We start from the raw sequence: 54,711 nt of genomic DNA on the forward strand, positions 1-54,711 counted from the left end.
CAAGCCTCAAGCCTCAAGCCTCAAGCCTCAAGCCTCAAGCCTCAAGCCTCAAGAGCATGCAGTCCCGCAGGGTCAGCCCAGCGCCGTATCCAGAAACATCATCACCGCAAAGCCCCCCATCAAGCCGAGGGTGGCCGGGGTCTGATGGCCGTTGCGATGGGTTTCGGGGATGACTTCATGTGAGACCACGAAGATCATCGCGCCCGCCGCCAGACCGAGACTGACCGGATAGGCGACGGCGAACCCGCTGGACATTCCGATGCCCACCAGCGCACCGATCGGCTCCATGAGCCCGGACGCCGCGGCTATCAGTGCCGAGGCCAGCGCCGACAGGCCGGTGGTCCGCAGCGCCAGCGCCACCGCCAGCCCTTCCGGAATATCCTGGATGGAAATGGCGGTGGTCAGCGGCAAGCCGACGCTCATGTCGCCATTGGCGAAACTCACGCCGATTGCCATGCCCTCCGGGATGTTGTGCAAGGCGATTGCCAGCACGAACAGCCACACCCGGTTGAGCCGTTCGCACTCCGGACCACAGGGCCCGGTGCTCGCATGTTCGTGTGGGGTGAAGTAATCCAGGCCGAGCATCAGCAGCACGCCGATCCCGAGCCCGACCACCACGGTCAATGCCGCCGCCGGACCGTTGCCGAAGATCTCGCGACCGGCTTCCAGCCCGGGCAGGATCAGCGAGAACGCACTGGCAGCCAGCATCATGCCGGCGGCGAAGCCGAGCATGCTGTCCTGGGTACGCGTGGATATATTGCGCAGGCCGATGGCCAGGAAGGCGCCCACGGCCGTGGCAGCGAAACCGGCAGTGCCGCCCAGCATGGCATACCGGACATTGCCTGCCTGGCTGCCCTGAAAGGCATTGACGCTGCCGACTATGAGCAGAAAGAAAACGGCCAGCGCCGTTCCGGCCAGACCCAGGGTGATTCCGGGATGGGCTTGAGCCTGGGCGACCCAGGCGGAACGCAAGGTGGCGGCGGGGCTATGAACGGTAGTGGTCATGGTCGCGGATCCGGAAAGCGGTACGCCATTGTACTCCGCCGCCGACCGTACCCAAGCCTATGGCTGCGATAGGCATGGCCCATGGTCGTTGCGTTCACTGATTGCCCGGTCCCGGCAACCTGTCGCGCTTCAAGCTTTCCAAACCGGCCCTCGGCACAAATAACAATAAATTCTAAGCATATAACCATCATCAGGATTAATATCGTCCTACGTATACCCCCAGAGGTATAAAACATTAACCGTTATCGAAGGAATAACCCATGAATACCCAGGTTGAAGCCTTCTTCGATCCCGCGACCTTCACCTACAGCTATGTCGTGAGCGATCCCGAAACGCGCCAGTGCGCGCTGATCGACTCGGTGCTGGACTACGATCCCGCGTCCGGGCGCACATCCCAGGCGACCGCGAAACGCCTGATCGACCATGTGCGCCAGCATGGGCTCCAGGTGCAGTGGCTGCTGGAAACCCACGTACATGCCGATCATCTGAGCGCCGCGCCGTACCTGAAGCAACACGTGGGCGGCCAGTTGGCCATCGGTGACCAGGTCACCGTGGTACAGGACACTTTCGGCAAACTGTTCAATGCCGGCGCCGGCTTCGCCACCGATGGGCGCCAGTTCGATCGCCTGTTCCGCGACGGCGATACCTTTCAGATCGGCAATGTCCAGGCTCGCGCCATCCATACCCCGGGCCATACGCCGGCCTGCATGACCTATGTGATCGGCGATGCCGCCTTCGTCGGCGACACCCTGTTCATGCCCGATTACGGCACCGCCCGTTGCGACTTCCCCGGCGGCGACGCGCGCACGCTGTACCGGTCGATCCAGAAACTGTTCGCGCTGCCGGGCCAGACGCGCGTGTTCATGTGCCACGACTACCAGGCGCCGGGGCGCGAGCAATTCCTCTACGAAACCACCATCGCCGCCGAACGCGAACACAACGTGCACGTGCACGACGGCATCGACGAAGGGCAATTCGTCGCCATGCGCACCGCCCGCGACGCCACCCTGGCGATGCCCACGCTGATCCTGCCCTCGGTACAGGTCAACATGCGCGGCGGCGAACTGCCCGAGCCCGAGAGCAACGGCACGCGCTATCTGAAGATTCCTCTGGACGTGCTGTAACGCCTGCATGGAGGGCACCCCATTGCGAGCGATGAAACCACGGGTCGCGGATCCGACCGAGGCGCCGAACGCCTGCGACTTCGGCCGGAAAAAGCAGTGATGAAACAGAGATTTGCGCGTTACCTGCCCTGCCTGACATGGGCCAGCCGGTACGATCGCGGCGCCGCAGTCAAGGACAGCTTGGCGGCGCTGATCGTGACGCTGATGCTGATCCCGCAGAGCCTGGCCTATGCCATGCTCGCGGGCTTGCCGCCGGTGACCGGCCTGTATGCCAGTATCCTGCCGCTGGTCGCCTATACCCTCTTCGGTACCAGCCGCACGCTGGCGGTCGGCCCGGTGGCGGTGGTTTCGCTGATGACTGCCGCCGCGCTAGGCCCGCTGTTCGCCACTGGCAGCGCCGAATATGCCGGGGCAGCGTTGCTTCTGGCCCTGCTCTCGGGCGTCGTGCTGCTGTCGATGGCGCTGCTGCGCCTGGGCGTTCTCGCCAATTTTCTCAGCCATCCCGTGATTTCCGGTTTCGTCAGCGCCTCAGGCATGCTCATCGCCCTCGGCCAACTCGAGCACATCCTCGGTATCGCGGTGGAAGGCGAGAACGCGCTGGAACTGCTGCCGGGTCTGATCGTCGGCCTGCCACATACGCACCCACCGACCTTGGCGATCGGAGCATCCAGCCTGCTGTTGCTGTTCCTGGTACGCAGCCGACTCGGCAACTGGCTGGAGCGGCGCGGCGTCAGTACCCGAGCCGCCAGCAATCTGACCAGGATCGGCCCGGTCATCGCCCTGTTGCTGGCGACCGCCGTGGTCGGCGGCCTGCAACTGGCCGATAATGGCGTGCGGGTAGTTGGCGAAGTGCCCAGGGGGCTCCCTTCATTCCAGTTGCCGGTGCTGGACCCGGCACTGCTGCTGCAACTGCTGCCGGCTGCCGTGCTGATCAGCCTGGTCGGCTTCGTCGAGTCGGTCTCGGTGGCGCAGACGCTGGCGGCCAAGCGGCGCCAGCGCATCGAACCGAACCGGGAACTGGTGGCCCTGGGCAGCGCGAACGTCGCCGCAGCCCTGACTGGCGGCCTGCCGGTGACCGGCGGCTTCTCCCGCTCGATCGTCAACTTCGATGCCGGCGCGCAGACGCCGCTGGCCGGAGCGCTGACGGCGATGGGGATCGCCATCACCGTGCTGTTCTTCACCCCGCTGTTCCGCAACCTGCCGCATGCGGTGCTGGCGGCGACGATCATCGTCGCCGTACTCAGCCTGGTAGACCTGGCCGCGCTCAGGCGGACCTGGCGCTACTCCCGCCAGGATGCCGCGGCAATGGCCGCGACCATGCTGGGCGTGCTACTGGTTGGCGTGGAAAGCGGGATTCTCCTCGGCGTCGGCCTGTCGCTGCTGCTGTTTCTCTGGCGCACCAGCCTGCCGCATATCGCGGTGGTCGGCCAACTGCCCGGCAGCGAGCACTTTCGCAATATCGAACGCTTCAGCGTCGTGCAGAGCCCCAAGGTGCTGTCGATACGCGTCGATGAAAGCCTGTATTTCCCCAATGCGCGCTATCTCGAGGATCGCGTCGCCGAGTTGGTTGGCCAACGCCCGCAAGCCGAACATCTGGTACTGATGTGCCCGGGCGTCAACCTGATCGATGCCAGCGCGCTGGAAAGTCTCGAGGCCATCGCCACACGCCTGCACGCCGCCGGCGTCCAGTTGCACCTGTCCGAGGTGAAAGGCCCGGTGATGGATCGGCTGCGTCGCGCCGAGTTTCTCAATCATTTTGGCGGGCAGGTGTTCCTCAGCCAGTACCAAGCGCTGCTCGCCTTGGATCCGCAAACCACCCGCCACGCCCTGGAGCGCCAGCGCGCCCCGGGCTGAGCGATTTCTGACCACACTCCACAGGAGAACCACAAGGATGAAAACCGCCCACGACCTCGTCGAACAGGCCAGATCGCATATCCAGGAGGTATCGCTCGCCGATGCCGAGGCAGCGATCCAGGCGGCGGACCTGCTGATCGATGTACGCGAAGCCGATGAATATCATCAGGGACATATCGCCAGCGCGCTGAACATTCCGCGAGGCCTGCTCGAATTCAAGCTCAGCAGCACACCCGAACTTGGCGCACGTGACCTGAATATCCTGCTCTATTGCAAGACCAGCGGCCGTGCGGCCCTGGCCGCCGCGTCGCTGCAGGAGATGGGTTATCTGCGGGTGAAATCCATCGCCGGAGGATTCGACGCCTGGCACGAAGCCGGACTGCCGATAGTCAAACCGAGCCTGCCGAGCTTCGAGTAGGCCGGCCCACTGCGCCGGAGACGAGGCAGGCTGTCCCTGGCAACGGGACAGCCTGCCATGACGAGCATCGGGCGTGGCTGGCATCGCTGTCCGCCATCTCCCATGCGATACATCGATTTAGCTCAGAACGCGATGACCTTGCGCTCCTCTTCCAGCAGAGCGCGCCCCATCTCGTCGGGCTTGGCGGGAAGAATCTCCTCCTTCAGATCCGCCGGGACCTTTCCGGTGTTGGGCAGATAGAGCGCGCAGACCGAGGCGCTGGCACCCTTTGCGATCGCCGCATCCAGCAATTGCGCCGGTGTGACCCCCTGGGGCTTCAACGCTTCGCCAGTGGCATTCTTCAAGGCCAGGTCGCCGGCCTTGTCGCATAGCAAAATATCCACCTGACCGCCTTGGGCCTGCATCTGGTTGGCCAGCACCATCGCCATGCCCTGGGTCATGGGACTATCCGAACTGAGCACCACGGTGACCGGAATCCTGTCGGCCAGTGCAAGCGCAGGCCCCACGGCCAGTACGACGGCAGCGAGCATCTTCTTCATGACGAACCTCCATTTCGTGGGCAACGGATCAGCCCTTGGCCTTGCAGGTCCTGATCCCGAGCAGGGTGTAGGCCGGGCAGAAGCGGAAAATACCCGTGGCCAGTGGCAGCAGACCGATCCAGCCCCAGACGCCGATCACCCCACCCAGGCTCAGGCCGATCAGCGCCAGGCCGACGATGATCCGCAGCGTACGATCGATGGTTCCAACATTGGCTTTCATAATGACCTCCCCGGTCAGCAAGCGCGCCGGCGTTCCAGCGCGGAGAACAGCAACATCCCGCCGAGCATGGCGAGCATGAAGAGCACGATCTGCCAGTGGCCACCGAGCAGCATCGCGATCGCGGGGCCCGGGCAGATGCCGGCGACGCCCCAACCGATACCGAACAGCAGGCTGCCAGCGATCAGCCGCCCGTCGAGTTCACGCTTCTGCGGCAGTTGCATCGGTGCATCCAGCAGGGCACGACCGCGGCGCTTGGCCCAGGCGAACGGCAGCAACGCGATGCCGATCGCGCCGGCCATCACCAGTGCCAGCGACGGGTCCCAGGCGCCCGCGAGGTCGAGAAAGCCGATCACCTTGGCCGGGTTGGCCATGCCCGAGAGCAACAATCCCAGCCCGAACAGCAGTCCGGCGACAAACGAAGCCAGCTTGCGCATGGTCAGCCTCCCAGGAGATGGCGCAGGACGAATACCGTGGCGAAGCCGGCCGTCATGAATGTCAGCGTCGCGACGATGGAGCGCGGCGACAACCGCGAAATGCCGCATACCCCATGGCCACTGGTGCAACCGCCGCCGTAGCGAGTGCCGATGCCGACCAGCAACCCGGCGATCAGCAACCCGGGCCAGCCGACCTGAAATTCCGGGTTCGGCAAATTGCCGAACAGCATCCACGGCAGGGGCGCCAGGAGTACGCCGAGAATGAACAGGAACTTCTCGCCTCGCCCTTCCGCGCCCCGCTCCAGCAGACTCGCGAGCAGGCCGCTGATCCCGGCGATACGGCCATTGAGGACGACGAACAAGCTCGCGGCCGCACCGATCAGCACACCGCCGGCCAGGGCCGTCCAGGGCGTGAAATTGCCCCAGTCGATAGTCATTGCCGTTCCCTCTCGCAAAACAGCTGGTACAGCGTGGTGATCACGGCCAGAGCCTCCGGGCTGCTGATCCGGTAGTAGACCTGCTTGCCGTCGCGGCGGGTTTCCACAAGCCCCTCACGCCGCAGCACCGCGAGTTGCTGCGACAGCGTGGGCTGCTGGATGCCCAGCAATGTCTCGAGCTCGCTGACGTTGCGTTCGCCCTGGGACAGCTGGCAGAGCAGCAACAGACGATCGGGATTGGCCAGCGCCTTGAGCAGCGCCCCGGCCGAAGCGGCATTGGCGCGCAGTTGCTGGATATCCAGTTCGGGGGAATTCGGATTCATGGCGGCACGAATAGTTAAGACAAAAACAATATATTTATTTGTATATTGTTATGCAAGCCGCCCACCGAAAGAAAGTGGTCATCGGCCTCCCGCGCCGTTAGCATGCCCCTGCCCGTATATCGAGCAGACGCGCCTCCCGCCACACCGGCCGGGATTATCGCCGCCCATTTCTATGAGACCGAGGTACCTGCATGGACAACCAGGCCACTCCTGTCGCAACCGCAGAGTTGCAACATCAGCAGCAGGCCATGCTGAAACGGCTGGCCAGGGTCGAGGGCCAAGTGCGCGGCATCCAGGCCATGATCAAGCGCGGCGACGATTGCGAAGCCATCGCCCAGCAGTTCTCCGCAGCCCGGAGCGCGCTGGACAAGGCCTATCGACTGATGCTGACCTGCCTGCTGGAAGAAGCCCTGAACGATCACGAACAGGATACCGGCGAGGCGCTGGAGCGGGTCCGTGCCATCTTCACGAAGTACACCTGAAGCGTTTCGGCGCACCGCCCCCCCGCTCTGGCGCGATCTGACCGCCAGCCGTCAGCGAATGAACAGTTGCTGGATCAGTCGCTGGATCGCCGTGCCATAGGGTGGGTAGATCAGCCGCGCGGCGTTGAAGCGCGACTTGATCAGCACGCCCTTGGCCTTGCTGAAGGTGAGGAAGCCCTCATGGCCATGGTAGTGGCCCATCCCCGAGGCGCCGATACCGCCGAACGGCATGTCGTCCTGGGCCACGTGCAGTAGCGTGTCGTTCAGGCACACGCCGCCCGAATGGGTCTCGTGCAGCACGCGCCGCTGCTCGCCCTTGTCGTAGCCGAAATAATACAGCGCCAGCGGGCGCGGACGGTCGTTGACGTAGGCCAGGGCATCGTCCAGGCGCCGGTAGGGCACCACCGGCAGCAACGGGCCGAAGATCTCCTCCTGCATCAGCTTCATCTCGTCGGCGACGTTCAGCACCAGGCTGTGGGCCAGGCGTCGCCCCTGGTCGGCGGGAAACAGCGGGATCAACTGCGCCCCCTTGCCCTCGGCGTCGGCGATGTAGCCCCTGAGGCGGCTCAACTGGCGCTCGTTGATGATGGCGGTGTAATCCGGGTTGCCTTCCAGCCTGGGGTAGAAGCGCTGTACGGCGGCACGGTAGGCGGCGACGAAGCCCTCGACCCGGTCCTGCGGCACCAGCACGTAGTCCGGCGCCACGCAGGTCTGCCCGGCATTCAGGGTCTTGCCGAAGGCGATGCGCTCGGCGGCGTCCGCCAGCGGCACATCCGCCGAGACGATGGCCGGCGACTTGCCCCCCAGTTCCAGGGTCACCGGCACCAGGTTGTCGGCGGCGGCGTGCATCACCTCCTTGCCGATGCGGGTGGCGCCGGTGAACAGCAGATGGTCGAAGGGCAGGCGCGAGAAGGCCTGGCCGACCTCGGCCTCGCCCAGCACCACGGCTACCAGGTCGTCGGGAAAGATCCTGGCCAACAGGTCCTTGACCAGCTGCGAGGTGGCCGGGGTCGACTCGCTCATCTTGATCATCACCCGGTTGCCGGCGGCCAGTGCGCCGATCAGCGGGCCGAAGGCCAGGTACAGCGGGTAATTCCACGGCACGATGATGCCGACCACGCCGAGCGGCTGGTACAGCACGCGCGCCGAAGCCGGCTGGAAGGCCAGGCCGACACGGCGGCGCGACGGCTTCATCCACTTGCCCAGACGCTTGCCGGCATAGTCGATGCCGTGCAGGCTGGGCATGATCTCGGCCAGCAGGGTCTCGCTCCGGGCGCGGTTGCCGAAGTCGCTGGAAACCGCCTCGGCCAGCGTCTGCTTCTCGTCGAGAATCACCTGGCGCAACGCCTTGAGCCAGGCGCGGCGCTGGTCGGCGGATGGCATGGGACTGGCGCGATAGGCGGCACGCTGGGCAGCCAGCAGCGGTTGCAATGCGTCGATCTGTTGCTGGCTTTGCTGGAGACAGGCGGCGTCGGCGACCATGGCGGGCATTCTCTCGGCAGCGGCGGATAGGCAGGAAGAGTTCTAGAGTAATTACTCTAAAATGTCAAACGAGGTGCGCATCGGTCGTCAGGTCGGGCGCTTCCCTGTACTTTCGTTCCTTTCCCGTGTGGTGAGCCGAACCATGGCCCCGAAGAACAAGACCCGCGAACGCATCGTCGAAGCCAGCCTGGACCTGTTCAATATCCAGGGCGAGCGCAACGTGACCACCAATCACATCGCCGCCCACCTGGGCATTTCGCCGGGCAACCTGTACTACCACTTCCGCAACAAGCAGGCGATCATCGCCGAGCTGTTCACCCAGTACGAAGATCGTGTCGCTGCCTTCCTGCGCCTGCCGGAGGGACGCGCCTTGACGCTGGCGGACAAGACCTTCTATCTGGAGGCGTTGCTGGCGGCCATGTGGCACTACCGCTTCCTGCACCGCGACCTGGAACATCTGCTGGAACGCGACAGCGAGCTGGCCGAGCGCTACCGGACCTTCGCCCAGCGCTGTCTGCGGGCCGCAGAGGATATCTACCGCGGCTTCGTCGCCGCCGGCATCCTGGCCATGGACGATCGCCAGATCGAGGCGCTGGTGCTCAACAGCTGGATCATCCTCACCTCCTGGGTGCGTTTTCTCTGCTCCGTTCGCAGCACCCCAGGCGACATCAGCGAGGAGCTGATGCGTCGCGGCGTGTACCAGATCCTGGCGCTGGAGAGCGGCTACGTCACCGACGAGGCGCGCAACGCCGTGCAGGACCTGCTGCAGCGCCTGTATGTGCCAATGGCTGCCGTATAGCGGGCCGGTGGAACATCTTCCGATCCCCGGCACGAGGCACTCGCACCTTCCGTGGGAGGCCCGCCCTCGGGACGATTCAGGCCGCAGGCCTGCCAGCAAAACCCAAAGGCGGTACGGGTGTGGACCACGCTCGGAGGGTTGTAACCCGCCCCGGCTTTCCTGGCCGAGCGAAAAGCATCGCGGGCAAGCCCGCTCCTACAAAAGCCTATTGGCTCCCCCATAAGCCTTGGGTCTGTTGAGATTGCACCCTGTGAAACCAGGCCGAGACTCGTTCCCACACAAAAGCACACGCCAGCGCCCCCCCGTGCAGGAGCCAGCTTGCCGGCGATGGTGACCCACCGGGCGTCCCGGTCGCGAGCAAGCTCGCTCCTGCGGGGATGTGCCGGCTGCCGCTAATTTCCGCCCCGCTCCCGCCGCCATTGGGCCGGGGTGCATCCCGTCCAGCGTTTGAAGGCACGCCAGAAGGTGCTCGGTTCCGCGAAACCCAGGGATTGGCCGATGTCGGCCAGCGAACGTTCGCCGTGGGCCAACGCATGCAGGGCGGCTTCCTTTCGGACCTCGTCCACGAGCCTCGAGAAATCCGACTGCTGGGCCTGCAGCCGCCGCGCCAGGGTCCGCGAAGTCAGGCCGAAGGCCTGCGCGGCCTGGACCCGACTGGGCACCTGGCCATGCATCCGCGAAGCTATCCAGCGGCGTAGATCCTGCACCAGGGTGTCGGCAGGAGAAAGCGCCGCCAGACGCGCAGCCGCATGCTGCTGATGCACCCTGGCCAGTTGCGCGTCGGCCTGTGGCAGGGGCGTATCCAGGATCGTATTGTCCAGCAGCAGGCCACTGAAGGCCTGCTCGAACTCGACCGGACAGGCGAAGGCCGCCTGGTAGCCCTCGAAAGGCCCCTGCGCCGGCTGGTTGAACTGCACCTTCAGCGGCTGCACGACCGTTCCCGTGAGCCAGTGCGCGATCGCCACCACCGCCGCCAGCACCGCTTCGATCTGGTGCGGGCTGAAGGGCAGCTCCCCTTGCCGGGGATGGTAGACCAGCCAACTCGCGTCGCTTCCGGTGATCATCTGCAGGCGCCCGCCGTCGCTGACCAGGCGCTGATATTTCACAACCACCGCGATGGACTCGCGCAGCGTCGGAGCCGACTGCAGCATGAAGCCCACCAGGTTCAATCCGGCCGGCACCGCCAGTCTGCCGACCTTCAGGCCGAAACCCGGGTCCGCGGTGAGCCGCGTGGCGGCCCACCACAGCCGGGTGACATGATCGATCGGCCAGCGGTCCCGCTGCAAATCGGCCTCGGCCATGCCCGCGGCCGTCAACAGGGTGGTGGTATCGACACCCGAGCGCTGGGCCGCCAGCACGACGGTATTCACCCAGCTCATGGAAACGCTGGCCTGCAACGTCAATTTCTGTGGCCTCTCGGGTCAATCATGGCGCGATGGTATGCGGCTATGGTTCAGCTCTACAACAAGAAAACGGGCACTCATGGTGAAAGGAGAATCCCGATTGACAGCCATGCAGCAATCCGACGTACTGGTGGTGGGGGGCGGCCTGGCCGGTCTCGTCACCGCCCTCGAAGCCCTGCGCGCGGGCAAGCGCGTGACCCTGGTCGACCGCGACACGCCCGAACGCCTGGGAGGCCTGGTCTTGTGGGCGTTCGGCGGCATGACCCTGGTCGGCACGCCGCTGCAGGCGCGGCTGAAGATTCCCGACACGCCGGAAATGGCGCTGCGCGATTGGCTGCGCTTCGGCGAGCTGGCGCCGGATGACGAGCATGCACGGCAATGGGCTCGCTACTATGCCGAGCGCAGCCGCGCCGAGGTCCATGACTGGCTGCTGGAGCTGGGCGTGAAGTTCATGCCGGCGGTGAACTGGGTGGAGCGCGGTCGTTACGGCGAGGGCAACAGCTTGCCGCGCTATCACATCGTCTGGGGCACCGGTCGGGAACTCGTACGACGCCTGATCGCCGCCCTGCATGCCGCCGACAGCGGCGGGCGCCTGCAACTGCTGCACCGGCACCGCATCACCGAACTCGATCACCAGGCCGGACGGGTCAGCGGCGCCACGGCGGTCTGCGAGCGGAGCGGTGCGCAGGTGCGCCTACGGGCGCCGGTGGTGGTGCTGGCCATGGGCGGCATCAACGGCGCGCACGAGCAGGTACGCGCCAACTGGCCCAGGGACCGGCCGATGCCGTCCGGCATGCTCAATGGCGCGCACCCCTTCGCCGATGGCCGGCTTCATCGATGGGTGGCCAGCGAGCTGGGCGGGCAGATCAGCCATGCCGGCGAGATGTGGAACTACGCCGCCGGCTTCCCCCACCCCTATCCGCACTTCGCCGGACACGGGCTTTCCACCATTCCCTGCAAATCCGCGCTCTGGCTCGATCACAGCGGCCGGCGCATCGGCCCCGAGCCGCTGGTCACCGGCTTCGATACCCACTGGCTGTGCCAGCGGGTGGCGGAGCAGGAAAAACCCTGGACCTGGCACCTGCTCAACTGGCGGATCGCGGCCAAGGAATTCGCCCTTTCCGGAGCCGAACACAACCTGCGCATTCGCGACATGCAGTTTGCCGGCTTCCTCAAGGAAACCCTGCTCGGCAATCACCGCCTGGTGCGCCAGATGCAGCGGGAAAGCCCGCATTTCCTGGTGGACGAGACCCTCGCCGGGCTGGCGGCGAAGATGAACGCCCTGACCTGCTCGCTGGACATCGATCCCGCCGTGCTGCAGGCCACCGCGGACGCCTTCGACGCCAATTTCGTCCGCGGCGCGCGGCTGCACAACGACGAGCAGCTTCGCCGCATCCTGCACGCACGGCAATGGGGGCCGGACCGCCTGCGCACGTGCAAGCCGGCGCCCCTGCAGATGCGCGGCGCCGGGCCGTTCATCGCCATCCAGGTCCAGCTGATCACCCGCAAGAGCCTGGGCGGGCTGCGAACCGACCTGCACAGCCGGGTCCTGGATGCCGCCGGCCAACCCGTGGACGGGCTCTACTGCGTGGGCGAGGCCGCCGGCTTCGGCGGCGGCGGCGCCAGCGGCAGGCGCTCGCTGGAAGGCACCTTCCTGCCCGGCTGCATACTGACCGCGCGCGCAGCCGCCCGCTCCATCGACATCGGCTGACCAAACAAGACCAACAAAAAAGGAGAATCGCCATGCCCAACGGCGCCCAAGCCCTGATGAAAACCCTGGCCGATGCCGGCATCGAAGTCTGCTTCAGCAACCCGGGCACGAGCGAAATGCACTTCGTTGCCGCACTCGACAGCGAGCCGCGCATGCGCGCCGTGCTGACGCTGTTCGAGGGTGTGGCCACCGGCGCTGCCGATGGCTATGCGCGCATGGCCGACAAACCGGCCGCCACCCTGCTGCATCTGGGCTGCGGCCTGGGCAATGGCCTGGCCAACCTGCACAACGCACGCAAGGGCAAGGTCCCCGTCGTCAACATCGTCGGCGATCATGCGACCTACCACACCCGCTACGATGCCCAGCTGCAATCGGATATCGAGACCGTGGCGCGCAACGTCTCTGCGGATTTCGTGCGCACCTCCGCCAGCACCGCGCAGCTGTGCCAGGACGCGGTGGACGCCATCGCCGCCGCGCACGGCTATCCGGGGCGGGTCGCCACGCTGATCCTGCCGGCGGACGTCTCCTGGGGAGACGGCGGCGCCCCCTGCCCGCCGCCACCGGCGCCATCGGCCGAATGCGCCGACGATGCCAGCGTGGCGGCCATCGCCGAGGCGATCCGCTCGGGCCGCAAGGCCGCGCTCCTGCTGGGCGGGCGCGCGCTGCGCGAGGCGGACCTGCGGGCTGCCGCGCGTATTGCTGCGCATTGCGGCGTCAGGCTGCTGGCCGAGGTCTTCCCCACCCGCCTGCAGCGCGGGGCCGGCCTGCCGGCGGTCGAACGCATCGCCTACATGGCGGAAATGGCCGGGGTGCAACTGGGGCAGATCGAGGAACTGATCCTGGTGGACGCCAAGGCGCCGGTGTCCTTCTTCGCCTATCCGGGCAAGCAGAGCGACCTGCTGCCCGCCGGCTGCAAGCTGCATGTCCTGGCCAGCCCGGCCGAGGACACCACCGCCAGCCTGGAAAAGCTCTGCGCCGCACTCGGCGCGGAGCAGACTCAACCCGCGCTGCAACCGGCCCAGCGGCCCAACCGCCCGCGCGGCAAGCTCACGGCCGCCAAGGTGTGCAAGGCCGTGGGCCATCTGCTGCCGGAGAACGCGATCCTGGTCGACGAAGCCATCACCTCGGGGCTGATGCTGTCGGCCCTGACCGCCGGCGCACCCAGGCACGATCTGCTCACCCTCACTGGCGGCGCCATCGGCCAGGGGCTGCCCAACGCCGTCGGCGCGGCCATCGCCTGCCCCGAGCGCCCGGTGCTGGCGCTGATCGGCGACGGCTCCGCGATGTACACCCTCCAGGCGCTCTGGACCATGGCCCGGGAACAGCTCGATGTCACCTCGATCATCTTCAACAACGCGTCCTACTCGGTGCTCAATGTCGAACTGGAACGGGTCGGGGCCGAAGAGGTCGGGCCGAAGGCCAGGTCGCAACTGGACCTCACCGGCCCGGTGCTGAACTTTTCCCGCCTGGCCCAGGGCATGGGCGTTCACGCCGTTCGCGTGGAGACTGCCGAGGAACTGCTACGGGCCATGGAATACGCACTGGCCAACCCGGGCCCGCATTTGATCGAGGCGATGGTTCCACAAGCCCTGAATGGCGCCAAACGCAGGCTGCTGCCCTGGCTGCTGCGCGCCCTGCCCAACCTCCCCCCGTCTCTGGCCAGCGCCGTGAAGCGGAAAATCGCCCCCTGAGCGACAACGAGACCGCAGCAACGAACGTCCTGCGGTCTCGCGGAACGCCGTCGGGGCGGCAGCAGAGAGCTGCTCCAGTATTGGAAGGCCTGGACAACCGGATCGGGTCATCAGGTGGATGGAAGGATACCGGGACAACGGCCGTCCCCGCCTCGAGATCGAGGCGATGGTCCGGCAGGAATCCGATGAACTTTTCTGTCACGCGCACGAAAAAACAGGGGCATATAGCCCCTGCTTTTTCATTCCGGATATTCTCGAAGAACATCCGTACGCGATTTGGAGCGGGAAACGAGACTCGAACTCGCGACCCCGACCTTGGCAAGGTCGTGCTCTACCAACTGAGCTATTCCCGCAAATAGTGGCGTCCCCTAGGGGACTCGAACCCCTGTTACCGCCGTGAAAGGGCGGTGTCCTAGGCCACTAGACGAAGGGGACGCTGCCCGGAAACTACAGCTTTCTTCCGGCTTCCAGCGTTTCGTTTGGTGCTTCACGCTGCAAGTGGCGCGCATTCTATGGAGGCCTCCGGTAGTCGTCAAGCGTTGATTCGAAAAAAATTTCTCGCACGATAAGCAGCGGCAGGCAAAGCTATCGGCCGAGCGGTCGAGCCACTACACTCGGGCCAAAAGCCAGCGGCTCGATGAGGTACAACGCGTGTCTCCACTCATGATCACAGGATTGATCCTGGCCGGCATGTTCCTTCTGGTCATCATCGTCTACACCATCCAGGTCGTCGAAAAGAACAATCTCGAAAAGGCCCGCAAACGCGCCGACCTCAGTGATCGCTGTCGACGCTGCGGCGATCTGTCCGACAGCCTTCCCGGACAGATGATGACACCTGCCCTCAAGCTGCTGCTCACGCGGCTCGAACTGAGCCTGAGCGAGCGCCTGCTATCGCTCGAGAAGGGTAACGACAAACTGGCCGCGCGCATCCAGGCCTTACGGAGCGAGGTGGCCAAGGGCGAGGCGATCGAAGTGCCCAATCCGCCGCGCCAGATTCTTACCGAAGCGCAGGCCAAGGAAGCCCGTTTCATGCTGGAGGATCTGCATGCGCAGATCGTCCGCGCCACCAAGGACGGCCAGCTGCAGCAGGCTGAAGCCAAGCACTGGGTACAGGATATCCAGCGCATGCTGGCGATACTGCATATCGAATTCTTCACCAGCCTCGGCAGGCAGGCACTGCAGCAGAACCTCCCACAACGTGCGCGCCTGGCCTTCGAGCGCGGCATCCAGCACATCCGCAAGCAGCCGACCCCCGCGAACTATCAGGCGCAGTTGAAGCAACTGCAGGCCTTGCTGGAACATGCCAATACGCTGGTGCTGAAGAATGAGCAACCGCAGGTCGAAGCGCCCAGCGAGCTGGCCGAAGGCATGAAGACCTTCGATGACGACGATCTGTGGAAAAAGAAAAACGTCTATTGAACGCACCGAGGCCGCTTGCCCTTCGATGCACCCCACCTGTCCCGGCGGAGAACAACAATGAGCCTGACCGTTTATGGCGTGCCCCTTTCCCCCTTCGTGCGCAAGGTACGCCTGTGCCTGCTCGAGAAGGGCCTCGAATACCAGCTCGAAACCGTCATGCCGTTCACGCCACCCGAGTGGTATCTGCAACTGAACCCACTCGGCCGCATACCAGCCCTGCGGGACGGCGACTTCACCCTGGCCGACTCCAGCGTGATCTGCCAGTACCTGGAAGAAAGCTATGGCGATACGCCGATGCTGTACGGGAAAGACGCCCAGGAACGCGGACGGATCCGCTGGCTGGAGAAATACGCGGACTACGAGCTGGCGCCGCTGACCACCTTCACCGTCTTCCGCAACCGCATACTCAAGCCCACCTCGGGCCAGCCATGCAACGAGGAAGCCGTGCGCATGGCGCTGCAGGAAAAGCTGCCGGCGCACTTCGATTACCTGGAGCGCCAGCTGGGCCAGCATGAATTCTTCGTCGGGCACGCGCTGTCCCTGGCGGACGTCGCCATCGCCAGCCAGTTGGTCAACATGGCGCATGGCGGCGAACAGCTCGACGCCCAGCGCTGGCCCGCGCTGGCAGCCCATTACCAGCGCATGACGGCACGCCCCTCGGTCGCCAGCCTGCTGCCGGGGGAACAGCGGATGACTGCCAAGCTGAAGGAAATGGGCAAGGCCGCCACTGCCTGAACAATGGCGTGTCCGGCAGGCCTGGGCCTGCATCGCCGCGAGGGCGCGCCTGCAAGCGCGGTGTGCACCGGTTGGCTTTTGTGGGCTCGCCCTGGGGCCATGCTTTTTTGGCGGCCGAAGGCATCACCCTCGACGGCCATGGCGTTCAGCGGCGCGCCTCGAGCAGGCGCTTGCCGACCCACTGGCGGGCATACTGGTAGGCACAGCGGCCGTTGCGATTGCCGCGGCCGGTGGCCCAGCGAATGGCGTCCTTTTCCAGTTCCTCGTCCCAGTTCCACTCCAGCCCGGCGCGCTGCGCCAGCGACGCGATCCAGTGGCGCACCACGCTGAGGTAGTGCTGCTGGCTGAAGGGATAGAACGACAACCACAGCCCGAAACGGTCCGACAGGGCAATCTTGTCCTCCACGGCCTCGTTCGGATGCAGCTCGCCGTCGACCATCTGCCAATTCTCGTTGTCGCTCTGGCGCTCCGGCACCAAGTGCCGGCGGTTCGAGGTGGCGTACAGCAGCACGTTTTCCGGCGCACGTTCCAGGGAGCCATCGAGCACGCTCTTGAGCACCCGGTAGTCACCCTCCCCCGCCTCGAACGACAGGTCGTCGCAGAACAGCACGAAGGCCTGCGGCAGGCCGATCAGCTGTTCGACCACCCGCGGCAGGTCGGCCAGGTGGTCGCGCTCGATCTCGATCAGCCGCAGCCCGGACGGGGCATATTCGGCCAGCAGCGCGCGAATCAGCGATGACTTGCCGGTGCCACGAGCCCCCCACAGCAAGGTGTGGTTGGCTGGCAGGCCGTCGACGAACTGGCGGGTATTGGCGGCCAGCAGGTCGCGCTGACGGTCGACGCCGATCAGGTCGTCCAGGCTCAGGTCGAGACTGACCTCCAGCGGCGACAGGTATCCCGAGCGCGCATCGCGCTGCCAGCGCGCAGCCAGGGTCCTCTCCCAAGCGATGGCCGGATGCTGCTCCGGCAGCAACGGCTCGATACGCGCCAGCAGACCCTCGGCACGCTGCAGAAAGGCTTTCAGCTCGACATCCATGAACAACTCCAGATACGAAGAAAAGCCCGGCAAGCGCCGGGCGTGAATCGAGGCAAATGTAATGGGACTACCGTCCCGGGGCAACGCAACAGGCGGGCCAGGCCGAACTCATAACAGGGCTTCGATCTCGGCCGCAAGCGCCTGCGGCGCCGTGCGGGAGGAATAGCGCTTCACCGTGCGGCCCTGATCGGCGATGAGGAACTTGGTGAAGTTCCACTTGATCGCCTTGCTGCCGAGCAATCCGGGCGCACGCTTCTTCAGCTCGACGAACAGCGGGTGCGCATCCCCGCCGTTGACCTCGACCTTGGCGAACAATGGAAAGCTGACGCCGAAGCGGCGTTCACAGAACGCGGCGATCTGCGCTTCAGTGTCCGGCTCCTGCTTGCCGAACTGGTTGCAGGGAAAACCGAGCACTGCCAGCCCACGCTCGCCATAACGTTGCCACAGTTCCTCCAGCCCCTTGTACTGAGGCGTGAAGCCACACTGGCTGGCGGTATTGACCACCAGCAGCACCGTGGCTCGGTAGTCGGCGAGGGTCTTGCGCTCGCCATCGATGGTGACGCAGGGGATATCGAAAAGCGGATCGTGCATGCACGGCTCCTTGCCGCGAAGGTCAGGCCTCGCGCGGCACCAGATTGAGAGAGGCCGAATTGATGCAGTAGCGCAATCCGGTCGGCCGGGGACCATCGGGGAATACATGTCCCAGATGCGCATCGCAGCGCGCACACCTGATCTCGATACGGTGCATGCCATGGCTGAAATCGTCCAGGCTGGCGATCGCCGTGTCGCTGACCGGCTGGAAATAGCTGGGCCAGCCGCAGCCGGAATCGAACTTGGCGTCCGAGTCGAACAGCGGCGCATTGCAGCAGGCGCAATGGTAGATGCCCGGAGTCTTGGTGTCGTTGTACTTGCCGCTGAAGGGGCGCTCGGTGGCACCGAGCCTGCAGATCTGAAATTGCTCGTCGGACAGCTCCTCGCGCCAGACGTCGAGCGGTTTTTCCAGCTTGTCCATCGATACACCTCCTATCAAAAAGGCTATGTCTGCGTTAGCAGTTGCCAAGCGGTTCCGCGAAGGCTGGGCCGGGTCCAGCCCAGGTCGAACGCCGTTGGTGGGCTGAAGCCCACCCTACGGGCCACCCCAACACTTGACACAGACAGGGCCATCAAAAAAGGCCGATCTGTACCTTTTCCGGTGGTCGGGCCGCACGTATCATGCGTCCCTCTTCGACGCCTAGTCTGGCAGCGGGGTTTCCGACTGCCAAGGCGCCCGGGTTCATGCCAGGCGCGGCCAGCCACTTCCGGAACTGGCGCGCTTTCACTTCGGGACACTCAGGATCATGCAGGTCAGTAAATCGAACAAGCTCGCCAATGTCTGCTACGACATCCGCGGGCCGGTGCTGCGGCACGCCAAACGCCTGGAAGAGGAAGGCCATCGCATCCTCAAGCTGAACATCGGCAACCCGGCACCGTTCGGTTTCGAAGCCCCGGAGGAAATCCTCCAGGACGTGATCCGCAACCTCCCGACCGCCCAGGGCTACAGCGACTCGAAAGGCCTGTTCAGCGCCCGCAAGGCGATCATGCAGTACTACCAGCAGAAGCAGGTGGAAGGTGTCGGCATCGAGGACATCTACCTCGGCAACGGCGTGTCCGAGCTGATCGTCATGTCCATGCAGGCGTTGCTCAACAACGGCGACGAGGTGCTGATCCCGGCGCCGGACTATCCGCTGTGGACCGCCGCGGTGAGCCTGGCCGGCGGAAAACCGGTGCACTACCTGTGCGACGAGCAGGCCAACTGGTGGCCGGACCTGGCCGACATCAAGGCCAAGATCACGCCGAACACCAAGGCGCTGGTGCTGATCAACCCGAACAACCCCACCGGCGCGGTCTATCCGAAGGAAGTGCTGGAGGGCATGGTCGAGCTGGCGCGCCAGCACAGGCTGGTGCTGTTCTCCGACGAGATCTACGACAAGATCCTCTACGACGACGCCGTGCACGTTTCCACCGCCTCGCTGGCGCCGGACGTGCTTTGCCTGACCTTCAACGGCCTGTCCAAATCCTATCGCGTCGCCGGCTTCCGTTCCGGCTGGGTGGCGATTTCCGGTCCCAAGCAGAAGGCGCAGAGCTACATCGAAGGCCTGGACATCCTCGCCAACATGCGCCTGTGCGCCAACGTACCGGCGCAGCACGCGATCCAGACCGCGCTGGGCGGCTACCAGAGCATCAACGACCTGGTGCTGCCGCCGGGTCGCCTGCTCGAGCAGCGCAACCGCACCTGGGAGCTGCTCAACGACATTCCCGGCATCAGCTGCGTCAAACCGATGGGCGCGCTGTATGCGTTCCCGCGGATCGATCCGAAGATCTGCCCGATCCACAACGACGAGAAATTCGTGCTCGACCTGCTGCTGGCCGAGAAACTGCTGATCGTTCAGGGCACGGCCTTCAACTGGCCCTGGCCGGATCACTTCCGCGTGGTCACCCTGCCGCGCGTCGACGACCTGGAGCAGGCCATCGGCCGCATCGGCAACTTCGTCAAGACGTACCATCAATAACCGATGGATCTGCAGATCGATGATTTCTACAAGGATGCGGCGGGCGGCCTGCTGATGCTCTATCAGGCCTTCCCGCGCAAAATCGCGCTGTACGTCGAGGATCTCATCGGCCATGAGCAGCCGGACGAATTCGGCCTGCCCAGCAAGCGCCACCAGAGCTGTCTGGGCGCCCTGCTATGGCTGGCCGAGGAAGGCTATCTGCGCTTCGAAAGCACCATCCAGTTCCAGGCACTGGACCAAGCGGTACTCAGCGAAAAAGGCTTCCTGCGCCTGACCCGCGGCGTGCCCGGACATGCCACCGGCGACCAGAATCTGCCGCCCAGCGTCCGGCGCATCCATGCCAGCCTCGCCCACCAGCTTCGCGAGGCGCTGAAGGGCGGTCACGGCGAGCACATCGCCCGACTGACCCGGCTGCTGTTCGAGAACGAGTCGGGCGCCGCCTTGCACGGCAGCCTGGCCGGACAGGCGACATAGCTTGAAATAGTCGCTCGGTTGAATAGCTCAAGGGCGAGCCTTATATAGCCTATCGTTCTTCAATTCCTACCCTGGAGTCTGCCGCAACATGATGCGCATTTTCTTGTTCCTGGCCACCAACCTTGCGGTACTGGTCATCGCCAGCATCACCCTCAAGCTGCTCGGGGTCGACCGCTACACCGGCCAGAATTACGGCAGCCTGCTGGTCTTCTGTGCGGTTTTCGGCTTCGCCGGCTCGCTGATTTCGCTGTTCATCTCCAAATGGATGGCGAAGATGAGCACCCGTACCGAGATCATCAGCCAGCCACGTACCCGTCACGAACAGTGGCTGTTGCAGACCGTCGAGCAGCTATCGCGCGATGCCGGCATCAAGATGCCCGAAGTCGGCATCTTCCCCGCCTACGAAGCCAACGCCTTCGCCACCGGCTGGAACCGCAACGATGCCCTGGTCGCCGTCAGCCAGGGGCTGCTGGAACGTTTCTCGCCGGATGAAGTGAAGGCGGTCCTGGCCCACGAGATCGGCCACGTGGCCAATGGCGACATGGTCACCCTGGCGCTGATCCAGGGCGTGGTGAACACCTTCGTGATGTTCTTCGCACGAATCTTCGGCAACTTCGTCGACAAGGCGATCCTCAAGAACGAAGAAGGCCACGGCATCGGCTACTTCGTCGCGACCATCTTCGCCGAGCTGGTACTGGGCATCCTCGCCAGCATCGTCGTCATGTGGTTCTCGCGCAAACGCGAATACCGCGCCGACGAAGCCGGCGCCCAGCTGGCCGGCACCAGCGCCATGATCGGCGCCCTGCAGCGCCTGCGCGCCGAGCAGGGCCTGCCGGTGCACATGCCCGACAGCCTCAAGGCGTTCGGCATCAACGGCTCGCTGAAGCACGGCCTGGCCGGGCTGTTCATGACCCACCCGCCGCTGGAAGACCGCATCGAGGCGCTGCGCCAGCGCGGCTAAACGCGATACCGACGTACCAGGGGCGACGCGAGTCGCCCTTTTCGTTCGTCTATGCTGTCAACTTTCCGCATACAAGGAATCGCCATGCGCCGACTCATGTTCGCCTGCTGCGCCCTGCTCGCCCTCGGCGGCTGCCAGAGCGCCTATTACTCGGCGATGGAAAAAGCCGGCATCCACAAGCGCGACATTCTCGTCGACCGCGTCGAGGACGCCCGCGACGCCCAGCAGGAGGCCAAGGAGCAGTTCAAGGACGCCCTGGAGCGTTATCGCAGCGTCGTCGAGGTACGGGGCGGCGACCTGGAGAAGCGCTACGACGCGCTCAATCGCGAATACGAAGCCAGCGTGGCAAGCGCCCGCAACGTGCGGACCCGCATCGAAGCGGTGGAAGACGTCGCCGACGCCCTGCTCAAGGAATGGGAAGGCGAACTCAAGCAGTACAGCAACGCCGGCCTGAAGGCCGCCAGCGCCAAGGAACTCAGCCGCACCCGCGCCGAGTACCGTACCCTACTGCAACGCATGAAGGCCGCTGAACAGCGTATCGAGCCAGTACTCAGCGTATTGCGCGATCAGGTCCTGTTTCTCAAGCACAACCTCAACGCCCGCGCCATCGGCGCACTGCACGGTGAATACCGCTCGCTGCAGAGCAACGTCGACCAACTGGTGGCCGACATGCAGCGCGCCATCGACGAGGCGGACGCCTTCATCCGACGCCTGCAGGCGGAAGGTTGATCGGTTTACCCACGTAGCACGTAGGGTAGGTTGGGTTGAGCGAAGCGAAGCCCAACGAGCGATACGTGAGGTCATCGCGCGGCCTGGGCTTCGATGAGACGTTGGGCTTCGCCGCTGAGCGGCTCAACCCAACCTACCCCGCCGCAGCCGGTAGAACCGCTCCTCCAGCCGCTGCAATCCCCGCTCGCGCATCTTCGGGTTGCGCTCCAGGACTTCCTTGGCCTCGAGCTGCTCCACCCGCCAGTCGAGTGCATACAGCGCCTTCACTTCGGCCTCGCCAACGGCAAAGGGCGGCCCGTCCATCTGCTGCTGATCGTAATCCAGGGTCACCAGCAGTTGCTGGCAGCCAACCGGCAGGATCGCTGACAGGTGCGCCGCATAGCGCTGGCGCATCGGCGGCGGTAGCGCGATCAAGGCGGCGCGGTCGTAGACGCCCAGGCAGGCGGCAACGTCGGCGGCGCCGAGCGCGAAGAAATCGCCGCAACGGATTTCCAATTTGCCCGAGCGATAGACCCGGAAAGCTCCGGCCTGGGAAATCTCCGCCTCGAGCTGCTGCTCGGCGAAGAACGCTTCGACCGCCTTCTCGCTCAACTCCACGCCCAGCACGTTGAAGCCTTGGCCTGCGAGCCAGGCGAGATCCAGGCTCTTGCCGCACAGCGGCACCAGCACCCCAGCTCCCTCCGGGAGTCCCAGCCGCGGCCAGTGACGGCGCAGCCCGGGATGGACCTGTTCGAGATGAAAACCGATTTCGTTGCGGGCCCAACGCCCCTGCCAGAAGCCTGCATCCACTTTGGATTCTCCATCGCCGTGATGGCGGCAGCTTAGCAGAGCATCGCCTCATCCAGACACGCTCAGCCGGCGTAGAGCGAAGCCTCCACATCCATCCCGGCATCGCGCATCTGCGCCAGCTTGTAGCGCAGCGTGCGCGCGCTGATGCCCAGGCGGTCGGCGGTCTCCTTGCGCCGGCCGCGCTCGGCGCGCAGGGTATCGATGATCAGCTGGAACTCGCGACGACGCAGGTCATCGCCCAGCACCCCACCCGCTTCGGCCACCGGCAAGGCTGGCGTCGCCATCGTCCGCGCTGGCGGCGCTGGCGTGGCCGGCATGCTCGCCAGGCCGACCGACGCACCCAGGCAAAGGTCGTGCGGCTGGATCTGGCCGCCCTGCTGGAGAATCAGCGCCCGCTGGATGGCATTGTCCAGCTCGCGCACGTTGCCCGGCCAGGCGTGATCCAGCAGGCAGCGTTGCGCCTCGGGCGAAAACCGCGGCGGAATCTGGCGCATCTTCCTGGCGTGGCTGGCAAGCATGCGTTCGGCCAGCGGCAGGATATCGGCCGGACGCTGACGCAACGGCGGCCAGGCCAGGGGGAAGACGGAAAGGCGATAAAACAGATCCTCGCGGAAACGCCCGGCCGCCACCTCCTCGGCAAGATCGCGATTGGTGGTGGCCAGCACGCGGATATCCAGCGCGATCGGTTTGCGCGCACCGACCCGCTCCACTTCCCGCTCCTGCAGCACGCGCAGCAGCTTGGCCTGCAAGGCCAGCGGCATCTCGGATATCTCGTCGAGCAGCAACGTGCCGCCGTCGGCCAGCTCGAACTTGCCCGGCTGGCTGGCAATGGCACCGGTGAACGCGCCCTTCTCGTGGCCGAACAGCGTCGCCTCCAGCATGTTGTCCGGAATCGCGGCGCAGTTGATGGCGATGAACGGCTTGCCGGCTCGCGGCGACTGCTGGTGGATGTAGCACGCCAGCACTTCCTTGCCGGTACCCGACTCGCCGGAAATCAGCACCGTCGAGTCGCTCTGCGCAACCCGCGCGGCAAGGCTCAGCAATTGCTGGCTGGCCGGCTCGCAAGCCACCGGCCCCTCCAGTTCGCCGGCACCGAGGCGGCCATTGACATGCAGGGCCAGCAGTTCGAGCAGGGTTTTCGGCTCGAACGGCTTGACCAGATAATCCGCTGCCCCCTGGCGCATCGCGTCGACGGCCCTGGCCACGGCGCCGTAAGCCGTCATCAGCAGCACCGGCAACTGCGGATGGCGCTGCCGGATCAGGCCCAGCAGCTCGTGGCCGTCCATGCCGGGCATGTTCACATCGCTGATGACCAGGTCGAACGGTTCCTCCTGCAAGGCGATCAGCGCCGCCTCGGCGCAATCGACGGCACGGTGGTCATAGCCCCCCAATTGCAGGGTGTCGCCGAGGGCCTCGCGCAGCGCGCGGTCATCTTCGACCAGCAGAATCTTGGCGGTCATACGGGTCACTCCGGCTTCCGCTCGACGGCGATCAGTGGCAGCGTCAGCAAGGCACAGGTTCCGCGCCCCGGACGCGAGCGCAACTGCAATTCGCCCCGATGGGCCCTTGCGACCGCCTTGACCACCGCCAGCCCGAGCCCGGTGCCGGTGGTCTTGGTGGTGAAGAACGGCTCGCCGAGACGCGCCAGCGTGGCGCCATCGATGCCGTGGCCGTTGTCGCTGACGCACAGCCGCAGCATGGAACCGCGGCGATAGGCATGGACCTTCATGCGCAGCTCGCTGCCAGCGGCCTGCAGCGCGTTTTCGACCAGATTCAGCAGAGCACCGACCAGCGTGTCACGATTGCAGAGCAGCTCGGTGCCATGTACGTCGCACTGCCAGCGCAACCCCACGCCTCGCAACCGTGGCTCTGCCGCGGCCCGCAGCGCCGTCAGCAGCGCCGATGGGCTCACGCGATCGTCCAGCGGCAGGTCGCCGCGGGCGAAGATCAGCATGTCGCGCACCTGGTGCTCCAGCTCGTGCAGGCGATCCTTCAGCCGGCCGGCGAAGCGTTGCTGCTGCTCGCCGCTGAGACCGCCCTCCTCCAGGTGACTGGCATAGAGCAGCGCGGTCGATAGTGGCGTGCGGATCTGGTGGGCAAGGGAAGCCACCATGCGCCCGAGCGAGGACAAGCGCTCGTGGCGCGCCAACTGGTCCTGCAAACGCCGTGTTTCGGTGAGGTCGGTCAGCAGTACCAGTTGGCCGGGCTCGCCGCTGAGCGAGCGCGTGGCGATCGACAGGCGGCGGCCGTTGCGCAACGAGATTTCGTGACCGTCGTCCTTGCGCGGCGCGAAGCTGCGGGCGATGACGTCACGCCACAGCGCACCCTCCAGAGGCTCGCCGAGCAGCTCCAGCGCCACCGGATTGGCCTCGCGCACCACCCCATGCCCGTCGATCACGATGACCCCTCCCGGTAGCAGGTCCAGCACGTTCTGCAAGCGTAGAGCCAGCCTCTCCTTTTCCTCGAGTTCCCGCCGGCGCTGCGCGCTGGCCTCGGCGAGCTGCCCCTTGAGTTCGACGACACGCGCCTGCAGAAGCCCCTGGGACTCGCCCAGTTGCCCGGACATCTGGCGAAACAGCTCGAGGGACTGGGTCAGCTCGTGCGCGCGGGCTAGCTCGAGCGGGTCTGCGGATCGGCTGGTGACGGAATTCACTGTCTCACTCGCGCCTGTCAAAAGATGGTCGGTCGAGTGAGCGGAGCAATCTTCGTGCCGCCGACAAGGGAGATGAAACCGGGCGGAAGCCGGCGCGACCCACCGCGGTAATCGGAACGGAAAGCTGATATCAAAGCGAGGCCACCATCGCGGCGGCCCGCTGCGAATTCACTGCGAGCGCTATTCGCCGCTGTCGTCGTCGCGCCGGCTCATGCCGTACTTGCGCATCTTCTCCACCAGCGTGGTGCGACGGATACGCAGGCGCTCGGCGGCCCGCGCCACCACGCCACCGGCATCTTCCAGGGCCTGGTGAATGAGCCCCTGTTCCAGGTTGCCGAGGTACTCCTTGAGATCGAGCCCTTCGATCGGCAGCATCGCCTGGGCTTCGGGAACCGCCATCGGGGCGCTGATCGCTGCGCGCTCCTCCATCTCGTCATGCAGGCCGCTGGCGTACTGCTCGTCATCGTCATCGACATGACGGAACTTCTTCGGCAGCTCCATCACCCCGATGACCCCATAGGGATGCATGATCGCCATGCGTTCGACGAGATTGGCCAGTTCACGCACGTTACCCGGCCAGTCGTGCCGGCAGAGCGACATGATGGCGGCCGAGTTGAAGCGAATCGAACCGCGCTTCTCGTGCTCCATGCGCGAGATCAACTCGTTCATCAGCAGGGGAATGTCCTCGACCCGCTCGCGCAGCGGCGCCATCTCGATGGGGAAGACGTTCAGGCGGTAGTAGAGGTCCTCGCGGAAGGTGCCCGCCTCGATCATCTTCTCGAGGTCCTTGTGGGTGGCCGCGATGATCCGCACGTCGGCGTTCTGCGTACGGTTGCTGCCGACACGCTCGAAGGTGCGTTCCTGCAGCACGCGCAGCAGCTTGACCTGCATCGGCAGCGGCATGTCGCCGATCTCGTCGAGAAACAGGGTGCCGCCCTCGGCCAGCTCGAAGCGCCCGGAACGTGCCGTGATCGCCCCGGTGAAGGCGCCTTTCTCATGGCCGAAGAGCTCGCTTTCCAGCAACTCGGCCGGAATCGCACCACAGTTGACCGGCACGAACGGGCCCTGGCGGCGCTTGGAATGGTAGTGCAGGTTGCGTGCGACGACTTCCTTGCCGGTACCGGACTCGCCAAGGATCAGCACGCTGGCTTCGGTGTCGGCCACCTGCTGCATCATCTGCCGCACATGCTGCACGGCACGGCTGGTGCCCACCAGGCTGCGGAACAGGTTGGGCTCGCGTTGCCGGCTGCGCGACCTGGCCTGGTCGTACATCTCGCGATAGATCTGGGCCCGGTGCAGGGAATCGAGCAGCTTGTTGTAGCTGGGCGGCATTTCCAGACTGGTCAACACGCGGCGACGCAACTCCTCCGGCCAGTCCGCCGGTGCCGGCTCGCCGATCAGCATCAGCGGCACGTTTTCGTCCCACTTGCCCATCTGCTTGATCAGCTCGACGACACCGCCCTTGGCGGCGACTTCGCCGAGCATCACGCCGATGACGGCGCGACTGGACTCCAGCGGTGCGACGGCGTCCTGCCATTCATTGCTGGAACAGGCCAGATGATCTTCACTGAGAAAATTCAGAATGACCGCCAGGTCGCGGCGGCGGTCACAATCATCGTCTATCAACAAAATCTTGGTTTCACGCCACATCTTGTTTATAGGGCTCTAAAAGGCTGAAAAGAAAGCCTGCGCTCGCATCCATGGAAGAAAGGCGATCACACCAACGGCAGATGGCGACTAGGTTAATGAAAAAACGAACTGAGTCAAATTTATGGCGTGAATCAATAACCAACGAACAAGCAAAAAAACAGCGTTTTGCAGCAAGGGCCGCCTAATCGCTGCTACGCATGTAAAGTCGACGCTGCAGCGCTATGGAGACTAACGCGCCCAGCTTGGTGGCTCAATAATGCCATAGATTTTGAAATGATTTAACGCCGAATCACCGCCGACCCGATCCAGGAGCGGTAACGATGGACACCGAGAGGGAGAGGAAGCAGTGGCCGACGGCCTGGGCGCCGCGCAGCGGCAGGGCTCAACCGAACAGCCGGTAAACCTTGGCGCCTTGCTGGGACTGATTCAACTGCAGCAGTTCGCCAGCGATACGGCGCTGCTCGGTCTGGCAGGTAGTCACCAGCTCGCGATAAAGCCCCAGCAGCTCCTGAAGACGCTGGCGAATCACGGCTTCGTCACGCGAAGGCTGCTGCATGGCCTCCTCCACGGCCTGACGGCATTCGCGGTCGAGCATGCTTATGGCGGCCCAATCCTGCTGCGCCAGCGCATCGCGCAATGCACTGCCGGTTTCTTCGAGGCGCTTGACGGAAGCATTCATGATCGACTCCGGGGCACAGGCCCGTTGCGGCGGCTGATGCCGACCCAGCTGAAATGTTGCAACACCGATACTGCTGTTTCCTGTATCGGCAACGGCCACCGGGCCTTTAGCCGGGAGCCGGAAAAAGTTCGCAGCGTTACCGATGCGTGCCGTGGGCCTGGACGGCGTAATGGGCAAGCCGGACCCGGTCAGTAGCGCTCGCGCAACCCCGGAGGAACGCTGGGCGGAGCGACCGGTTCCCACGGCCCGTCAGGACGGCCCGAACAGTACCAATCGCCATCCCAACGGTAGTACAGGCGCTCGCGGTAGAACAGGTCGCGTCCCTCGACGACATAGACACCCAGGCGGTTATCCCAGTGCGCAGCCACATGAGGTGGCGGAGCGTAGCGCGGATGGCTCTTCTGGGTGGCCGGCGGGCGTGGCGCCGGCGGCGCCTGGATCGGTGGCGGGGCAATGACCGGCCCACTGGGCGCCGGCTCCTCCTGTGGTTCCGGCTTGGCAGGCGGCGTTTGCGGCGAGGTATCGTAGGGCGTCCCCGCACAGGCCCCGAGCAGGAGCGCCAGCCCCAGCATCGCAGCCCGCTGGCCGAACGCCTCGAGCGAATGCGAAATTGCTGGGGCCATCACGTTCATCTCCAGCCTCGTCCGAGTTCGAATGTCAGGGCGTTTCGGCCCGATCGATGACCAGGCTCACCCTGGTTTGGTCGCCGGTAGTTTCCAGCGCCTGGCTTTGACCCACCCACTCGCCTTTGGTTGCGTTGCCCTCGCGGGACACCCGCGCCACGAGGGTGACCTGGCCGAAGCTGGACAGCTTGAGCGAGGGCATCATCGCGTCGGCATCACCCAGGCTGATGCTGGCCGGCAGATCGGCAACCGTCAGGCGTTTGGCAGCCAGCGGAATCGCCGGCCCCGACACCGCACGCGCGAAGACGAAGACGCTGTCCTCGGGCGAAACGTCCTTTGCCACCTGCGGGTCCAGCGCAACATCGACCTGCAGCGTTACCGCAGCGGGTTCGGCTGCGGGCTGCTGCTCCTGTGGAGCGCCCGCCGGTTCGCCCAACTGCTCGCGCGCCCGCGCGATGCCCCCACGGATGGCTTCACGGGATGGATCTTCCTCGGGCAGGGCCGCGACCAGTTGCTCCCAGAAGCGCACCGCATCCTGATAACGCTTCTCCTCGAAGGCCGCGATGCCCAGCAGTCCGAGGCTGGTCACCTCCTCTGGATCCCCTTTGAGCGCGTCGTCGGTGAGTGTCTGCAGTTCAGCGGACCACTGACGATCGCGCGCGAAGTACAGCGCCTGAGCCCACTGCCCGAGCAGTTCCGGCTGGCGCCCGGCAAGCGCGACGACACGTTCGAAGGCCTTGGCCGCATCGGCGGGGCGCTCCTGGTTCATGTAGGTGCGCCCGAGGAAGTACCAGGCCTCGGCCGAATCCGGCTGTGCCTGCACGGCCTGCTCGAGGCGGGCGGTCATTTCCTCGATGGTGCGCGGCTGCTCGCTGAACTGGCGGGCCAGCTCCAGCTTGTCGCTGGAACCCCAGTGCAGGTAGAGCCCATAGCCGATCAGGGGCACCAGCACGGCCGCCACCAGCGGCGCGCTGCGTCCGAGCCTGGCGACCCGTGGCGTGTCGCTACCCTCGGTATCTTCCAGCAGCTCACGCGCAGCGTCGGCACGCCCCGCGTCCATTTGCTCGGCGCTCAGCGTGCCGGCGGCATGCTGGGCAGCCAGTTCGGCCAGACGCTCCTCGTACAGGGCCACGTTGAGTGCGGTACGGTCTTCCTCGGCCTGGGCACGACGGCCACGCAGGATGGGCAGCAGCAGAAAAGCCAAGGCCACCAGCAGCAATGCGCCGGCAGCGATCCAGAAATCGGTCATGAGTCTTTTTTATCCAGCAGCTTGGCGAGGCGTTCGCGCTCGGCCTCGGAAAGGGTGTTCGATGTCGGAGCATTCTCGACCCGACGGCGCCGCACGAGGATCACGGCGAGCACGCCGAAGCCCAGCGCCAGCAGGCCCGCAGGGCCGTACCAGAGCAGGAAGGTCTTGGCATTCACCGGTGGCTTGTAGCGCACGAAGTCGCCATAGCGCGCCACCAGATAATCGACGATCTGCTCGTTGCTCCGCCCTTCGTCGAGCATGCGGAAGATTTCCTGGCGCAGGTCCATGGCGATCGGCGCGTTGGAATCGGCGATGTTCTGGTTCTGGCACTTCGGGCAGCGCAGCTCCTCGGTCAGCGTGCGATAGCGCTCGCGTTCGGCTTCGTCCTTGAACTCGTAGGTATCGATGGCGGCATGGACGGTCGTGGCGAGGAACAGGCCGAACAAAGCGCCGCGGATCAGTCGTTTCATTCGTCCACCAGCTCCTGATAGAGCGCCGCCAGTTGCTCGCGCCAGACACGCTCATCGATCACACCGACGAACTTGTGGCGGATGATGCCCTGCTTGTCGATGAGGAAGGTTTCCGGCGCGCCGTAGACGCCCAGGTCCAATCCGAGCGTGCCCCGCTCGTCGCGGATATTCAACTGGTAGGGATCATGGAACTCACGCAGCCATTTCCGTGCGGAGGCATTGTCGTCCTTGTAATTGACCCCATAGATCACCACGCCCTGCTCCGCCAGGCGGTTCAACACCGGATGCTCCACCTTGCAGGCGACGCACCAGGTTGCCCACACGTTGACCAGCGCCGGCTTGCCCTTCAGATCCGCATCCGTGACCAGGCGCTGTTCGTCCTCCACCGATGGCAACGAGAACGCCGGCAGCGGCTTGCCGATCAAGGCCGAAGGCAACTCGGACGGGTCGAGAAACAGGCCCCGGTAGAGAAACACCGCGACGACCAGGAAGATCGCCAGCGGCAGCAACATCAACAGTCTTTTCACGTCAGGCTCCTTGCGCCGCCAGGCCCAGCGCTTCGCGCACCCGGGTTTTCACCTTGATCCGGTAGCGCCGGTCACTGGCCGCCAGCACGCCGCCAAGGGCCATCATCAGGCCGCCCAGCCAGATCCAGCGGACGAAGGGCTTGATATGCACCCGCACGGCCCAGGCGCCATCGCCCAGCGGCTCGCCGAGCGCGACGTAGAGATCACGGGTGAAGCCGGCATCGATACCGGCCTCGGTCATGGGCATCTGCTGCACGGTGTACAGGCGCTTTTCCGGATGCAGCACGGCGACCTGCCTGTCGCCATCGAGCACGCGGATGGTCGCCTTGTCGGAGGTGAAGTTCGGCCCTTCGTGGTGGACCGCGCCCTCGAAGACGAAGTGGTAGCCGCCCAGTTCCAGCGACTCGCCCGGGGCCAGGCGCAGGTCGCGCTCGGCGCTCTGGTGGCTGGTGAGCACCACCCCCATGGCGCAGGCGGCCAGGCCGAGATGCGCCAGGTGCATGCCCCAGTAGCTCGGCGCCAGGCTCCGTACGCCTTTCAGCAGCCCCTTGTGACGAGTCTTGTCGAGCAGGTCACGGATGCTGGCGACCACCACCCAGGCAGCCAGCAGACACACGGCCAGCACGGCCCAATTGAAGTCACCGAAGACCAGTGAACCGACACCGCCGATGATCACACTGCCGATCAGTACCGGCGTGAGCATGCCGGCCAACCATTTCAGCGGCGTGTCCTTCCAGCGCACCATGATGCCCACGCCCAGCGTCAGCATCAGCGCCCCGATCAGCGGCACGAACATGGCATTGAAGTACGGTGGTCCGACCGACAGCTTGGCCCCCGACAAGGCATCGAGCAGCAGCGGGTAGAGCGTACCGAGCAGGATCATCGCGGTGGCCACCACCAGCAGCAGATTGTTCACCAACAGCAACGTTTCACGCGACCACAAGCCGAATCCGATCTGGCTCTTGACCACCGGCGCGCGTAGCGCGAACAGCGTCAGCGAACCGCCCACCACCAGCAGCAGGAAGGCCAGGATGAACACGCCGCGCTCGGGGTCGGTGGCGAAGGCATGCACCGAGGTCAGCACGCCGGAGCGCACCAGGAAGGTCCCGAGCAGGCTCAACGAAAAGGCGGCAATGGCCAGCAGCACGGTCCAGCTCTTGAATACCCCACGCTTCTCGGTGACGGCCAGCGAGTGGATCAGCGCAGTGCCGACCAGCCATGGCATGAAGGAAGCGTTCTCCACCGGGTCCCAGAACCACCAACCGCCCCAGCCCAGCTCGTAATAGGCCCACCAGGAGCCCAGCGCGATACCCAGACCGAGGAAAGCCCAGGCCACCAGCGTCCACGGCCGCGACCAGCGCGCCCAGGCGGCGTCCAGACGGCCGCCGAGCAAGGCGGCGATGGCGAAGGCGAAGGCCACGGAGAAACCGACGTAACCCATGTAGAGCATGGGCGGATGCACGATCAGACCGAAGTCCTGCAGCAGCGGATTGAGATCGCGGCCGTCCATCGGCGACTGCGGCAACAACCGCTCGAAGGGATTGGACGTGACGATCAGGAACAGCAGGAAACCGATGCTGATGAGCCCCATCACGCCCAGCACGCGGGCCAGCATGTCTTCCGGCAACTGACGGGAGAAGATCGCCACGGCGAACGTCCAGCCACCGAGGATAAAGGCCCAGAGCAGCAGGGACCCCTCGTGGGCGCCCCAGACCGCGCTGAATTTGTAATACCAGGGCAAGGCGCTGTTGGAGTTCTGCGCGACATAGGCCACGGAGAAATCGTCGACCATGAAGGCGTAGGTCAAGCAGGCGAAGGAGAAGCCGAGAAAGGCGAACTGGCCCCAGGCGGCCGGCTGCGCCAGCCCCATCCACAGCCTGTCGCCGCGCCAGGCGCCAATCAGCGGAAACGTGGCCTGGACCACCGCCAGGCACAGCGCGAGGATCATCGCCAGATGGCCGAGCTCTGGAATCATTTCGCGTACTCCTGCTTGCCGCCCTCGTAGTGCTTCATCATGCCGCTCTTCTCGAGCGCCTGGGTGACTTCCGGTGGCATGTAGTTCTCATCGTGCTTGGCCAGCACCTCGTCGGCGACCAGCACGCCGTCGGCATTGACCCGGCCGAGCGCGACGATGCCCTGCCCTTCGCGGAACAGGTCCGGGAGGATGCCCTGGTAGGTGATGGTCACCGTTTCGGCACCGTCGGTGACGCGGAAGGCCACGCTCAGCGAATCGTTGGTGCGCTGCACCGAGCCCTCCTCGACCAGGCCGCCGGCTCGGATGCGGGTGCCTTCCGGTGCTTCACCGGCGGCGATCTGGCTTGGCGTGTAGAACAGGTTGATGTTCTGCTGCAAAGCAGACAACGCCAGCGCCACGGCGATACCCACGCCGGCGAGAATCGCCAGCACGATGAACAGACGCTTCTTGCGCAGCGGATTCACTTCAACTCCTCCCGGCGCAAACGGCGCGCCTCATCTTGCAGGTAACGCCGGCGTGCCAGGATTGGCAGCGCAACGTTGAGAATCAGTACCGCCAGGCTGATGCCATAGGAGGTCCAGACGTACACGCCATGATTGCCCATGGCGACGAAATCGGCGAAGGATGAAAAATTCACGCGCTTTTCCCCACCAGAGATTTGATCTCGCTCTTCACCCAGCTGGCCCGCGACTCGCGGCGCAGCACGTCCAGGCGCATGCGCATCAGCAGCACGGCGGCGAAGAAGCAGTAGAAGCCGAGGACCATCACCAGCAGCGGCAGCCACATCTCCATCGGCATCGCCGGCTTCTCGGTGACCTTGAAGGTGGCGGGCTGGTGCAACGTGTTCCACCACTCCACCGAATACTTGATGATCGGGATATTCACCACGCCGACGATGGCCAGTACCGCGCAGGCCTTGGCCGCGCTGTCACGATTGCTGATCGCCTGGCCCAGGGCGATGACGCCGAAGTACAGGAACAGCAGGATCAGCATCGAGGTCAGGCGCGCATCCCAGACCCACCAGGCGCCCCAGGTCGGCTTGCCCCACACCGCGCCGGTGAGCAGCGCGATGAAGGTCATCCAGGCGCCGATCGGCGCGGCCTGCTGCAACGCGACATCGGCGAGCTTCATCTTCCACACCAGCCCGACCACGCCGGCCACCGCCAGCATCACGTAGACCGACTGAGCGAGGAACGCCGCCGGCACGTGGATGTAGATGATCCGGAAACTGTTGCCCTGCTGGTAGTCCTCGGGCGCGAAGGCCAGGCCCCAGACCACGCCGACGCTCACCAGTATCGCCGCCGCCCAGGCCAGCCAGGGCAGCCAGCGGCCGCTGATCTCGTAGAACCACTTGGGGGAACCCAGCTTGTGAAACCATGTCCAGTTCATCGGATGACTCATCGTTCAGCGAAACCTGACGCGCCAGGCCTCGGCAATCACTTCATCGGCCGGATGTGTGCCCCGGCCATCGTTATGTACCGCTATTCGCCGACGCTGATCTTCAGCCCGGCGGCTATCGCAAAGGGCGTAAGCGTAACCGCCAGAGCGGTCAGGCTAGCCAGCCATAATAGATGACCGATCGCCGGCAATCCCTGCAATGCCGCCTGCAGCGCTCCGCTGCCGAGAATGAGGACCGGGATGTACAGCGGCAGGATCAGCAGCGCCAGCAGCAAACCGCCGCGCTTGAGCCCCACCGTCAGGGCCGCGCCGACCGCGCCCAGCAGACTCAGAATCGGCGTGCCCAGCAGCAGCGAGAGCAGCAGCACCGGCATGGCGCCGAGCGGCAGGCCGAGCATCAACCCCAGCAGCGGTGCCAGCAGCACCAGCGCCAGACCGGAGAAAGCCCAGTGTGCCAGTACCTTGGCGAGCACCAGAAGCGCGAGGGGGTGCGGCGAAACGACCCACTGCTCGAGCGAACCGTCCTCGAAATCACTGCGGAAAAGCCCGTCCAGCGAGAGCAGCACGGCCAACAGCGCCGCCACCCAGACCAACCCAGGGGAAATCGTTTGCAACAGTTGGCTTTCCGGCCCCACCGCCAAAGGGAACAGCGCGATGACGATGGCGAAGAACACCAGCGGGTTGGCCAGCTCGGCCGGGCGGCGGAACAGCAGGCGCGTCTCGCGCTTCAGCAGGAGGGTGAACACGCTGCTCATGCGGCCCGCTGCCCGAGGTCCAGTTCACGATAACCGGCGGGCTTCTCCAGCAGGCTGTGGTGCGTGGTCAGCACCACCAGGCCGCCTTGTTCGCAATGGTTTGCCAGGTGACGTTCCAGTTGGGCGACGCCGTGCTTGTCGAGCGCAGTGAACGGCTCGTCGAGAATCCACAGCGGCGGCGCCGAGAGGTACAGGCGCGCCAGACCGACGCGGCGCTGCTGCCCGGCGGAAAGCGTATGGCACGGCACGTCCTCGAAACCACGCAGTCCTACGGCAGCGAGCGCCTGCCAGATCGCCTCGCGGCTGGCCGGCTGATGCAGCGCGCAGAGCCAGGTGAGGTTTTCCTCCGCGGTCAGCAGGCCCTTGATGCCAGCCGCATGGCCGATCCACACCAGGTTGCGTGCCAGCTCGCTGCGCTGGGCTTCGAGTGGCTGGCCCTTGAGCAGCACCTGCCCGGCGGTCGGCTGCATCAGGCCGGAAAGCAGACGCAGCAGGCTGGTCTTGCCGCTGCCGTTGGGCCCGGATATCTGCAGCATTTCCCCGCTCTCGAGGCGCAGATCGAGCTTGTCGAAGAGCAGACGCCAATCCCGCTCGCAGGCGAGCGCCACAGCTTCGAGAAAGGGAGTTGACACGCTGGCGACACCTCAAGATGAAAAAGGCCCGGCCGCTATACTCAGCGACAGCCCCGGGCGGCCGGAATTATACATGGCAACCCTTGCCGCCGAAGGCCGCAAACGCGAAAGGTTGTAAGAGCATTTGAGGAAAGATGACCGAGATCAAGAGTGCGCAACCTCTGCCTCCAGCCAGCACGCCGCGCCAGGCCGCCGCGGCCAGCGAACTGGCGTTGAAACTGCTGCAGCCCATGCAGGGCCTGCTCAGTGCCGGTGAAAGCGCCGAGGCGGAAGTGGTCAGCATCAGGGAAGCCGCCCAGGCGTTCCAGCTGGTGCTGCGGCTCACCCTGGGCAGCGGGCGCCAGGCAACGCTCCAGGCCAGCAGCAACAAGGCGCTGGCGCCCGGCACGGCATACGCCGTCACCGCGCTTTCCGACACCCGCCTGCAGGCCTCGCCGCAGCCGGCCGGGCGCCAGCCGGTTTCAACACTCGACCTGCAGCAACTACCGGTTGGCAGCGTGGTACAGGGCCGGGTGGTCGCGACCAGCCAGCAGCCCGGCGACGATGGAAAAACGGTATTCAAGGTCGTGCTCAGCCTGCTCAATTCGCCACTGGCCGGGCAGAAGCTGAACATCGACTCAAGCAATCCCCTGCCCCTCGGCAGCCTGCTCACCGCCCAGGTCAAGGGCAGCCAATCCCTGGCGTTCCTGCCGCTGAGCGGACGCCTCGATCAGTTGCATCTCAGCGAACAACTCGGCGCCCAGCAGAATCGCCAGGCGTCGCTGGAAGGCCTGTTCAAGGCGCTGCAAGGCATGGGCGGCACACTGCCCGAGGGGCTGCGCGGTGCCGCCGAGAAGCTGCTCGGGCTGATTCCGGAGATGCAACAGCTGGGCGATGCCAAGGCCCTGGCCGCGGCGCTGGCGCGCAGCGGCGTGTTCTTCGAGGCGCGTCTGCTCGCCGGGCAGACCGACGGCCTGCAGGGCGACCTGAAGGCGGCGCTGCTGCGCCTGCTGGCGCAGATGCCCAACCTCCCCGGCAGCACGCCATTGTCCGGCGCGCAGGCCGGCGGCGCTCTCGGCCAGGCGTTGCCGGCCTTCGCCCGCAATGCGCTGGGTGCCCTGGGCCAGGGCAATCCGCGCCAGTTGGCGGTCGGTTTTCCGTTGCCCAGCAAGCTGCCACCCGGCCTGGAGGACGAAGCCGACCTGGAGCTCCTGCTCAAGCTCGCCGCCGCGGCCGTTTCACGCCTGCAGACCCACCAGCTGTCCAGCCTGGCCCAGACCCAGGTCGGCCCGGACGGCGCCCTGCTCACCACCTGGCAACTGGAACTGCCGATGCGCGACCAGCGCGAGATCGTGCCGCTGCAGATCAAGCTGCAGCGCGAGGACCCGCCCGCCAAGCAGGACCAGGAACCGGTCGAAACCCTCTGGAAGATCGAACTCGCCTTCGATGTCGCCCCACTCGGCCCGCTCCAGGTGCAGGCGCAGTTGCTGCGCGGCACGCTGTCCAGCCAGTTGTGGGCGGAACGCGGCGCCACGGCGGAGCTGATCTCGGCCGAACTCCCGCACCTGCGCGATCGCCTTCAGGCCGCGGGGCTCGATGTCGGCGAACTGGCGTGCCGCCAGGGCGTCCCGCCACAAGGGACGCGTACCACGCTGGAGCAACGCTTCGTGGATGAAACCGCATGAACGACAAGAGCCCGCGCCAGGCAATCGCCCTCAGCTATGACGGCGTGAACGCACCGAGCCTGACCGCCAAGGGTGACGACGAACTGGCCGAGGCCATCCTCGCCATCGCCCGCGAACACGAGGTGCCGATCTACGAGAACGCCGAATTGGTGAAGCTGCTCGCACGCCTGGAACTGGGCGACGAGATTCCCGAGGCGCTGTATCGGACCATCGCCGAAATCATCGCCTTCGCCTGGTATCTCAAGGGCAAATGTCCGCCCGGGTTCGACGCTGGCGGCGATGCCCCGGCACCGCCGCCGCTGCCCCTGCTCAGTGGGCCCGGGCGTTGAGCGTGGTGAACGCGCCGTCCGCCGCCGTCACCTGGGGGAAATCGTGCAGTTGCCAGGCGAAGTAGCCTTCGCGGAAGTAGAACACCCGCTGATACCCCCAGGCAACGGCCATGCGCGCCGCTTGCGCGCTGCGCGGGCAGACTTCGCTGTCACAGTAGATCACCAGCGGCAGTTCGCGCGGCCATTCCGAACCGGCCAGGCTGATGAAATCGCTGGCAAGGTCGAAGTGCACCGCACCTTCGACGTGTCCCCACAGCCACTCGCGACCGGGCCGCACGTCGATGAACACGGCGCCGAGCTCGTGCAGTCGCTTGGCCTGGAAGACGTTGACCGTCAGTGCGCCATCGACGTCCCGCGGCGCCTCTGCGGCCTGCAAGCCCAGCGGAACGATGAAAAGCATCAGGATCAGAACACGCCGCATATCGCCCTCCTCGCCCCGCAACGGGACCCGGTCGGGCCCGGTAAAACCGGCCCATGTAGGAAATTGGAAAGTCGAGGGCGATGGAGGTTCCTGCTGGTATCGGTACTATCCGGCAGGGGGCGGTGTGGGCTGGCTGTTTTTGTGGGAGCTCCGGCCCGATCTTTTGGCAAATTCGTAGGTTGGGTTGAGGCGCGCAGCGCCGAAGCCCAACATCACACCGAAACGTCGCCCGACACTCCGCTCGTTGGGCTTCGCGGAGCTCAACCCAACCTACGGCCTATCGCCGCGTGGCACGCTCCCTACGGGCCGGGCCAGGGAATCAGGAATTCTTGCGCGCCTGGTGCAGCTTGCTCATCAGTTCGGCCTCCGATTGCGAGAGACCGCAGGATTGCGTCAGGTCGTCGACGCTGGCGCCCAACCCCACCAGCTTGGCGGCCTGGGAAAAGGAGAAATTGTTGGGGTCGCGCTGTTCCAGCTGGGTGAGCTTGTCCGGTAGCGGCGCGACCAGGCGGCTCAGCTCGCGCAGCTCGTCACCCATGCGCACGCTGCCGTCGAGATAGGTGTCCAGGCGGTTGCTCAGCTCCTTGATGCGCTTGTCGCGGACGGCATCGCGCTGGCCCTGCTGCTCCGCCAGCAGCCGCTGGCGCCTGAGCAGCCACAGGCAGAAGCCCAGCAGCCCAAGGCAGCAGAAGGCCAGCGCAATCAGCGATGCGACCAGCGACGCGATCAGCATGTATCAGATGCTCTCAAGTTCCGCCCATTCTTCTTCGCTCATCATCTTGTCGAGTTCGACCAGTATCAGCAGCTCGCCGTTCTTGTTGCATACGCCCTGGATGAACTTGGCCGATTCGTCGTTGCCGACGTTCGGTGCGGTTTCGATCTCCGACTGCCGAAGATAGACGACCTCGGCCACGCTATCGACCATGATGCCGACCACCTGACGATCCGCCTCGATGATCACGATGCGCGTGTTGTCCGACACCGGCGCCGGAGCCAGGCCGAAACGCTGGCGGGTATCGATCACCGTCACCACGTTGCCGCGCAGATTGATGATACCCAGGACATAGCTCGGCGCACCCGGAACCGGCGCGATCTCGGTATAGCGCAACACTTCCTGGACTTGCATCACATTGATGCCGTAGGTCTCGTTGTCCAGACGAAAGGTCACCCATTGCAGGACAGGATCATCGGAACCCTGCGCAGACGTCATCTTCATAGCCCCACCTTCTTCAAATACCGCAATGGCGGTCGATTCTATCGTTCTTGGCCCGCACCATCGGCGCGACCCTCGTTTGCCTGGTTCAACGTGCCTGACCCGGCACCGCCTTCAGTTGCCTGACGGCGCCGCTGGCGATCAGTTCGGCCAGCGCCGTCACATCCATCAGCGCGCACATGTGCTCGATCACCGTACCGGCGAGCCACGGCCGCTGGCTGCGCTGCGTGCGCCACTTGACCTCGCGCGGGTCGAGGCGAATCGAACGGCTGACCTGATGCACCGCCAGCCCCCACTCGTACCCCTGCACCGAAATCACGTACTGCAGGCCTTGGCGGAAGTCCTCGCGGTAGCGATCGGGCATCACCCAGCGCGCGGTATCCAGCACCTTCAGGTTGCCAGCCTGGCTCGGCAGTATGCCGAGAAACCAGTCGGGCTGGCCGAACAGCGGCGTCAGCTCATGCCCGGCCAGCGGATAGATGGAACCCAGGCAGACCAGCGGCACCGCCAGCGTCAGGCCGGCCACGTCGAACAGCAGGCACTCGAAGGGCGCCTCGCCCCACTCCGGCTGCCCGCCGGCCTTGGGCCGTGGCGGCTCGCCCTCGGCCCGCGGCGCGGTATCCAGCTCGGCGACCGGCTCCACCAGCGTCACGACGGGCGCCGACAGGAGCTCGGGCTCGACGGGCGCAACCACCTCGGGCTGGACCACTTCGAGCGCCGGGGCATCGCGACGGGTATCACGCAGCCGTTCCTCGAGCACGGCGGCCTGGAACTCGTCCTGGCTGACCGATTCCGCCAGCTCGATGGCCGCGTCCTGCAGCAGCGCGTCGAGATAGGACTGCAGTGCCTGCTGGGATCGGGTTTCGGTTAGGACGGTGCGACTCATGGAACCAACTCGTGATGAAAATCTGAACAGGCTATCGGCCGCGCACGCGACAAACTTGAGCCGCTGACGCTGGCCGCCGGCATCATCTCAAGCCACCTGCGGCGAGGGCTGTATCGCCAGCAGATGCTTGAGCAACGCCCGGTAGGCGAGCACCGCGCGGCTTCCCGAATCGAACTGCGATGGCGTCAGGCCGGCACGGCTGGCGTCGCGCAGACGCGTGTCGATGGGAATGAACGCCGGCCAGAGGTTGTCCGCATAGCTCGCGCGCAGCACCTTCAGCGTATTCATCGAAGCCTGGGTACGGCGGTCGAACAGCGTCGGCACGATGGCATAAGGGAGCGCCTGCTTGCGCGAGCGATTGATCATCGCCAGCGTGCCGACCATCCGTTCGAGGCCCTTCATCGCGAGGAATTCGGTCTGTACCGGAATGATCAGCTGCTGGCTGGCAGCCAGCGCGTTGACCATCAGCACGCCCAGCAGCGGCGGGCTGTCGATGATCGCGTAGTCGAAGTCCTGCCACATCTGCGACAGGCTCTTGGCGATGACCAGGCCCAGGCCGTTCTGCCCGGGCGACTGCCGCTCCAGGGTCGCCAGCACGGTGCTCGATGGCAGCAGCGAGATGCGCTCGTGACTGGTCGACAGCAGCAGTTGCCAGGGCAGCCCCTCGGGGACGGTGCCCTGATGCTGGAACAGGTCGAAGACGCTGTGATCGAGGTTGTCGGGATCATGGCCGAAATAGCTGGTCATCGACCCATGCGGATCGAGATCCAGCACCACGACCCGCTTGCCGGCATCGGCAAGCAGCCCGGCCAGCGCGATCGACGTGGTGGTCTTGCCCACCCCGCCCTTTTGATTGGCTACAGCCCAGACTCTCATTGCTCAGTTCCTGACCGGCTTGCCCTGCCGTACCGGGCACGACGACGGTGTTTTGACGACTGCGCCTGCAGCGCCTACCTGGCCGCAGGCGGTGCAGTTTGTGTGCCAGCCCGACGCAGGGCCGCATCCGGACTGGCATTGCTACTGCCCACACCGCTGACGCTGCGACGCACGTCGAGGTTGCGCGACACCACCAGGATCACCCGCCGGTTGCGCGCGCGGCCTTCGGCAGTCGCATTGTCCGCCACCGGCTGGTACTCGCCGTAGCCTACCGCCGCCAGTCGCGAGGGGTTTACCCCTTGCGCCGCGAGCATGCGGACCACGCTGCCGGCGCGCGCGGCTGAGAGCTCCCAGTTGGTCGGAAACTTGTCGGTACTGATCGGCAGGTTGTCAGTGAACCCCTCGACATGGATCGGATTGTCGAAAGGAGCCAGAATCCCGGCGACCTTCTCGATCAGTTCGAAGGCCTGGTCATTGGGCAAGGCATCGCCGCTGGGAAACAGCAGGCTGGAGTTGAGCTCGATCTCCACCCACAGCTCGTTGCCGCGCACGGTCAACTGCTCGCTGCCGATCAGGTCGCCGAACGCCTCACGCATGCTCTGGGCGATGCTTTCCAGCGGATCGAGCGCCAGGTCCCCGTCCTGCCCAGCGGCGGGATCGTCGACCTCCGACACGTTCGGCTCGGTGGTGCGCGGTCGCTCCTCGCCCACCGGGATCGGCTTGATGGAACGATCGGTCTGGCTGAACACGCCGATCAGCGATTCGGAGAGGATTTTGTACTTGCCTTCGTTGATCGAGGAAATCGAGTACATCACCACGAAGAAGGCGAACAGCAGCGTGATGAAGTCCGCGTAGGACACCACCCAGCGCTCGTGATTTTCATGCTCTTCGGGCTGTCTGCGTCTGGCCATGGCCGTTCAGTCCATGAAGCCTTGCAGCTTCATCTCGATGGAGCGCGGATTCTCGCCCTCGGCGATGGACAACACCCCCTCCAGCAGCATCTCGCGATAGGCCGTCTGGCGCTGCACCACACTCTTGAGCTTGTTGCCCACCGGCAGCACCAGCAGGTTGGCGAACGCGACGCCGTAGATGGTGGCGACGAACGCCACGGCGATACCGCGGCCCAACTGACCGGGATCGGCCAGGTTGCCCATGACATGGATCAGCCCCATCACCGCGCCGATGATGCCGATGGTCGGCGAGTAGCCGCCCATGCTCTCGTAGACTCTCGCCGCCCGCAGGTCGCGGCTTTCCTGGGTGTAGAGGTCCACCTCGAGAACACTGCGAATGACCTCCGGCTCAACGCCGTCGACCAGCAGTTGCAAGCCCTTGCGCGCGTATGGATCGGGCTCGGTCTCGGCGACCGGCTCGAGCCCGAGCAGGCCTTCCTTGCGTGCGGTATTGCTCCAGGCGGTCACCAGAAGGATGCCGCGCGCCAGGTCGATGCGCGGCGGCACGAAGATCCAGCGGCCAATGCTCATGGCCCGCATGAATACCGCGATGGGCGTCTGCAGCAGGACGGCGCCGAGGGTGCCGCCGAGCACGATGAGCGCCGCCGGTCCGTTGAGCAGGGCCGATATGTGTCCGCCCTCGAGAAAGTTGCCGCCGACGATGGCGACGAACGCCAGCACCAGCCCGATGAGGCTGAGCACATCCATCAGATGCACGCCTCGGCAAGATTGCGGCCGATATCGTCGAGGTCGTAGACGGCGTCGCTGAGATTGGCCTTGATCACGGCCATGGGCATGCCATAGATCACGCAACTGGCCTCGTCCTGTGCCCAGACCTGGCTACCGCTCTGCTTGAGCAGGCGTGCGCCCTCGCGACCATCCGCGCCCATGCCGGTCAGGACCACCGCCAGCACCTTGCCATGAAAGGACTTGGCCGCCGAGCCGAAGGTGACATCGACACAGGGCTTGTAGTTGAGCCGATCGTCGCCCGGCAGGATGCGCACCGTGCCACGTGAGTCGATCATCATCTGCTTGCCGCCGGGCGCCAACAGCGCGAGACCCGGACGCAGCACATCACCATCCTCGGCTTCCTTGACCCGAATGCGACAGAGCTTGTCCAGTCGATCGGCGAAGGCCTTGGTGAAGGCCGCGGGCATATGCTGGATCAGCACGATGGGCGCCGGAAAACTGGCCGGCAGTTGGGTCAGCACCCGCTGCAGCGCCACCGGGCCACCGGTCGAGGTACCGATGGCGACCAACTTGTAAGCCTTGCGCTTGGGCGCGGCGGAACGTGCCGGTGCCGCCGGGGCCGACGCTGCGCCACTCGAGCCGTGTGCGGCAGGCGTGGCCATCGTCAGCCCGGCGCCACGCGACGACGTCGGCGCAGCGCTGGCGCTCGAGCTGAAGGTGCCGTAGCGACGATTGCTGCGCGAAACGGTGTGAACCTTCTCGCACAGCAGTTGCTTGACCTTGTCCGGGTTGCGCGAAATGTCCTCGAAGTTCTTCGGCAGGTAATCCACCGCGCCGGCATCCAGCGCATCGAGGGTTACCCGCGCGCCCTCGTGCGTCAGCGAGGAGAACATCAGGACCGGTGTCGGACAACGCTGCATGATCTGCCGCACCGCCGTGATGCCGTCCATCATGGGCATTTCATAGTCCATGGTGATGACGTCCGGCTTGAGCGCCAGCACCTGGTCGATGGCCTCGCGCCCGTTGGTGGCGGTGCCGACGACCTGGATATTGGGATCCGAGGAAAGGATTTCCGTGACGCGCCGGCGGAAGAAGCCGGAATCGTCCACCACCAGGACCTTGACTGCCATAAATCACTCCTAGCGGCAGCGCCCGCCCCGCGGGCGCCGCCTGACTATCAAATCCTGCGTGCGTAACGTTTGAGCATGCTGGGAACATCGAGGATCAGGGCGATGCGGCCATCGCCGGTGATGGTCGCGCCGGACATGCCGGGCGTGCCTTGCAGCATCTTGCCCAGAGGCTTGATCACCACCTCTTCCTGACCCACCAACTGGTCGACGACGAAGCCGATGCTCTGATTGCCGACGCTGAGGATGACCACATGCCCCTCGCGCTGCACTTCCCGGGCCGCACCCTGGACCAGCCAGCGCTTGAGGTAGAACAGCGGCAGCGCCTTGTCGCGCACGATGACCACCTCCTGGCCGTCCACCACGTTGGTGCGCGACAGGTCGAGGTGGAAGATCTCGTTGACGTTGACCAAGGGGAAAGCGAATGCCTGTTCGCCGAGCATGACCATCAAGGTCGGCATGATCGCCAGGGTCAGCGGCACCTTGATCACAACCTTCGAGCCCTGGCCCTTGGAGGAGAACACATTGACCGTACCGTTGAGCTGGGAAATCTTGGTCTTGACCACGTCCATGCCGACCCCACGGCCGGACACGTCGGAGATCTCGGTCTTGGTCGAGAAACCCGGCGCGAAGATCAGGTTGTAGCACTCCAGGTCGCTCAGGCGATCGGCGGCGTCCTTCTCCAGCATGCCTTTCTCGACGGCCTTGGCGCGCAGGACGTTGGCGTCCATGCCCTTGCCGTCGTCACTGATCACCAGCAGGATATGGTCGCCTTCCTGCTCGGCGGAAAGCACCACCCGGCCGGTGCGCGGCTTGCCGGCGGCTTCGCGTTCCTCGGGTATCTCGATGCCATGGTCGACGGCGTTGCGCACCAGGTGCACCAGCGGATCGGCGAGCGCTTCGACGAGGTTCTTGTCGAGGTCGGTTTCCTCGCCGACCAGCTCCAGGTTGATTTCCTTCTTCAGGCTGCGTGCCAGATCGCGGACCAGGCGCGGGAAGCGCCCGAAGACCTTCTTGATCGGCTGCATGCGCGTCTTCATCACCGCACTCTGCAGGTCGGCCGTCACCACGTCGAGGTTGGAAACCGCCTTGGCCATGGCCTCGTCGCCGCTGTTCGAGCCGAGGCGCACCAGGCGGTTACGCACCAGCACCAGTTCGCCGACCATGTTCATGATCTCGTCGAGACGCGCGGTATCCACCCGCACCGTGGTTTCGGCTTCGGCCGAGGTCTTCTCGGCAACAGCGGGCGCCGCCGGCTTGCTCAGCGCAGCGGCCTTGCCTGGTGCCGCCGGAGCCGCCTTGGCCGGCGCGGGTTTGACCGCAGCGGTCGGCGCGGCAGCGGCGGCGGGCTTGGCCGGCGCTACCGGAGCGGGCTCGGCGACAGGCGCGGAGCCGGACGAAACACTGGCGGGCTCGAACTTGCCCGGGCCATGCAGTTGATCGAGCAAGGCTTCGAATTCGTCGTCGGTAATATGGTCGCTCGTGGAGCTGCCGCCGGATTCGAGCGTCGGCTCCGCCGCCGCGACAGCTGCGCTGGCAGGCTCGAACTTGCCCTTTCCGTGCAACTGGTCGAGCAACGCTTCGAACTCGTCGTCGGTGATCTCGTCGCTGGCCGGCACGGCGACCGGCTGCGCCTCGACCACCGCAGCAGCGCTCGGGCTGGCGGAGAACTGCCCCTTGCCATGCAACTGATCGAGCAGCGACTCGAATTCGTCGTCGGTGATCTCGTCGGAGGCGGAGCCCGGCTCGGCCGCTTCGCTAGCGGGAGCCTCGATCGCATCGAGCAGTTGCTCGAATTCGTCATCGGCCGCATCGACGGTCGGCTCGGCAGCAGGCTCCGGTGTCGCCACCGCGGCCACTTCGGCCGAAGCCGGCTCGGCCAGGCGCGCCAGGGCGGCGAGCAGCTCCGGGGAAGCCGGCGTCGGTTCGACGCGCTCGCGCACCTGGGCGAACATCGCATTCACCGCGTCCAGCGCTTGCAGCACGACGTCCATCAGCTCGGAATCGACGCGACGCTCGCCCTTGCGCAGTATGTCGAAGACGTTTTCGGCGATGTGGCAGCACTCCACCAGCTCGTGTAGCTGGAGGAAACCTGCGCCGCCCTTGACCGTATGGAAACCGCGAAAAATCGCATTGAGCAACGCCATGTCATCGGGGCTGTGCTCCAGCTCCACGAGTTGCTCTGACAATAGTTCGAGAATCTCGCCGGCCTCTACCAGGAAATCCTGGAGGATTTCTTCATCGGCGTCGAAGCTCATATTCACATCCCCTAAAAGCCCAGGCTTGAAAGCAGATCGTCGACGTCGTCCTGGCCGGAAACGACATCCTCACGCATATCGGCATGCATCTGCGGACCTTCACCCTTGGAAGGTTCTTTTTCTTCTTTCTGCTTCAACTGATCGGCACGCAACTGGGCGTGGTCATGCTGGATGCCGGCGAAGCGATCCACCTGCCCGGCCATCAGCACCAGGTTCAGCAGGTTGCTTTCCAGCTCGGTAATGAGCCGGGTGACCCGCTTGATCACCTGACCGGTGAGATCCTGGAAATCCTGGGCCAGCATGATTTCGCGCAGGTTCTGCGACAGCTGGCTGCCATCGTTCATGCTGCGCTTGAGAAACTGATCGATACGCGGGACCAGCTCGCGGAACTCCTCGGCCTTCATGTCCCGCCGCATGAACCGCTGCCAGTCGGCCGTCAGGCTCTGGGCCTCGTAACTGACATAGTTGACCAGCGGCACGCATTCCTCGACCAGATCCATGGTGCGGTTGGCCGCTTTCTCGGTCATGTCCACCACGTAGGACAGGCGATCGGTGGCGTCGGTGATCTGCGACGTCTCGCGCGCCTCGCACGTGTCTATTTCCAGCTTGACGATGGCGCTGTGCAGCTCGCGTGTCAGCTTGCCGACTTCCTGGTACAGGCCGCGGTCACGCGCCTGGTTGAGCTGGTGAATCATCAGTACCGCTTCGTCGAAGCGACCCCGCTCGAGGCAGTCGACCAACTGATGGGCGTGGGACTTAAGGGTCGTTTCGAACTCGGTCATGCTGTCGTCTTGGTGCGCCATAGTGCCCTCGCGGCGTTACATCAGCCGTTGACGCGCTCGAAGATCTTTTCGATCTTCTCTTTGAGCACCTGGGCCGTGAAAGGCTTGACCACATAACCATTGACCCCAGCCTGGGCCGCCTCGATGATCTGGTCACGCTTGGCTTCGGCGGTCACCATCAGCACCGGCAGGTGCTTGAGACGCTCATCGGCGCGCACGATGCGCAGCAGATCGATGCCGCTCATGCCAGGCATGTTCCAGTCGGTGACGAGGAAGTCGAAGCTGCCACTCTTGAGCATCGGCAGCGCGGTGGTGCCGTCGTCCGCCTCGGCGGTATTGGTGAACCCCAAATCACGCAAGAGGTTCTTGATGATCCGTCTCATCGTCGAGAAGTCATCGACAATGAGGATTTTCATGTTCTTGTCCAAGTCGACCTCCGTAAGTCCCCAAAATGCCTCAGCAAACCGAGCACGTCATACCGCAATAATGGTCAATTGGCGCGCCACTCGCCGAGGCGTGCCCGCAGCCGCGCCGCGCATTGGCTATGCAGCTGGCTCACACGCGACTCGCTGACACCCAGCACCTGACCGATTTCCTTCAAGTTCAGCTCTTCGTCGTAATACAGCGACAGCACCAGCTTCTCGCGCTCGGGCAGGTTGGCGATGGCATCGGCCAGGGCCCGCTGGAAGCGTTCATCTTCGAGATCGCGAAAGGGTTCCGAGTGGGTGCTGCCAACGTCTTCCTGGAGTTCGCCGTGCTCGCCCTCCTGCAGCAGATCGTCGAAGCTGAACAGGCGGCTCCCCAGCGTGTCGCCAAGAATGCCGTAATATTCATCGAGACTCAGCTTAAGTTCGGCCGCAACCTCGTGATCTTTAGCGTCACGACCGGTTTTCGCCTCGATGGCGCGAATCGCCTCGCTGACCATGCGCGAATTACGGTGAACCGAACGCGGTGCCCAATCCCCCTTGCGCACCTCGTCGAGCATGGTGCCGCGGATGCGGATACCGGCGTAGGTCTCGAAACTGGCGCCCTTGCCGGCATCGTATTTCTTCGCTGCCTCCAGAAGTCCGATCATCCCGGCCTGGATCAGATCATCCACCTGCACACTGGCGGGCAGACGCGCCAGCAGGTGGTAAGCGATTCGCTTGACCAGCGGGACATACTGATCGATCAGGCGGTACTGCGCATCCTTTGCCTGAGCCTTGCTGTAGTACATAGCGGGTCCGGCACCTGTCATTCGTGGGTTTCTGAGGCCGGCCTGATCAGGCGTTCGATAAAGAACTCGAGGTGGCCCCGCGGCGTCGCCGGCAACGGCCAGGTATCGATCTTCTGCGCGATAGCCTTGAAGGCCAGTGCGCATTTGGAGCGCGGATAGGCCTCATAGACTGCACGCTGCTTCTGCACGGCCTTGCGCATGGCTTCGTCATAGGGAACGGCACCGACGTACTGCAGTGCCACATCGAGGAATCGCTCGGTGACCTTGGTCAGCTTGGCGAACAGGTTGCGGCCTTCCTGCGGCGCATGGGCCATATTGGCCAGCACGCGGAAACGATTGATGCCGTAGTCGCGGTTGAGCAGCTTGATCAGCGCGTAGGCGTCGGTGATCGAGGTCGGTTCGTCGGTGACCACCAACAGCACTTCCTGGGCGGCACGAACGAAGCTGACCACCGCGTCGCCGATACCCGCGGCCGTATCGATGATCAGCACGTCGAGGTCATCGCCGATCTCGCTGAACGCCTGGATCAGGCCGGCGTGTTGCAGGGACGACAGCTGCACCATGCTCTGCGTGCCGGACGCGGCCGGCACGATGCGGATACCGCCGGGGCCCTGGATCAGCACGTCGCGCAGGTCGCACTCGCCCGCGACCACGTCGGCCAGGGTGCGCTTGCTGGTCAGGCCCAGCAGCACATCGACGTTGGCCAGCCCCAGGTCGGCGTCGAGCAAAACCACACGCCGACCGAGATCGGCCAGCGCCAGTGCCAGATTGACCGACACGTTGGTCTTGCCGACGCCACCCTTGCCGCCGGTCACCGCAATCACCTGTACGGGATTCATACCCATGTTCACACGCCTATATCTTGCTGGGGCCACACGGCCGGCGATGCGCCCGAGTCGAACGCATCTGATTTATTCGAGTACTGCTGTCGCACGCTTATCCGGCCCGCCGTGAGGAATCGTTGTACAGGCCGGCGAACATGTCGGCCATGGCTTCCTCGCTCGGCTCCTCGCCCGACTGCAGACTCACCGCCCGACTGACCAGTTGATGACTGCGTGGCAGATGCAGGTCATCCGGAATGCGCGGTCCATCGGCGAGATAGGCTATCGGCAGATGCTGGCTGATCGTTAGCCCGAGCACATCGCCCAGGCTGCCGGCTTCGTCCAGCTTGGTCAGGATACAACCTGCCAGGCTGCAGCGACGGTAGTTGTGCCAGGCGGCCTTGAGCACCTGGCTCTGGCTGGTCGCGGCCAGCACCAGGTAATTCTTCGACCTCACGCCACGGTCCGACAGCGCCTCGAGCTGCATGCGCAGCGTCGGATCGCTGGCCGGCAGCCCCGCGGTGTCGATCAAAATCACCCGCTTGCGTGCCAATGGCGCCAGGGTCTTGCTCAGCGACTGGTTCGGGTCCAGCTGCACCACCGGCACATCGAGAATCCGGCCGAGGGTCTTGAGCTGCTCCTGTGCACCGATACGATAGTTGTCCATGCTCGCCAGGGCGATGTTCTGCGCGCCGTACTTCAGCACGTAGCGCGCCGCCAGCTTGGCCAGCGTGGTGGTCTTGCCGACGCCTGCCGGACCGACCAGGGCGATCACACCACCTTCTTCCAGCGGCTCGTGCTTGCTGATCTTGATCGCCTGGGCCAGGTGCGCCAGCACCATGCGCCAGGCCTGGCGCGGCTCGCTGATGGCAGCGACCTTCTCCAGCAGGCTGCGCGACAGTTCGGCCGGCAGGCCGAGACGCTGCAGGCGACGCCAGAGGCTGGCCTGCTGCGGACGACGGCTCTGCTCCTGGCCCCAGGCGATCGAGCCCAGTTGCACTTCGATCAGCTCGCGCAAGCCGTGCAGTTCGGAATACATCGCTTCGACCGCGCGCGGGTCGAACGCCGCAGAAGCGGCGGCAACCGGCTCGGGCTGCGGCATGGCCGCCGCGGCGGGCTTCTCGTCAAGCAGTTGACGGTCCTGGCTCTTCGCGCGTGGCGCCGCGCCGAGTTCGGCATGCGCGGTGGCGAGACGCGACTGGGTCTTGCGCAGCTCGGCTTCGAGGGCCGGGTTCGGCTGCTTGGCCGCCGGCGCCGATTGCATTGGATAATCGAGCACTGCGGTCAGCTCGACGCCGCCAGCCACCCGGCGATTGCCGATGATCACGGCATCGGCGCCCAGCTCGTCGCGCACCATCTTCATGGCGATACGCATATCGGCAGCGAAGAAACGTTTGACCTGCATGGCCTGAACCCTCGATTAATTCTGACCCACCGTCGAAACGATGGTGACCTGCTTGTTGTCCGGTATTTCCTGGTAGGCCAGAACGTGAATGTTCGGGACTGCCATGCGGGCGAAGCGCGACAGCATCGCCCGGATCGGCCCGGCCACCAGCAGGACCGCCGGCTTGCCGAGCATTTCCTGGCGCTGCGCCGCTTCTACCAGGGACCGTTGCAGCTTCTCGGCCATGCCCGGCTCCAGCAGGACGCCATCGTCCGAGCCCTGACCGGCCTTCTGCAGGCTATTTAGCAAGATCTGTTCCAACCTGGGCTCCAGGGTGATCACAGGCAGCTCCGACTCTAGTCCCACAACGTTTTGCACGATTGCACGGGACAAGGCGACCCGTACCGCCGCGACCATCGCGGCGGGATCTTGACTCTTGCCGGCGACGTTGGCGATGGCCTCGGCGATGGTGCGGATGTCGCGCACCGGCACCTGCTCCTGCAACAGCGCCTGCAGAATCTTGAGCAAGGTGGACAGTGAGACCATGCCCGGGACCAGCTCCTCGGCCAGCTTGGGCGAACTCTTGGCCAGCAGCTGCAGCAACTGCTGGACCTCTTCGTGCCCCAGCAGCTCGTGGGCGTGCTTGTGCAACACCTGATTGAGATGCGTGGCGACCACGGTGCTGGCGTCCACCACGGTGTAGCCCAGCGACTGCGCCTGATCGCGCTGGCTGCCCTCGATCCATACCGCTTCCAGGCCGAACGCCGGGTCCCTGGCGGCGATGCCGTTGAGCGGGCCGAACACCTGGCCGGGGTTGATCGCCAGCTCCCGGTCCGGATAGACCTCGGCCTCGGCGAGACTCACGCCCATCAGGGTCAGGCGATAGGCGTTGGGCAGCAGGTCGAGGTTGTCGCGGATGTGCACCGATGGCATGAGGAAACCCAGGTCCTGGGAGAGCTTCTTGCGCACCCCCTTGATCCGCGCCAGCAGTTGTCCACCCTGGTTGCGGTCGACCAGCGGAATCAGCCGATAGCCGACTTCCAGGCCGACCATGTCCACCGGGGTGACGTCGTCCCAGCCAAGTTCCTTGGTTTCCGCCGCACGCTGCGCCGGCAGCATGTCCTGCTGCTTCTGGACTTCCTGCTCGGCCTGCTGCTTGACCTGCTTCTGCCGATGCCAGATCCAGTAGGCGCCGGCCGCAGCGAGGAAACCCAGGCCGAGGAACGAAACGTGCGGCATGCCCGGCACCAGGCCCATGGCGATCATGATCGCGGCGGACACGGCCAGCGCCTTGGGCGAGGCGAACATCTGCCGGTTGACCTGCTGGCCCATGTCCTCGGAACTGGTGACGCGGGTCACCATGATCGCCGCCGCGGTGGACAGCAGCAGCGACGGAATCTGCGCCACCAGGCCGTCACCGATGGTCAGCAGCGCATAGACCTTGCCGGCATCGGCGAAGCTGAGACCGTGCTGCGCCATGCCGATGCCGACCCCGCCGATCAGGTTGATGAACAGGATCAGCAGACCGGCGATCGCATCGCCGCGGACGAACTTGGACGCACCGTCCATCGAGCCGTAGAAGTCCGCCTCGGAGGCGACCTCGGTGCGCCGCTGCTTCGCCTCTTCCTGATCGATCAGGCCGGAGTTGAGGTCGGCGTCGATCGCCATCTGCTTGCCGGGCATGGCATCGAGGGTGAAGCGGGCGCTCACCTCCGAGATCCGCCCCGCGCCCTTGGTCACCACCACGAAGTTGATGATCATGAGGATCGCGAACACCACGATACCGACCACGTAGTTGCCGCCGATGACGACTTCACCGAACGCCTTGATCACTTGGCCGGCCGCGTCGCCGCCGTCGTGACCATGAATCAGCACCACCCGGGTCGAGGCCACGTTCAGCGCCAGGCGCATCAGCGTGGCCACCAGCAGGATGGTGGGGAATACCGCGAAATCCAGTGGCCGCAGCGCATAAACACTGACCAGCAGCACGACGATCGACAGCGCGATGTTGAAGGTGAACAGCACGTCCAGCAGGAACGGCGGCACCGGCAGCATCATCATGCCCATCATCACGAGCAGCAGCAGCGGCACGCCGAGGTTGCCACGGCCCAGGCCCGTCAGGCTGTTGCGCATATTGATCAGTTGCGTGCGATCCAACGTGGCCCCCGGCGATACGGAACGGTTTCTTGACGCGAAGCGCGTCCTCCCGGGGTATAGCAAGAAGGGGTCCAACTTTTTCGTCGCCAGACTGCGCCACCGCCCTGGCATGCGGGTTCGCGTCGGCAACGCCTGAAGCAGCGCCGCCGAACGCGCTCGAAACCCAGCAGTCAGATTAAAGATCGGCGGCGCCCCGCCGCCGTTTCTGCACAGGAGCTTCGATATGAAACAGTGGATCATCGCCGCGCTGGTCGGCTGCAGCGCCCTCGCCGTCCAGGCCGAGACGCTGAGCGTGAAGGTCAACGCCGTCACCGCGCAGGGCATCGGCGAGTCGGTGGGCAGCGTGAAGATCGAGAGCAGCGAATACGGCCTGGTATTGCGTCCCGAACTGTCGGGCCTGCAACCCGGCGCCCATGGCTTCCACATCCATGCCAAGGGCAGCTGCGAGCCGGCCGAAGTCGACGGCAAGCCCACCGCCGCCGGCGCTGCGGCCGGCCACTGGGACCCGAAGAACAGCGGCAAGCACGGCGAACCCTGGGGCAGCGGACACATGGGCGATCTGCCGGCGCTGCTCGTCGACAGCGAGGGCAAGGCCAGCCAGCCGGTACTGGCGCCGCGGCTGAAGAGCCTCGGCGACATCAAGGGCCTGGCGCTGATGGTTCACCAGGGCGGCGACAACCACGCCGACCATCCGCAACCGCTGGGCGGTGGCGGCGCACGGGTCGCCTGCGGGGTGGTCGAATAGGAGCAGTTGCAAGCGGCAAGCCACAAGCCGCAAGAAAGCAAGTGCCTGCCCGGCCGCAAGATGAGCGAAGACCTCACCTGATCGGTGCGGCTTTCGCGTTCAACTTGCAGCTTGAGGCTTGCAGCTGCTTATTCGTCCCTGCGCAAATCCGGCGGGATCGGCAGGTCGTTCAGCGGATCGGGCCGGCGGCCCTTGCCGGTGCGGTACTGGCGCAACTGATAGACGTAAGCCAGTACCTGCGCCACGGCGAGGTAGAGGCCGGCGGGGATTTCCTGCTCCAGTTCGGTGGAATAGTAGACCGCCCGCGCCAGCGCCGGCGATTCGAGCACCGTCACCTGGTGCTCCTGGGCGATCTCGCGGATCTTCAGCGCGACGAAATCGCCGCCCTTGGCCAGCAGCTTGGGCGCCCCGCCCTTCGCGGCGTCGTATTTCAGGGCGACGGCGAAGTGGGTCGGGTTGGTGATCACCACATCCGCCTCGGGCACCGCCTGCATCATGCGCCGCTGGGCCGCCTCGCGCTGCAACTGGCGGATGCGCGACTTGACCTCGGGCTTGCCTTCGGAATCCTTGTATTCATCCTTGACCTCCTGCTTGGTCATCATCAGCTTCTGCTTGTTGTCCCAGAGCTGGAACGGCACATCCACCGCGGCGATCAGGATCAGCCCGCAGGCCATCCACAAGGCGCACCAGCCGACGATCTCGACGCTGTGCATGATGGCCAGGTCCAGCGGTTGCTTGGCGATCGACAGCAGGTCGTCCTGGTAGGACGAAAGCACCAGCAGCGCCACGCTCAGCACCACCAGGAACTTGCCGAGGGCCTTGAGCAGTTCGACCAGCGCCTTGGTGGAGAACATCCGCTTGAGCCCGGCCGCCGGGTTCATCCGGCTGACCTTGGGCGCCATGGCCTTGGCCGAGAACAGCCAGCCCCCCAGGGCGATGGGGCCGAGAATCGAGGCGATCAGCAGGGCGATCAGCAGCGGCAGGATCGCCTGCAGCGCAATCAGGCCGCTGCTCAGCAGCAGCATCGACATGGAACCCTCGTCGAACAGGGTTTCGCGGCTCAGCTCGAAGGTCCCCTGCATCATCGCCATCAGGCTTTGCGCCAGGCTCGCGCCCGAGGCCAGCAGACCGCCGATGCCGCCCAGCGTCACCGCCACCGTATTGAGTTCACGCGAGCGCGCCAGTTGGCCTTTCTCGCGGGATTCGCGCAGGCGTTTCTCTGTGGGTTCCTCGCTCTTGTCGGCGCCGCTTTCGCTCTCAGCCATGGGCGAGCTCCGCTAACGAACGCATCAACGCGCTCCCGCCAGCTCGCGCAGCATGATCAGCGCCTCGCTGACGAAGACCTGGTACTGCGCGAGGATATCGGCCATGCCGACCCAGACGATGATGAGGCCGAGCACCAGCGTCAGCGGGAAACCGATGGAAAAGATGTTCAGCTGCGGCGCCGCGCGGGTCATCAGGCCGAACGCCAGGTTGACCACCAGCAGCGCGGTGATCGCCGGCAGCACCAACAGCAGACCGGCACCCAGCACCCAGCCGAGCTTGCCGGCCACTTCCCAGAAGTGATTGGTCGACAGGCCGCCGCCCACCGGCAGGGTGACGAAACTCTCGGCGAGAATCTCCAGCACCACCAGGTGGCCGTTCATCGCCAGGAACAACAGGACCACCAGCATATTGAAGAACTGCCCGAGCACCGGCACCGAAACGCCATTGGACGGATCGACCATCGAGGCGAAACCCAGGCCCATCTGCATCGCCAGCATCTGCCCGGACACGACGAACACCTGAAAGAACAGTTGCAGGATGAAGCCCATCATCACGCCGATCAGCAATTGCTCGGCGATCAGCAACAGCGAACGCAGGCTCAGCGACTCCACCAGCGGCATCGGCGGCAGCGCCGGCACCAGCACCAGGGCGATGGCCAACGCCAGGTACAGCCGCACCCGCATCGGTACCAGCTGGGTGCC

Annotated in this window: 59 protein-coding genes and 2 tRNA genes (1 of these 61 running past the window's edge); 16 read left to right on the forward strand and 45 right to left on the reverse strand. The window is 65.1% G+C overall.

The window, feature by feature from the left end:
- Positions 1-72: 72 nt before the first annotated feature.
- The gene (locus tag IN820_RS00875; RefSeq protein WP_193679158.1) at positions 73-1,005 is read right to left on the reverse strand and encodes a ZIP family metal transporter; all 933 of its coding nucleotides are present in this window, start codon (positions 1,003-1,005) and stop codon (positions 73-75) included.
- A gap of 260 nt (positions 1,006-1,265) precedes the next feature.
- Between IN820_RS00875 and IN820_RS00880 the strand changes: the two genes are divergently transcribed.
- The 3 genes from IN820_RS00880 (at position 1,266) to IN820_RS00890 (ending at position 4,401) form a co-directional block, all read left to right on the forward strand.
- Complete coding sequence (locus tag IN820_RS00880) at positions 1,266-2,129, forward strand: MBL fold metallo-hydrolase (protein ID WP_193679159.1); 864 nt, start codon at positions 1,266-1,268, stop codon at positions 2,127-2,129.
- A gap of 99 nt (positions 2,130-2,228) precedes the next feature.
- Positions 2,229-3,983 (forward strand): SulP family inorganic anion transporter, encoded by a 1,755-nt coding sequence (locus IN820_RS00885; RefSeq protein ID WP_193679160.1) that lies wholly within the window; start codon positions 2,229-2,231, stop codon positions 3,981-3,983.
- Between the two features lie 37 nt (positions 3,984-4,020).
- Complete coding sequence (locus IN820_RS00890) at positions 4,021-4,401, forward strand: rhodanese-like domain-containing protein (RefSeq protein ID WP_193679161.1); 381 nt, start codon at positions 4,021-4,023, stop codon at positions 4,399-4,401.
- A 122-nt stretch (positions 4,402-4,523) separates the two neighbouring features.
- Here IN820_RS00890 and IN820_RS00895 read toward each other — a convergent pair whose 3' ends face one another.
- The 5 genes from IN820_RS00895 to IN820_RS00915 are packed head-to-tail and all read right to left on the reverse strand — an operon-like array spanning position 4,524 to position 6,354.
- Positions 4,524-4,940: a hypothetical protein gene (locus tag IN820_RS00895; protein ID WP_193679162.1), complete on the reverse strand. Its 417-nt coding sequence runs from the start codon at positions 4,938-4,940 to the stop codon at positions 4,524-4,526.
- Between the two features lie 28 nt (positions 4,941-4,968).
- Positions 4,969-5,160, reverse strand: a complete 192-nt coding sequence (locus tag IN820_RS00900) for a YgaP family membrane protein (RefSeq protein ID WP_193679163.1) — start codon at positions 5,158-5,160, stop codon at positions 4,969-4,971.
- A 14-nt stretch (positions 5,161-5,174) separates the two neighbouring features.
- A complete protein-coding gene (locus tag IN820_RS00905; protein ID WP_193679164.1) occupies positions 5,175-5,594 on the reverse strand; it encodes a YeeE/YedE family protein in 420 nt (139 codons plus the stop codon).
- 2 nt (positions 5,595-5,596) lie between these two features.
- Positions 5,597-6,031, reverse strand: a complete 435-nt coding sequence (locus IN820_RS00910; RefSeq protein ID WP_193679165.1) for a YeeE/YedE family protein — start codon at positions 6,029-6,031, stop codon at positions 5,597-5,599.
- Positions 6,028-6,354 (reverse strand): ArsR/SmtB family transcription factor, encoded by a 327-nt coding sequence (locus IN820_RS00915; RefSeq protein WP_193679166.1) that lies wholly within the window; start codon positions 6,352-6,354, stop codon positions 6,028-6,030. Before IN820_RS00915 ends, IN820_RS00910 begins: the two co-directional genes overlap by 4 nt.
- A 191-nt stretch (positions 6,355-6,545) precedes the next feature.
- Between IN820_RS00915 and IN820_RS00920 the strand changes: the two genes are divergently transcribed.
- Positions 6,546-6,836: a metal-sensing transcriptional repressor gene (locus IN820_RS00920; protein WP_193679167.1), complete on the forward strand. Its 291-nt coding sequence runs from the start codon at positions 6,546-6,548 to the stop codon at positions 6,834-6,836.
- A gap of 51 nt (positions 6,837-6,887) precedes the next feature.
- On the opposite strand, the gene IN820_RS00925 is transcribed toward IN820_RS00920, so the two are convergent.
- Positions 6,888-8,318: a coniferyl aldehyde dehydrogenase gene (locus tag IN820_RS00925; RefSeq protein ID WP_193679168.1), complete on the reverse strand. Its 1,431-nt coding sequence runs from the start codon at positions 8,316-8,318 to the stop codon at positions 6,888-6,890.
- Between the two features lie 142 nt (positions 8,319-8,460).
- On the opposite strand from IN820_RS00925, the gene IN820_RS00930 reads away from it, so the two are divergent.
- Complete coding sequence (locus IN820_RS00930) at positions 8,461-9,117, forward strand: TetR/AcrR family transcriptional regulator (protein WP_193679169.1); 657 nt, start codon at positions 8,461-8,463, stop codon at positions 9,115-9,117.
- A 392-nt stretch (positions 9,118-9,509) separates the two neighbouring features.
- On the opposite strand, the gene IN820_RS00935 is transcribed toward IN820_RS00930, so the two are convergent.
- The gene (locus IN820_RS00935; RefSeq protein ID WP_235989036.1) at positions 9,510-10,496 is read right to left on the reverse strand and encodes an AraC family transcriptional regulator; all 987 of its coding nucleotides are present in this window, start codon (positions 10,494-10,496) and stop codon (positions 9,510-9,512) included.
- Between the two features lie 133 nt (positions 10,497-10,629).
- Here IN820_RS00935 and IN820_RS00940 point away from each other — a divergent pair, with 133 nt between their 5' ends.
- Complete coding sequence (locus IN820_RS00940; protein ID WP_193679171.1) at positions 10,630-12,231, forward strand: FAD-dependent oxidoreductase; 1,602 nt, start codon at positions 10,630-10,632, stop codon at positions 12,229-12,231.
- Positions 12,232-12,263: 32 nt separating this feature from the next.
- Positions 12,264-13,922, forward strand: coding sequence for an acetolactate synthase large subunit (locus tag IN820_RS00945; RefSeq protein WP_193679172.1), 1,659 nt, complete (start codon positions 12,264-12,266; stop codon positions 13,920-13,922).
- 277 nt (positions 13,923-14,199) lie between these two features.
- On the opposite strand, the gene IN820_RS00950 is transcribed toward IN820_RS00945, so the two are convergent.
- Positions 14,200-14,275 (reverse strand) — tRNA-Gly (locus IN820_RS00950).
- A 6-nt stretch (positions 14,276-14,281) separates the two neighbouring features.
- Positions 14,282-14,357: transfer RNA gene (locus tag IN820_RS00955), tRNA-Glu, on the reverse strand.
- Between the two features lie 216 nt (positions 14,358-14,573).
- On the opposite strand from IN820_RS00955, the gene IN820_RS00960 reads away from it, so the two are divergent.
- Positions 14,574-15,341, forward strand: a complete 768-nt coding sequence (locus tag IN820_RS00960; RefSeq protein ID WP_408005177.1) for a hypothetical protein — start codon at positions 14,574-14,576, stop codon at positions 15,339-15,341.
- A 57-nt stretch (positions 15,342-15,398) separates the two neighbouring features.
- Positions 15,399-16,076: a glutathione S-transferase family protein gene (locus IN820_RS00965; RefSeq protein WP_193679173.1), complete on the forward strand. Its 678-nt coding sequence runs from the start codon at positions 15,399-15,401 to the stop codon at positions 16,074-16,076.
- Between the two features lie 145 nt (positions 16,077-16,221).
- On the opposite strand, the gene IN820_RS00970 is transcribed toward IN820_RS00965, so the two are convergent.
- The 3 genes from IN820_RS00970 to msrB form a co-directional block, all read right to left on the reverse strand.
- On the reverse strand, positions 16,222-17,112 hold the full coding sequence (locus tag IN820_RS00970; protein WP_193679174.1) for an ATP-binding protein: 891 nt from the start codon (positions 17,110-17,112) through the stop codon (positions 16,222-16,224).
- A gap of 108 nt (positions 17,113-17,220) precedes the next feature.
- Entirely contained in the window at positions 17,221-17,703 is a 483-nt protein-coding gene (locus tag IN820_RS00975; RefSeq protein ID WP_193679175.1) for a glutathione peroxidase, read from the reverse strand.
- Positions 17,704-17,725: 22 nt separating this feature from the next.
- On the reverse strand, positions 17,726-18,124 hold the full coding sequence (gene msrB / locus IN820_RS00980) for a peptide-methionine (R)-S-oxide reductase MsrB (RefSeq protein WP_193679176.1): 399 nt from the start codon (positions 18,122-18,124) through the stop codon (positions 17,726-17,728).
- A 325-nt stretch (positions 18,125-18,449) separates the two neighbouring features.
- Here msrB and IN820_RS00985 point away from each other — a divergent pair, with 325 nt between their 5' ends.
- The 4 genes from IN820_RS00985 (at position 18,450) to IN820_RS01000 (ending at position 21,825) form a co-directional block, all read left to right on the forward strand.
- Entirely contained in the window at positions 18,450-19,661 is a 1,212-nt protein-coding gene (locus IN820_RS00985; protein WP_193679177.1) for a pyridoxal phosphate-dependent aminotransferase, read from the forward strand.
- 3 nt (positions 19,662-19,664) lie between these two features.
- On the forward strand, positions 19,665-20,135 hold the full coding sequence (locus IN820_RS00990; protein ID WP_193679178.1) for a hypothetical protein: 471 nt from the start codon (positions 19,665-19,667) through the stop codon (positions 20,133-20,135).
- 88 nt (positions 20,136-20,223) lie between these two features.
- Entirely contained in the window at positions 20,224-21,096 is an 873-nt protein-coding gene (htpX, locus tag IN820_RS00995) for a protease HtpX (protein WP_193679179.1), read from the forward strand.
- Positions 21,097-21,180: 84 nt separating this feature from the next.
- A complete protein-coding gene (locus tag IN820_RS01000; protein ID WP_193679180.1) occupies positions 21,181-21,825 on the forward strand; it encodes a DUF2959 domain-containing protein in 645 nt (214 codons plus the stop codon).
- A 123-nt stretch (positions 21,826-21,948) separates the two neighbouring features.
- On the opposite strand, the gene IN820_RS01005 is transcribed toward IN820_RS01000, so the two are convergent.
- From IN820_RS01005 to ccmA, 15 genes are all read right to left on the reverse strand, one after another.
- Positions 21,949-22,614 (reverse strand): thiopurine S-methyltransferase, encoded by a 666-nt coding sequence (locus IN820_RS01005; RefSeq protein WP_193679181.1) that lies wholly within the window; start codon positions 22,612-22,614, stop codon positions 21,949-21,951.
- 62 nt (positions 22,615-22,676) lie between these two features.
- Entirely contained in the window at positions 22,677-24,074 is a 1,398-nt protein-coding gene (locus IN820_RS01010; RefSeq protein ID WP_193679182.1) for a sigma-54-dependent transcriptional regulator, read from the reverse strand.
- Positions 24,075-24,079: 5 nt separating this feature from the next.
- Positions 24,080-25,267 carry a sensor histidine kinase gene (locus IN820_RS01015; protein ID WP_408005178.1) on the reverse strand — a complete coding sequence of 396 codons (1,188 nt, stop codon included), beginning with the start codon at positions 25,265-25,267 and terminating at the stop codon, positions 24,080-24,082.
- Between the two features lie 180 nt (positions 25,268-25,447).
- Positions 25,448-26,917, reverse strand: a complete 1,470-nt coding sequence (locus tag IN820_RS01020; protein WP_193679183.1) for a sigma-54 dependent transcriptional regulator — start codon at positions 26,915-26,917, stop codon at positions 25,448-25,450.
- Between the two features lie 382 nt (positions 26,918-27,299).
- Positions 27,300-27,596: a flagellar protein FliT gene (gene fliT / locus IN820_RS01025; RefSeq protein ID WP_193679184.1), complete on the reverse strand. Its 297-nt coding sequence runs from the start codon at positions 27,594-27,596 to the stop codon at positions 27,300-27,302.
- Positions 27,597-27,784: 188 nt separating this feature from the next.
- Positions 27,785-28,228 (reverse strand): hypothetical protein, encoded by a 444-nt coding sequence (locus IN820_RS01030; RefSeq protein WP_376779344.1) that lies wholly within the window; start codon positions 28,226-28,228, stop codon positions 27,785-27,787.
- A 25-nt stretch (positions 28,229-28,253) separates the two neighbouring features.
- On the reverse strand, positions 28,254-29,468 hold the full coding sequence (ccmI, locus tag IN820_RS01035) for a c-type cytochrome biogenesis protein CcmI (RefSeq protein WP_193679186.1): 1,215 nt from the start codon (positions 29,466-29,468) through the stop codon (positions 28,254-28,256).
- Positions 29,465-29,938: a cytochrome c-type biogenesis protein gene (locus tag IN820_RS01040; protein ID WP_193679187.1), complete on the reverse strand. Its 474-nt coding sequence runs from the start codon at positions 29,936-29,938 to the stop codon at positions 29,465-29,467. Before IN820_RS01040 ends, ccmI begins: the two co-directional genes overlap by 4 nt.
- Entirely contained in the window at positions 29,935-30,465 is a 531-nt protein-coding gene (locus IN820_RS01045; protein WP_193679188.1) for a DsbE family thiol:disulfide interchange protein, read from the reverse strand. The genes IN820_RS01040 and IN820_RS01045 overlap by 4 nt, the downstream gene beginning before the upstream one ends.
- A gap of 1 nt (position 30,466) precedes the next feature.
- Positions 30,467-32,440, reverse strand: a complete 1,974-nt coding sequence (locus IN820_RS01050; RefSeq protein WP_193679189.1) for a heme lyase CcmF/NrfE family subunit — start codon at positions 32,438-32,440, stop codon at positions 30,467-30,469.
- On the reverse strand, positions 32,437-32,904 hold the full coding sequence (gene ccmE / locus IN820_RS01055; protein ID WP_193679190.1) for a cytochrome c maturation protein CcmE: 468 nt from the start codon (positions 32,902-32,904) through the stop codon (positions 32,437-32,439). The genes IN820_RS01050 and ccmE overlap by 4 nt, the downstream gene beginning before the upstream one ends.
- Positions 32,901-33,077, reverse strand: a complete 177-nt coding sequence (gene ccmD / locus IN820_RS01060; protein WP_193679191.1) for a heme exporter protein CcmD — start codon at positions 33,075-33,077, stop codon at positions 32,901-32,903. Before ccmD ends, ccmE begins: the two co-directional genes overlap by 4 nt.
- On the reverse strand, positions 33,074-33,829 hold the full coding sequence (locus IN820_RS01065; RefSeq protein WP_193679192.1) for a heme ABC transporter permease: 756 nt from the start codon (positions 33,827-33,829) through the stop codon (positions 33,074-33,076). The genes ccmD and IN820_RS01065 overlap by 4 nt, the downstream gene beginning before the upstream one ends.
- Before the next feature lie 92 nt (positions 33,830-33,921).
- Positions 33,922-34,593: a heme exporter protein CcmB gene (ccmB, locus tag IN820_RS01070; protein WP_193679193.1), complete on the reverse strand. Its 672-nt coding sequence runs from the start codon at positions 34,591-34,593 to the stop codon at positions 33,922-33,924.
- Complete coding sequence (gene ccmA, locus IN820_RS01075; protein WP_193679194.1) at positions 34,590-35,225, reverse strand: cytochrome c biogenesis heme-transporting ATPase CcmA; 636 nt, start codon at positions 35,223-35,225, stop codon at positions 34,590-34,592. Before ccmA ends, ccmB begins: the two co-directional genes overlap by 4 nt.
- Before the next feature lie 134 nt (positions 35,226-35,359).
- On the opposite strand from ccmA, the gene fliK reads away from it, so the two are divergent.
- The gene (gene fliK / locus IN820_RS01080) at positions 35,360-36,889 is read left to right on the forward strand and encodes a flagellar hook-length control protein FliK (RefSeq protein WP_193679195.1); all 1,530 of its coding nucleotides are present in this window, start codon (positions 35,360-35,362) and stop codon (positions 36,887-36,889) included.
- Entirely contained in the window at positions 36,886-37,218 is a 333-nt protein-coding gene (locus tag IN820_RS01085) for an EscU/YscU/HrcU family type III secretion system export apparatus switch protein (RefSeq protein WP_193679196.1), read from the forward strand. The genes fliK and IN820_RS01085 overlap by 4 nt, the downstream gene beginning before the upstream one ends.
- On the opposite strand, the gene IN820_RS01090 is transcribed toward IN820_RS01085, so the two are convergent.
- From IN820_RS01090 to flhA, 15 genes are all read right to left on the reverse strand, one after another.
- Positions 37,199-37,639: a rhodanese-like domain-containing protein gene (locus IN820_RS01090; protein ID WP_193679197.1), complete on the reverse strand. Its 441-nt coding sequence runs from the start codon at positions 37,637-37,639 to the stop codon at positions 37,199-37,201. The genes IN820_RS01085 and IN820_RS01090 overlap by 20 nt on opposite strands.
- Before the next feature lie 319 nt (positions 37,640-37,958).
- Positions 37,959-38,372, reverse strand: coding sequence for a DUF2802 domain-containing protein (locus tag IN820_RS01095; protein WP_193679198.1), 414 nt, complete (start codon positions 38,370-38,372; stop codon positions 37,959-37,961).
- 3 nt (positions 38,373-38,375) lie between these two features.
- Positions 38,376-38,855, reverse strand: a complete 480-nt coding sequence (locus tag IN820_RS01100; RefSeq protein ID WP_037042777.1) for a chemotaxis protein CheW — start codon at positions 38,853-38,855, stop codon at positions 38,376-38,378.
- 85 nt (positions 38,856-38,940) lie between these two features.
- Entirely contained in the window at positions 38,941-39,738 is a 798-nt protein-coding gene (locus tag IN820_RS01105) for a CheW domain-containing protein (protein WP_193679199.1), read from the reverse strand.
- A gap of 87 nt (positions 39,739-39,825) precedes the next feature.
- The gene (locus IN820_RS01110) at positions 39,826-40,614 is read right to left on the reverse strand and encodes a ParA family protein (RefSeq protein ID WP_193679200.1); all 789 of its coding nucleotides are present in this window, start codon (positions 40,612-40,614) and stop codon (positions 39,826-39,828) included.
- A gap of 74 nt (positions 40,615-40,688) precedes the next feature.
- Positions 40,689-41,525, reverse strand: coding sequence for a flagellar motor protein MotD (gene motD, locus IN820_RS01115; protein ID WP_193679201.1), 837 nt, complete (start codon positions 41,523-41,525; stop codon positions 40,689-40,691).
- 6 nt (positions 41,526-41,531) lie between these two features.
- Positions 41,532-42,272: a flagellar motor protein gene (locus IN820_RS01120; RefSeq protein WP_193679202.1), complete on the reverse strand. Its 741-nt coding sequence runs from the start codon at positions 42,270-42,272 to the stop codon at positions 41,532-41,534.
- A complete protein-coding gene (locus IN820_RS01125; RefSeq protein WP_193679203.1) occupies positions 42,272-43,384 on the reverse strand; it encodes a protein-glutamate methylesterase/protein-glutamine glutaminase in 1,113 nt (370 codons plus the stop codon). The genes IN820_RS01120 and IN820_RS01125 overlap by 1 nt, the downstream gene beginning before the upstream one ends.
- Positions 43,385-43,431: 47 nt before the next feature.
- Positions 43,432-45,639: a chemotaxis protein CheA gene (locus tag IN820_RS01130; protein ID WP_193679204.1), complete on the reverse strand. Its 2,208-nt coding sequence runs from the start codon at positions 45,637-45,639 to the stop codon at positions 43,432-43,434.
- Between the two features lie 11 nt (positions 45,640-45,650).
- Positions 45,651-46,442 (reverse strand): protein phosphatase CheZ, encoded by a 792-nt coding sequence (locus IN820_RS01135; RefSeq protein ID WP_193679205.1) that lies wholly within the window; start codon positions 46,440-46,442, stop codon positions 45,651-45,653.
- A 20-nt stretch (positions 46,443-46,462) separates the two neighbouring features.
- Positions 46,463-46,837, reverse strand: a complete 375-nt coding sequence (locus IN820_RS01140) for a chemotaxis response regulator CheY (protein ID WP_193679206.1) — start codon at positions 46,835-46,837, stop codon at positions 46,463-46,465.
- Positions 46,838-46,911: 74 nt separating this feature from the next.
- Complete coding sequence (gene fliA, locus IN820_RS01145) at positions 46,912-47,637, reverse strand: RNA polymerase sigma factor FliA (protein WP_376779345.1); 726 nt, start codon at positions 47,635-47,637, stop codon at positions 46,912-46,914.
- A 17-nt stretch (positions 47,638-47,654) separates the two neighbouring features.
- A complete protein-coding gene (gene fleN / locus IN820_RS01150; RefSeq protein WP_193679208.1) occupies positions 47,655-48,482 on the reverse strand; it encodes a flagellar synthesis regulator FleN in 828 nt (275 codons plus the stop codon).
- A gap of 91 nt (positions 48,483-48,573) precedes the next feature.
- Positions 48,574-49,863: a flagellar biosynthesis protein FlhF gene (gene flhF, locus IN820_RS01155; protein ID WP_193679209.1), complete on the reverse strand. Its 1,290-nt coding sequence runs from the start codon at positions 49,861-49,863 to the stop codon at positions 48,574-48,576.
- 15 nt (positions 49,864-49,878) lie between these two features.
- Complete coding sequence (gene flhA, locus IN820_RS01160; RefSeq protein ID WP_193679210.1) at positions 49,879-51,999, reverse strand: flagellar biosynthesis protein FlhA; 2,121 nt, start codon at positions 51,997-51,999, stop codon at positions 49,879-49,881.
- A 223-nt stretch (positions 52,000-52,222) separates the two neighbouring features.
- Here flhA and sodC point away from each other — a divergent pair, with 223 nt between their 5' ends.
- Positions 52,223-52,744 (forward strand): superoxide dismutase family protein, encoded by a 522-nt coding sequence (gene sodC / locus IN820_RS01165; protein WP_193679211.1) that lies wholly within the window; start codon positions 52,223-52,225, stop codon positions 52,742-52,744.
- A 128-nt stretch (positions 52,745-52,872) separates the two neighbouring features.
- Here sodC and flhB read toward each other — a convergent pair whose 3' ends face one another.
- Together flhB and fliR are read right to left on the reverse strand one after the other, a co-directional pair.
- Positions 52,873-54,009 carry a flagellar biosynthesis protein FlhB gene (gene flhB / locus IN820_RS01170; protein ID WP_193679212.1) on the reverse strand — a complete coding sequence of 379 codons (1,137 nt, stop codon included), beginning with the start codon at positions 54,007-54,009 and terminating at the stop codon, positions 52,873-52,875.
- Positions 54,010-54,033: 24 nt separating this feature from the next.
- Positions 54,034-54,711, reverse strand: the 3' portion of a protein-coding gene (fliR, locus tag IN820_RS01175) for a flagellar biosynthetic protein FliR (RefSeq protein ID WP_193679213.1). 99 nt of this gene lie beyond the right edge of the window; the window shows 678 of its 777 coding nt (coding positions 100-777); the start codon falls outside the window, past its right edge — the gene reads right to left on this strand; the stop codon is at positions 54,034-54,036.

Source organism: Pseudomonas lopnurensis (genome assembly GCF_015070855.1).
Classification (GTDB): Bacteria; Pseudomonadota; Gammaproteobacteria; order Pseudomonadales; family Pseudomonadaceae; genus Stutzerimonas; species Stutzerimonas lopnurensis.

Bases quoted from the DNA above. Each gene is read 5' to 3' on its own strand.
- IN820_RS00875 (WP_193679158.1), bottom strand. From the start codon at position 1,005: ATGACCACTACCGTTCATAGCCCCGCCGCCACCTTGCGTTCCGCCTGG.
- IN820_RS00880 (WP_193679159.1), top strand. From the start codon at position 1,266: ATGAATACCCAGGTTGAAGCCTTCTTCGATCCCGCGACCTTCACCTAC.
- IN820_RS00885 (WP_193679160.1), top strand. From the start codon at position 2,229: ATGAAACAGAGATTTGCGCGTTACCTGCCCTGCCTGACATGGGCCAGC.
- IN820_RS00890 (WP_193679161.1), top strand. From the start codon at position 4,021: ATGAAAACCGCCCACGACCTCGTCGAACAGGCCAGATCGCATATCCAG.
- IN820_RS00895 (WP_193679162.1), bottom strand. From the start codon at position 4,940: ATGAAGAAGATGCTCGCTGCCGTCGTACTGGCCGTGGGGCCTGCGCTT.
- IN820_RS00900 (WP_193679163.1), bottom strand. From the start codon at position 5,160: ATGAAAGCCAATGTTGGAACCATCGATCGTACGCTGCGGATCATCGTC.
- IN820_RS00905 (WP_193679164.1), bottom strand. From the start codon at position 5,594: ATGCGCAAGCTGGCTTCGTTTGTCGCCGGACTGCTGTTCGGGCTGGGA.
- IN820_RS00910 (WP_193679165.1), bottom strand. From the start codon at position 6,031: ATGACTATCGACTGGGGCAATTTCACGCCCTGGACGGCCCTGGCCGGC.
- IN820_RS00915 (WP_193679166.1), bottom strand. From the start codon at position 6,354: ATGAATCCGAATTCCCCCGAACTGGATATCCAGCAACTGCGCGCCAAT.
- IN820_RS00920 (WP_193679167.1), top strand. From the start codon at position 6,546: ATGGACAACCAGGCCACTCCTGTCGCAACCGCAGAGTTGCAACATCAG.
- IN820_RS00925 (WP_193679168.1), bottom strand. From the start codon at position 8,318: ATGGTCGCCGACGCCGCCTGTCTCCAGCAAAGCCAGCAACAGATCGAC.
- IN820_RS00930 (WP_193679169.1), top strand. From the start codon at position 8,461: ATGGCCCCGAAGAACAAGACCCGCGAACGCATCGTCGAAGCCAGCCTG.
- IN820_RS00935 (WP_235989036.1), bottom strand. From the start codon at position 10,496: ATGAGCTGGGTGAATACCGTCGTGCTGGCGGCCCAGCGCTCGGGTGTC.
- IN820_RS00940 (WP_193679171.1), top strand. From the start codon at position 10,630: ATGCAGCAATCCGACGTACTGGTGGTGGGGGGCGGCCTGGCCGGTCTC.
- IN820_RS00945 (WP_193679172.1), top strand. From the start codon at position 12,264: ATGCCCAACGGCGCCCAAGCCCTGATGAAAACCCTGGCCGATGCCGGC.
- IN820_RS00965 (WP_193679173.1), top strand. From the start codon at position 15,399: ATGAGCCTGACCGTTTATGGCGTGCCCCTTTCCCCCTTCGTGCGCAAG.
- IN820_RS00970 (WP_193679174.1), bottom strand. From the start codon at position 17,112: ATGGATGTCGAGCTGAAAGCCTTTCTGCAGCGTGCCGAGGGTCTGCTG.
- IN820_RS00975 (WP_193679175.1), bottom strand. From the start codon at position 17,703: ATGCACGATCCGCTTTTCGATATCCCCTGCGTCACCATCGATGGCGAG.
- msrB (WP_193679176.1), bottom strand. From the start codon at position 18,124: ATGGACAAGCTGGAAAAACCGCTCGACGTCTGGCGCGAGGAGCTGTCC.
- IN820_RS00985 (WP_193679177.1), top strand. From the start codon at position 18,450: ATGCAGGTCAGTAAATCGAACAAGCTCGCCAATGTCTGCTACGACATC.
- IN820_RS00990 (WP_193679178.1), top strand. From the start codon at position 19,665: ATGGATCTGCAGATCGATGATTTCTACAAGGATGCGGCGGGCGGCCTG.
- htpX (WP_193679179.1), top strand. From the start codon at position 20,224: ATGATGCGCATTTTCTTGTTCCTGGCCACCAACCTTGCGGTACTGGTC.
- IN820_RS01000 (WP_193679180.1), top strand. From the start codon at position 21,181: ATGCGCCGACTCATGTTCGCCTGCTGCGCCCTGCTCGCCCTCGGCGGC.
- IN820_RS01010 (WP_193679182.1), bottom strand. From the start codon at position 24,074: ATGACCGCCAAGATTCTGCTGGTCGAAGATGACCGCGCGCTGCGCGAG.
- IN820_RS01020 (WP_193679183.1), bottom strand. From the start codon at position 26,917: ATGTGGCGTGAAACCAAGATTTTGTTGATAGACGATGATTGTGACCGC.
- fliT (WP_193679184.1), bottom strand. From the start codon at position 27,596: ATGAATGCTTCCGTCAAGCGCCTCGAAGAAACCGGCAGTGCATTGCGC.
- IN820_RS01030 (WP_376779344.1), bottom strand. From the start codon at position 28,228: ATGAACGTGATGGCCCCAGCAATTTCGCATTCGCTCGAGGCGTTCGGC.
- ccmI (WP_193679186.1), bottom strand. From the start codon at position 29,468: ATGACCGATTTCTGGATCGCTGCCGGCGCATTGCTGCTGGTGGCCTTG.
- IN820_RS01040 (WP_193679187.1), bottom strand. From the start codon at position 29,938: ATGAAACGACTGATCCGCGGCGCTTTGTTCGGCCTGTTCCTCGCCACG.
- IN820_RS01050 (WP_193679189.1), bottom strand. From the start codon at position 32,440: ATGATTCCAGAGCTCGGCCATCTGGCGATGATCCTCGCGCTGTGCCTG.
- IN820_RS01065 (WP_193679192.1), bottom strand. From the start codon at position 33,829: ATGAACTGGACATGGTTTCACAAGCTGGGTTCCCCCAAGTGGTTCTAC.
- ccmB (WP_193679193.1), bottom strand. From the start codon at position 34,593: ATGAGCAGCGTGTTCACCCTCCTGCTGAAGCGCGAGACGCGCCTGCTG.
- fliK (WP_193679195.1), top strand. From the start codon at position 35,360: ATGACCGAGATCAAGAGTGCGCAACCTCTGCCTCCAGCCAGCACGCCG.
- IN820_RS01085 (WP_193679196.1), top strand. From the start codon at position 36,886: ATGAACGACAAGAGCCCGCGCCAGGCAATCGCCCTCAGCTATGACGGC.
- IN820_RS01090 (WP_193679197.1), bottom strand. From the start codon at position 37,639: ATGCGGCGTGTTCTGATCCTGATGCTTTTCATCGTTCCGCTGGGCTTG.
- IN820_RS01095 (WP_193679198.1), bottom strand. From the start codon at position 38,372: ATGCTGATCGCGTCGCTGGTCGCATCGCTGATTGCGCTGGCCTTCTGC.
- IN820_RS01100 (WP_037042777.1), bottom strand. From the start codon at position 38,855: ATGAAGATGACGTCTGCGCAGGGTTCCGATGATCCTGTCCTGCAATGG.
- IN820_RS01105 (WP_193679199.1), bottom strand. From the start codon at position 39,738: ATGAGTCGCACCGTCCTAACCGAAACCCGATCCCAGCAGGCACTGCAG.
- IN820_RS01110 (WP_193679200.1), bottom strand. From the start codon at position 40,614: ATGAGAGTCTGGGCTGTAGCCAATCAAAAGGGCGGGGTGGGCAAGACC.
- motD (WP_193679201.1), bottom strand. From the start codon at position 41,525: ATGGCCAGACGCAGACAGCCCGAAGAGCATGAAAATCACGAGCGCTGG.
- IN820_RS01120 (WP_193679202.1), bottom strand. From the start codon at position 42,272: ATGGATGTGCTCAGCCTCATCGGGCTGGTGCTGGCGTTCGTCGCCATC.
- IN820_RS01125 (WP_193679203.1), bottom strand. From the start codon at position 43,384: ATGGCAGTCAAGGTCCTGGTGGTGGACGATTCCGGCTTCTTCCGCCGG.
- IN820_RS01130 (WP_193679204.1), bottom strand. From the start codon at position 45,639: ATGAGCTTCGACGCCGATGAAGAAATCCTCCAGGATTTCCTGGTAGAG.
- IN820_RS01135 (WP_193679205.1), bottom strand. From the start codon at position 46,442: ATGGCGCACCAAGACGACAGCATGACCGAGTTCGAAACGACCCTTAAG.
- IN820_RS01140 (WP_193679206.1), bottom strand. From the start codon at position 46,837: ATGAAAATCCTCATTGTCGATGACTTCTCGACGATGAGACGGATCATC.
- fliA (WP_376779345.1), bottom strand. From the start codon at position 47,637: ATGTACTACAGCAAGGCTCAGGCAAAGGATGCGCAGTACCGCCTGATC.
- fleN (WP_193679208.1), bottom strand. From the start codon at position 48,482: ATGGGTATGAATCCCGTACAGGTGATTGCGGTGACCGGCGGCAAGGGT.
- flhF (WP_193679209.1), bottom strand. From the start codon at position 49,863: ATGCAGGTCAAACGTTTCTTCGCTGCCGATATGCGTATCGCCATGAAG.
- sodC (WP_193679211.1), top strand. From the start codon at position 52,223: ATGAAACAGTGGATCATCGCCGCGCTGGTCGGCTGCAGCGCCCTCGCC.
- flhB (WP_193679212.1), bottom strand. From the start codon at position 54,009: ATGGCTGAGAGCGAAAGCGGCGCCGACAAGAGCGAGGAACCCACAGAG.